This window comes from Streptomyces sp. NBC_01241, from assembly GCF_041435435.1.
GTDB lineage: Bacteria > Actinomycetota > Actinomycetes > Streptomycetales > Streptomycetaceae > Streptomyces.
Map to the genome: position 1 here is coordinate 1,260,045 of NZ_CP108494.1, position 56,524 is coordinate 1,316,568.

Below are 56,524 nucleotides of genomic sequence, written 5' to 3' on the forward strand. Positions count from 1 at the left end.
TGGTCGAAAGCCGCAGGCGTGAGCCGGGAAGCGACCTCACCAGCGCGTTGATCGCGGCCCGTGCCGCGGACCCCGACGCGCTCAGCGAGGAGGAGCTGGTCGGCACTCTGCTGCTCATGCTGTCAGCAGGGCAGGAGACCACCCTGAGCCTGATCACCAATGCGGTGCGCGCGCTGCTGACCCATCCCGACCAGCGGGAGATTGCCGTACGGGGCGACGCGGACACCTGGGCGAACGTGGTGGAGGAGACGCTGCGCTGGGACGCCCCGATTGGGAACTTCCCCTTCCGCTATCCCCTTGAGGACGTCGAGATCGCCGGGGTGCGCATCCCGAAGGGGGAGGCGATCATGGCTCCGTTCAGCGCTGTGGGGCGTGACACGGCCCAGCACGGTGAGGATGCCGACCGGTTCGACATCACCCGGAAACAGCGCAAGCACCTGGCCTTCAGTAACGGCCCGCACTTCTGCCTCGGCGCGCCGCTGGCGCGGCTGGAGGCCGCGTTGGCCTTGCCCGCAGTGTTCGAGCGGTACCCGGATCTCGCGATGGCAGTCGATCCGGACGCCCTCATCGCGGTGCCGTCCCTCTTCTCGAACAGTTCCTCGACTCTGCCCGTTCAGCTCGGTATCTGACCCTGTGTGCGAGGCCCGGCGGAGCATGCCTTGACGCCGTTGGTCAATTCGGGCCTGGTTGCTTCGCCCCTCGCTATGCGACGGGGCGAAGTGCTGTAAGGGGGTGATTCGGTGCGGGCGTGGGTCCCGGCGACGGCGCCCTGCCCGGGTCGAACCAGTGCGTGGTGTGGTCGGCCAGGGACGGCGGGGGCGAAGGGACGATGGAAAACCCCGGCCCACTCTCTCGCCACCTTCCAGGCGTGCAACCTGGATGCAGTGCAGTGGAGCAGGCCGACCGGGCTCCATCCCGCACGTTGCAGCAGCCGCCGCATCGGCGGCTTGGACGTCGGCGAGGGCGAACACCAGCAAACCAGCGTCAGTAGGGCACCGTGTCGCACAAGGTCTCCGCCCAGGCAGAGGCGCCGTACTCGTTGGCCGCGCGCACCGTGACGCAGATCTTGTCACCGGAGTACGGACCATTGATCGTGTAGCTGGTGCTGCCGGTCGAGTAGGTGGTGTCGACGTTCTTCTCGGTGAAATTGCTGCCCGTGTTGGTGTAGTGGATGTCGTACCTGGTCGCTCGGGAGATCGCCGGCCAGCTCACCTTGATCGGCATGTCGCACGCGCCGACACAGGAGTTGGTGTACGCAGCCTTGTAGCTCTTCATGGCTGGCGGCCGCGAGCCGGAGGACGAGCCGCCGGAGCTGGACGAATCTCCGCCGGCCGAGCCCGTTGAGCCGGACGGCCCCGTAGAGCCGGACCTACCGCTGGTACCGGTGCCGCCGCTGCGAGAGCCGCTCTCGCCACCCGATGAACTGCCGCCGCTCTTCCGGACGTTCGGCCTGTCCGGCCCGCCCTCGTCGTCCTTCCCCTTCTCGCCGTCCACGCCCTTGCCGTCGCCCCCGCCCTTCCCGTTTTCTCCCTTGGAAGGTGAACTGCTCGGCGCGCTCGTCACGTTGCGCTCACGAGGAGCGGCGCTCGCGCTGCTGCTCGGTGACTGGGCGTGCGTTCCATCCCCGCTGCCACCCTCAAGGGGCTGGAGCAGGACGACCGTGCCGCCGCCGACGGTGATGACGGCAACGATGGGCAGAACGATGAGCCTGCGGCGTCGGCGGGGCCGCCGTTCGTGCTCCCGCCGTCGCGTCGTGGTGGCGTTGTCCGCCGGGACGACTTCGGGAGGCCCGCCCCGCGGCCGCAGCCCGACGGTCGCCAGGTCCACGGGCTCCTCCCGCAGCGGCGCCGCCTCCGCGTCGAGCATCCGTGCGGACTGCTGCGCGAGGTGCGCGACGACATCGGCAGGCAGCCAGGCGCCGCCCGCGGTGCGCGGACGCGGCCGCTCAGGGTCCTCCAACAGCTCGTCGACGTCCGGTCGTTCGTCGATGCCCTTCGTCAGACACCGGGTGATGAACGCCCGCAGCGCGGCGTCCTCGACACGCGTCAGGTCGGGCTCGCCCTCCACGATCTGGAACATCACCGCGTGCTGATTGCTTGCCCCCTGCCCGAACGGCAGCTGCCCGGTCGCCGCATACGTCAGCACGCACCCGAGGGTGAACACGTCACTCTTGGCCCCCGCGCGCTGCCCGTACACCTGCTCCGGCGACATGAACCCGGGAGAGCCGATGGCCATCCCCGTACTGGTCAACAAGGACTCGACGGACGTCTCGAGCGCACGCGCGATCCCGAAGTCGATGACCTTCGTGCCGTCCACGGTGAGCATCACGTTGGACGGCTTCAGGTCGCGGTGCACGATTCCGGCGCCGTGAATGTCCTTGAGTGCCTTCAGCAACCCGTCGGCGAGGGCGTGCAGGGACGCGGTCGGCAACGGCCCGTGCAGTCGCACGACTTGCTCGAGCGAGAGCCCGGGAACGTACCCCGTGGCGACCCACGGCGATTCGTCGCCCGGACCCGCGTCCAGCACCGGCGCCGTGTACCGCTCACCGACCCTCCGCGCCGCCTCGATCTCCCGCCGGAACCGCGCCCTGAACTGCTCGTCGGACACGTGCTCTTCGTGCACCACCTTCACGGCTACGGTCCGCCCGCTGTCCGACCGTGCGAGGAACACCCGTCCCATGCCACCGGCACCAAGCCGCCCGAGCAGCAGATACGGCCCGATGCGCGCGGGGTCGCTCACCGCGAGCGGCTTGATACCCCCGTCGACGCTGTCGTCCCGCTCGTCACGTCCGTCCCTGCTCGTAGCACTCATGATGGTGCGGCTCCCCCGCTCTTCCGCCTGGTCAACGGCGTAACTCGAATGAGAATAGACGTTGTTGATGTACCCGGTGAAATGGTGGGACGCGTTGTACGAACGGGACGGTTCTCAGCGGCATCAGCGAAGTGCAGTACTGATTCTTTCGCCACCCAGGTCGGCGCCTTGGCGCCCCAAATGATCAGAAATTGACTTCGCCCAACTCGCTCAGCAGTCCGGATTGGGCAAGCCCAGGGATGAGCGACGCCGACATCGGGGCTGCCGACGGGGAAAGCACAAGGCGTTCCACAATGCCGACCGTGCAGTTCGAAGTGATATCCGCGCCGGCCGCGTCAGGTGCCCCAGTCTTGGGTGTGTCCGCTGCTCTCGTCGTCGGCTTACGTCGAGCCCAGGCCGCTAGGCATGCGACGGAGGCGGCCTCCGTGTCGGCCCGCGAACAATGGCGCAACAGTAATCGCCGCGAAGCGGCCGGGACGTTCCTCGTCGAGGTCGAGCGGCAACTTGAGGAGGCCGCCGCATCCGAAGACCGGAGACCCCCAGAAGACTTGAACGAGGTCACTCGGATGCGGCGGGCCTTGTGGCGCTCGTTGGCCATCGTCCGGATCGAAGGCCCGCAGGCACTCTCCGACGCCGCGGTGGTTGTGGTGGTGGTCCAGCAGACCGTGGACCGCATTCCTTCTCACACCATGGCCAACCACCGCAGGCGCCGCCCGAAGCCGCCGCTCCGGGCCCCGGGCCGACGAGGGGAATGAGGTGGCGAAGAATGCCTTTCGGGAAATTAACAGCCCCATGCGGCGCAACCGCATGGTGGATGATGCGGCTCGGAAGGAGCTGGGGGAGAGCGGCCTTCTACCTCGGGCGCGGTTGAGCATCCTCGTCCACCAGATCGACCTGGCCGCTGGGCCCATGTCGAATGAAACCTCTCCGTTCAGCGACTCCCACCAGCGCACCGCACTGACGGCTGCCTGGCGAGCTCATGCCGTCCCGGCCTCTCCCCACCTGTTCGACGCACTCCTACGACTGCCCTTGCCCGGACTGCGCACGCGCACACGATCTCCTGGGCCGGCAACCCACCAGAACAGCCGGGGAGGCGGCCGAGTCGTTCCTCAGTGGCGTACGACGCGGCGAGGAAACTGCTCCGCTTACCGCGAAGCAGTGGGGCTGTTCGGGGCCCTCGTGCGTGGACCGGGCGTACGGTGACCGGAGTGGGACAGACCCTAGAAGACTCATCAAGATCTTCGTGAGTCTTCTAGCCAGACGGCCCTGTCCGCCCAGGCATGGGCCCATGCCTGGGGTTACGGATCAGCCACAGTGCGCAGTCACAGGTCGGCCTGGTCAGCCCCCTCTACGGCCGGTCGAGGTCCCCACGCCAAGCACGCGCATGCCTGCCCTCCGGGCCGACTCGACGCCGGTGGCCGAGTCTTCCACAGCCATCGCCTCCTCCGGCCGCACGCCGCACAAAACACCGGCCCGGGGCCGTTTCGCCTCAGACGCGTCTCACACACTGTGTGCGAGACGGTGGTCCTGGAGCCCCTGACCTGGACTTTATGGACTTTGTGGACACTCACGAACCACTGAGGACGACAGGTAAACTCTGGACACGTGACTGCTGTGTCTGCGAAGCCTCGCATCCCCAATGTCCTGGCCGGCCGCTACGCCTCCACGGAGCTGGCCGTCCTCTGGTCCCCCGAGCAGAAGGTGAAGCTGGAACGCCGGCTGTGGCTGGCGGTGCTGCGCGCTCAGAAGGACCTCGGGATCGAGGTGCCGGACGCCGCCCTCACCGATTACGAACGTGTCATCGACCAGGTCGACCTGGCCTCGATCGCCGAGCGCGAAAAAGTCACCCGCCACGACGTCAAGGCGCGGATCGAGGAGTTCAACGCCCTCGCCGGCCACGAGCAGGTCCACAAGGGAATGACCTCCCGGGACCTCACCGAGAACGTCGAACAGCTTCAGATCCGGCTCTCCCTGGAGCTGATGCGCGACCGCACGGTGGCGGTCCTGGCCCGGCTCGGCAAGCTTTCGGGCGAGTACCGCGAGCTGGTCATGGCCGGCCGCTCCCACAACGTCGCCGCCCAGGCGACCACGCTCGGCAAGCGCTTCGCTACCGCGGCGGACGAGCTCCTGGTGGCCTACGGGCGGCTTGAGGACCTGTTGGACCGCTACCCGCTGCGGGGCATCAAGGGGCCCGTGGGCACGGCCCAGGACATGCTCGACCTGCTGGGCGGCGACGCCGGAAAGCTCGCCGACCTCGAGCAGCGCATCGCCGCACACCTCGGATTCACCCAGGCCTTCACGTCGGTCGGCCAGGTCTACCCCCGCTCACTCGACTACGACGTGGTGACCGCGCTCGTACAGTTGGCCGCGGCGCCCTCGTCGGTCGCGAAGACGATCCGTCTGATGGCCGGGCACGAGCTGGTGACCGAGGGCTTCAAGCCCGGCCAGGTCGGCTCGTCCGCGATGCCGCACAAGATGAACACCCGCTCGTGCGAGCGTGTCAACGGCCTGATGGTGATCCTGCGCGGCTACGCGTCGATGACCGGTGAACTGGCGGGCGACCAGTGGAACGAGGGCGATGTGTCCTGCTCCGTGGTCCGCCGCGTGGCGCTCCCCGACGCGTTCTTCGCATTCGATGGTCTGCTGGAGACCTTCTTGACGGTGCTCGACGAGTTCGGTGCGTTCCCGGCCGTTGTCGCCCGTGAACTCGACCGCTATCTGCCCTTCCTCGCCACGACCAAGGTCTTGATGGGTGCGGTGCGCGCTGGTGTCGGCCGTGAGGTCGCCCACGAGGCGATCAAGGAGAACGCGGTTGCCTCGGCCCTGGCCATGCGCGAGCAGGGCGCCGAGCGCAACGAACTGCTCGACAAGCTGGCCGCCGACGACCGCATCCCGCTGGACCGCGCCCAGCTGGACGCACTGATGGCCGACAAGCTCTCCTTCACGGGGGCGGCGGGCGACCAGGTCAACGCGCTGATCTCGCGCATCGAAGAGATCGCCAAGCAACATCCCGAGGCCGCCGGTTACACGCCGGGCTCCATCCTCTGACGGCCACCACCACACCCGGATGACACCCGAAGATCTCCAGGCCGCCCACGACCGCACCGTTCCCGATGTGGTCGCGGGCGGTCTGCGTGTGCTGTTCTGCGGGATCAATCCGAGCCTGATGACAGGGGCGACGGGCCACCACTTCGCCCATCCCGGCAACCGCTTCTGGCCGGTACTCCATCAATCGGGCTTCACCCCTCGGCAGCTGAAGCCGGCGGAACAGACCGAGCTGCTGCGTTACGGCCTGGGCATCACCAATGTGGTGGCCCGGGCCACCGCACGGGCGGACGAGCTCTCCACCGAGGAGTTCCGGGAAGGCGGACAGATCCTCGCAGCCAAGGTCGAGCAACTGCGACCCCGGTGGCTGGCCGTCGTGGGGGTCACCGCGTACCGCACGGCCTTCGGCAGACGGACCGCCCGGATCGGTCCGCAGGACCACACGATCGGCGGCGCGCGCGTCTGGGCCCTGCCCAACCCCAGTGGCCTGAACGCCCACTGGACCGCTCAGACGATGGCGGAGGAGTACGGGCGTCTCCGCGCCTTCGTCGAGCAGAACACCCTCACCGCCGAAGAAGCCTGACAGCCTCGGCAACTCCACAAAGACTCGACACCGATGGCCACACAGCTGTGGCTGCGACTGTGCTCGTCGCTGTGGGTGACGGCGGCTGTGGCTGTCCTTGTGGCTGCGACCCGCGGCGCTGGCCGCGACTACGACCGTCATCGTGCTGTGAGGGTGTCCGTGCCCGACCACAGCAAGGGAGGCCGGAGGGGTGACCAGCCCGGCCTTCGACCAGCCCGTACGTAGACGGTCGAGCCCCCCAACTGGCCGACTCAGCTACCGAGGCCCGTCGCTGGGCGGGGCGGGTGCGGCACGTGCGGCTCGCGACCCGGAGTTCACCGAGCGGGCACTTGTCGCGTCGAGGAGACCGGCCGGGAGGCGCTCGACGATCTGGAGCGTGTTCTGCGGGTGCTGCGCGAATCGGGGGCTCCGGTGGGACAGCAGCCGACCCTCGCGGAAGCGCACCGGCTCCTGGACTCCGCTCGTGGTTCGGGGGCGGAGATCGATGCGGATGTGTCCGGTCCACTGGAGCAGGTTCCGGGGGCGGTCTCCCGTGAGGGATACCGCATCCTTCAGGAGTCCCTCACCAATGTGCTGCGTCACTCCGGGACGGTTCCCGTCCGGGTACGGATCAGCGTCACCAACGGCCGGCTGGAGTTGGAGGTGGCCAATCCGCTGACCGGTTCGGCGGGTACACCTGGAGGTGGGAGCGGCTTGCGGGGCATCCGTGAGCGGGCCGCGTTGCTGGGCGGAGTAGCCAAGACAGGTGCGCACGACGGCGAATGGCGCGTGCACGCAAGCCTTCCGTTGAACGGCCTAGGCTGACCTGATGCCGGTTACCGTTCTTCTGGTCGACGACGAACCCCTCGTCCGCACGGGGCTGCGCGCGGTGCTTGAGGCTCAGCCCGATATCGAGGTGGTGGGCGAGGCGGGTGACCGCGCCGCTGTGATCCCGTTGCTGCGTCAGCTGCGCCCCGATGTGGTGGCCATGGACGTCAGGATGCCGCTGATGGACGGCATCGAGGCGACGCGGGTGGTGCTGCGCACCGTGCCGGATCCGCCGAAGATCCTGGTGGTCACCACATTCGAGAACGACGAGTATGTGTACGAGGCGCTGCGTGCCGGAGCGGACGGTTTTCTCCTCAAACACGCCCGGCCGGCAGAGATCGTGCATGCGGTGCGCCTGGTCGCAGAGGGCGAGTCTCTGTTGTTCCCGGCGGCGGTCCGGCAGCTCGCCGCCGAGTACGGCACGAGCAAAGCGCGGGCGGCCATGGACCGGGCATCGCTGACCGAGCGGGAGGCGGCGATCCTCCGGCTGATGGCCCGTGGTCTGTCGAACGCGGAGATCGCAACCAAGCTCGTGGTCGGTGTCGAGACGGTGAAGACCCATGTCAGCGCCGTACTGGCCACGTTGGGTGCGAGGGACCGCACCCAGGCGGTGATCGCTGCGTACGAGTCGGGGTTCGTCGCTCCGAGCTGATGACCGCCGCCTCCGGATATCCGTTCCGGCCCGCGGTCGCCCTGTACCCGGGCAGCGAGTACGATCCGCCTGACATGCGCAGCACGAGCTGGGAGGACACACCGTGGGCCGGCTGACCGGTGGGGATCCGTCGCTGCTGCGACGGATCAATTCCGCGGTGGTACTGCATGCCCTCCGCGGCGCCGACTCCCCCACTCTCACGGACCTCACCCGGATCACGGGTCTGTCCCGGCCGACGGTCGAAGGCGTCATGGAGGGGCTCTTCGAGGCCGGGCTGGTCGTCGAGTCGGTGCCCGACGGCGGCGAGGCGCGGCGGCAGGGGCGGCCGGCTCGTCGGTTCCGGTTCCGCGCCGAGGCCGGGCATCTGCTCGGTATCGAGATCGGCCCGCATCGGATCTCCGCTCTGCTGTCGGGGCTGGACGGCCGGATCATCGGGGCGGGCTCACGCGAGGTGTCGGAGACGGCCTGCGCCGACGACCGGCTCGACAAGGTCAGGGCCGTGGTCGCCGATGTTCTCCGGCGGACGGGTGTGGCCCGGAGCAGTCTGCGTGCGGTCGGCGTCGGCAGCCCGGGCATTGTGGAGGCCGACGGGACCGTTCGGCTGGGCACGGCACTGCCGGACTGGACGGGTCTGGCGCTGGGCGAGCGGCTGAGGCGCTCCTTCCGCTGTCCCGTCCTCGTGGAGAACGACGCCAATGCCGCAGCGGTCGCGGAGCATTGGAAGGGCGCGGCCACTGAAACGGACGACATCGTGTTCGTCCTGGCCGGGCTGAGCCCGGGCGCCGGTTCGCTGATCGGCGGAAGGCTGCACCGGGGTTTCGGCGGCGCGGCAGGGGAGATCGGCGCGCTGCATCTCCTCGGCCGCGAGGCGACGCCGGAGAGCCTTCTGTCGACGACGGACACACCGTTGGACCCGTTGGACGAGCCTGCGGTCGCCGCTGTGTTCGCGAAGGCACGGCATGGCGATGTCCGGGCGCAGGCGGCGGTGGAGCGGTTCATTCAGCGTCTGGTGCACGATGTCGCGGCGCTGGTGCTGGCGCTGGACCCCGAGCTGGTGGTGATCGGCGGCTGGGCCGCCGGACTGGACGGAGTACTGGACCCGCTCCGCCGTGAGCTGGCCCGCTACTGCCTCAGGCCACCACGGGTCACGCTGTCGCTGCTCGGCGAGGCGGCGGTGGCGACGGGCGCGCTTCGGCTCGCTCTCGACCATGTAGAGGAACAGCTCTTCGCCGTGGAGGGAACGGTGACGGCCCGCCGCTGAGTGCGACGGGCCGTAGGCGAACTGAACGTCTCGGGCAGGCGGTGGCCTGCCTTGTCAGGATGCCTGGCGCTCCTGGTCGTGATGGCTGATCTCCAGGTCGCCCGAGTCGCCGAAGGTGAGCCTGCAGGTGTCGGCCCGGTAAGTGGCGACGGAGAGCGCAGCGGTGCCACCGGCCGCGAGGTAGCGGGTGGTGACGACGAGAACGGGGGCGCCGGGAAGCCGGTCGAGCTCCTTGGCATCGTCCGCACGCGCCGAGCCGAGCTCCACGGAACGGTCCTGGCCGTCGAGGCCGAGCCGGTGCAGTTCGCGCAGGACGCTGCGGGCCCGGGCAGGGCCGGAGGGGGCGTCGATCGCGGAGAGTTCGGGGACGGACGACGACGGGACATACAGGAGTTCCGCCGCGACTGCCTGTCCGTGGGTGACCCGGATCCGGCGGACGGTGTGTACCGGCTCGTCGCTCTCCACGTCGAGCACGGCCACCACTGATGCCGGTGCGATCGCCGTCGTGCAGTCCACGGGCTGCCATGCCTCGCCGGCACCGCCGCCGGCCCAGTCGCGCTGCGCCGTGGAGACGGCGACCCCGACGCGCGGCGGGGCGACAGTGGTCCCGACGCCACGACGGCGTTGCAGTCGGCCTTCGAGTTCGAGCTGTTCCAGAGCTTGCCGGAGTGTCGCCCGGGCGACTCCGAACCGGGCGGCGAGTTCACGCTCGTTGGGAAGGATCTCGCCCACCGCAAAGTCCGAGTCGAGTGCCTCACTGAGCACGGTCTTGAGGTGCCAGTACTTCGGCTCCTGCACCGTTTCCAGCTGCGTGGTCCCCACCCTGTCCTCCGCAATCGCCCAGCGGCTATTCCGCGACGTTATTTATTAAAGGTTCCTGTCTTAACGTGGAGACCATAGGACGGGACACCCCCTTGGTCAAGACCAATCCTCCTTCGGTCACGCAGCGAAACGGACCTCTGCCGCAGAGCGTTCACAGAACGTTCTTGGTGCCGTGAGCCGCCCGCAGCACAAGGCCCCACGGCCGGCCCGCGTGGGGCTTCGGCAACCGTGGGGCTTCGAGGCAGGGCGGCAGGTGGATTCCCGTGCGAACCGGAGGCGCTTGCGCCGGCTGGAAGCGCGCGTTCCAGCGGCCGGAAGGTGCGGCTACTCCCCAGCCAGACAAGCGAGCTTGTCAGGATTACGCACGATATACACGCACTGAATGAGCCCATCCCTTACATCCACCTGGAAGACGGAGTCGGGTCTTCCGCCCGAGAGCACCAGCAGGCCCGGCCCGCCGTTGAGCTCCAGGAATCGGATGTCGAAGTCCGGGACCTGATCGCGAACGACCGCGAAGAGGAAACGGCCGACCTTGTCGGCGCTCTCGATGACCCGTAGCGGCGCCTTGGACTTTCCACCACTGTCACCGACGAGCCGTACATCGGGCGCGAGAAGGATCAGCAGCTCCTCGATGTCGCCGCCCGCCGCCGCGGCGAGGAACCTCTCCGTAAGGTCACGACGGTGGGCCGGGTCGACGTCGTAGCGCGGCTTGCGCTCCTCGACATGGCGCCGCGCGCGTCCCGCGAGCTGGCGTACCGCCGCCTCGGACCGGTCGAGCGTGGTGGCGATCTCCGCGTACGGGAATCCGAAGGCCTCGCGCAGAACGAAGACGGCCCGTTCCAGAGGTGACAGCGATTCGAGGACGACCAGCACTGCGACCGACACGGAATCGGCGAGAACGGCCCGTTCCGCGGTGTCGGGCACGGCCGGACCGAAGTCGGTGACCAGGGGCTCCGGCAGCCACGGCCCGACATACGCCTCGCGCCGCGACTTCGCCTGCCGTAGTCGGTCGATGGCCAGTCGCGTGGTGACCCTTACGAGGAAGGCGCGCGGCTCCCGCACATCCTCGCGCGATGCCGACGACCAGCGCAGCCACGCTTCCTGCACGACATCCTCGGCGTCGGCGACCCTGCCCAGCATGCGGTAGGCAACCCCGGTGAGCACGGAGCGGTGCTCCTCGAAGACGTCGGTCGTGGTGTCAGCTGTCACTCCTTCATCCCAGCCGACCCACCGCACCCTGTCCAGCACGAATCACCCAGCCGCTTGAACTGCAAGCTACCGATCGGTAATTGTTATGTACGAGAGCTCCACGTCACGTTCAGGCATGGCCTGTTCATGCCGGATCATCCCGCGAGCACCCGCACGGCCACCACGGTCTCGTTCGACATCGACTCACCGAGAGGCCCTCGGAGCGTGTCCGTGGCGTATGAACGGACCGGTTCCGGTGAGCCGTTACTGCTGCTCCACGGCATTGGCCACCACCGTCAGGCCTGGGATCCGGTACTGCCCGTACTGCCCGTACTGACCGCGGAACGCGACGTGATCGTCGTGGACCTTCCCTGTTTCGGTACCTCTCCGGCGCTGCCCGAGGGGGTTTCGTTCGACCTGGCGAGTGCGGTCCCGGTGCTCGGTGCGTTCTGCGCGCAGCTCGGGCCGGACCGTCCGCACGTGGCGGGCAATTCGCTCGGCGGTCTGCCGGCGGAGGAACTGGCAACGACGATCCGGCCCTCGTGGCGCGCGTCATCCTCGACACCAGTCGCTGAATCGGCGCCCGGCGCCACGTCGCGTCCCGCCAGGAATCCGGAACCCAGCGCCACGCCCAGACCGACCAGAAGACTGCCGCCGGCCTGCGGGATGCCGTACGAACCGGTGCCGACGAGCGGTGCGGTGAGCGCGGCGGTGACCGGGATCAGGCCGGAGAAGAGCGTGGCGCGTTCGGCGCCGATGCGCTGCATGCCCATGTACCAGCAGACGAAACCGACGACGGTGACCACGGCCGCCTGCCAGAGCAGCGCCATCGCCTCGCCGGGTGTCGGCGCCCGCAGAACGCCCCCGCCATCGAGCAGTACACCGAGCAGCACGGACTCCGCGGCGGCGATGCCGCAGACCGTGGCGGACAGCAGCTTCGGCCCCAGCGGGCGCAGTACCGGTACGGCAAGGACGGCGAAGCCGACCTCGCCCGCCAACGCGCCGACCGAACAGAGGATGCCCGCCAGGTCCGTACGGCCCCACCCCTGGACGGTGAACGCTCCGACAGCGACGAGTACGGCCGCGTACAGGACCATTCGCGTCGGCCGACGCCCGTCCAGCAGCGGCACGAGAACGGCGACGAGGATCGGAGCGCAGCCGACGAACACCCCTGGAACAGCGGGTTCCGCGGAGCGTTCCGCGCCGAGGACGGCCAGATTGAAGCCGACCATGCCGACGGCTGCCAGCAGCGCGAGCCGTCCCCACTCGCGCAGGGTGAGGGCACGCAGCGCGGCAGCCGGGCGGGACGGGCCGTCACGGGCCAGGAGTGGCAGGAGCAAGAGCGCCGCACACCCGTACCGCAGTGCCTGGCCGCCCGCGTACGGGTAGTCGCCGAGGACGCTGTTGGCGGTGAAGGATGCACCCACGAGCATGCAGGCGAAGGCTGCGAGGAGCGACCCGCGCAGAGAAGTGACGTTCATGGAGTCGACGCTAGGCAGCCGTGCGGTCCGGTTTAAGGTCCACTTTCATGATGTCTTCGGGGACCAATCCGTCATCGGACCGTGTGGAGACCGGGGATTTCGGCTCCGCGGCCTGGGAGTTGCTCCTGCCGGCTGCCGCTGCCCCGGCACGTCGGCGCGGTCGCGCGCTCCAGTCGGCACTGCGCGAAGCCGTACGCTCCGGCCGTCTTGTTCCGGGTACGAGGCTGCCCTCCAGCCGGGCGCTCGCCGTCGATCTGCGGGTATCGCGGGGACTGGTCACCGAGGCGTACGAACAACTCACCGCGGAGGGTTACCTGCGCAGCGGACGGGGTGCGGGCACATGGGTGAGCGGGACTGTTCGGGCCGCCACGCCGGGCGCGCGCGATCGCGCTCCGCGCGCGCCCGCCGCACGTGTGGACTTCCGTCCTGGTACGCCGGATCTCTCGCTGTTTCCGCGCAGCGCGTGGGCCGCCACCTACCATTCGGTGCTCGGCCGGCTGCCGCACAGCGCACTCGGTTACCCCGATCCGCGCGGGCTGCCCGAACTGCGCGAAGCTCTGGCCGCCCTGCTGACCAGGCGCCGGGGAGTGGTCGCCGATCCGGAGCGCTTGGTGGTGTGCTCCGGCGTGGCGCAGGCGATGACGCTCCTCGGGTTCGTTCTGCACGGGCGGGGCATACGGGCCGTCGGCGTCGAGGACCCCGGCAGCCCCGAGCACGCCGCACTGTTCGCATCGGCCGGCATCGCCACCACAGGGCTGCCGCTCGACGGCGAGGGACTGGCCGCCGAGGCTCTCGGACGCTCAGGGGTCGGCGCGGTCGTGACCACTCCGGCACACCAGTTCCCCACCGGAATCGCCTACTCCGCCACCCGACGGGGCAGGCTTCTGGACTGGGCACGCACCACGGACGGGCTGATCGTGGAGGACGACTACGACGGCGACTTCCGCTACGATCGCGCGCCCGTCGGCTCGCTGCAGGGTCTCGACCCGGAACATGTCGCGTACACCGGTTCGGTGAGCAAATCGCTGGCCCCGGGGCTACGGCTGGGCTGGCTGCTCGCACCGGCGTCGATGACCGACGAGATCGTGGCGCGCAAACGCACGATGGATCTGGGCAATCCGGCCGTCGACCAGGCGGTCCTCGCCGACTTCATCGGGCGCGGCGGCTACGACCGGCAGTTGCGCCGCTGCCAGCGCGCCTACCGTGAGCGCCGCGACACGATGACCTCGGCGTTGGCACAGCACTTCCCCGGTACCGAGGTGAGCGGGATCGCCGCCGGTCTGCACATCATCGCCCGGCTGCCCGAACGGTACGGCCCCGAGCCGGTGTTCCTGGCGCGCGCGGACGAGGCGTCAGTGGCCCTGCGGCCACTGAGCGACTTCGGCACTCTGCCCTTCGCGGAACGAACGGTGAACCTGGTGCTCGGCTACGCGCATCTGCCGCCCCCGGACATCGCCGAGGGGGTGCGGTTGCTGGCGGCGGCTCACGGCCCGGGCTCGGAGGCCCCGCCGTACTCCTCCGAACCGCAATCGATCAAGACACCAATCAGCCAAAATAGGCAATAGGGGACTAGATCCACACTTAACCCATCAGTCACAGAGCGTTCGTGATCAGGCAACACCGCTCAGTCACAGTGAAGGCATGACTGATGCGACCTCCGCCAGGACTGCCCGCCGCTCCCACCACTGGCGGCGGGACGTGACCGAACTGGCCGCGCTGTTCACCGCCGTCGCGGTGGCCGACGCGATCGCCAACCTGATCGGGCACCAGCCGGACGGACCGTATCTCCTGATCGCCTCGGCCGTGGCCCTGGCTGTGACGGTCACGTTCCACACCTGGTGGGCGCGGCGCCACAGCCACGCCCCGCCACCGGCCGGCACCGACCTCATCACTGAGACCGGCGACACCGACTGCACGGCCCCCTACGACCACACCAACAGCAACACCGCCAACAACACCCACAGCGGCCACGACAGCCACACCACCGCGCTCGCGACCGCCACCGCCGCCACGGGCCCCTCCCGCGAGGACACGGTGCTGTGGCGGATGCGTACGACCGTTCGGGACGTCCCGGGCAGTCTGGCCGCGCTGTGCAGCACGCTCGCCCAGCACCGGGTCGACATCCTCACCCTGCAGACGCACCCGCTGACACAGGGCACGGCCGACGAGTTCCTGCTGCGCGCCCCCGCCCCGCTCCAGACCCAGCAGCTCAGCCGGGCGATCTCCGCAGCGGGGGGCGGCTCGACCTGGATCGAGCGGGCGGACGCGCACGATCTGGTGGACGCCCCGACACGCATCCTGGGTCTCGCCACGCGTACGGCCCTGGATGCGGCCGAACTCCCCCTTGCCTTGCGTCAGTTGCTCGGCCGCTGCACGATCCACTCGCTGCCCGCCGTATCGATCACCGGCCATGCAACGGGTGAGACCGCCCCGGTGGAGGGTGTGCTGGAGGAGACGGTGATACGGCTGCGCGACCCGTCCGGAGGCGCCATCACCATCGAGCGGCCCTATCTTCCGTTCACTCCGACCGAGTTCGCCCGGGCCCGCGCCCTGGTGGAGCTGGATGCCCGGCTCGGCCCCCGCGTCCCGCGCAGCGAGCACGTTCTCACGCTCCCCGAGGGCAACGAGATCACCGTGCGCCGCGCGGACCAGGGCGACCTCGGAGCCGCCCGCGCCATGCATGACCGCTGCTCCGAGCGGACCCTGCGACTGCGGTACCACGGCCCGGTCCGTGACGCCGACCGATACCTGGACCACCTGCTGAGCCCCCGCTTCGGCCGCACCCTGGCGGTGCAGACGGCCTCGGGCCGGCTGGTCGCCCTCGGCCACCTCCTGTGGGACGGTGACGAGACCGAGGTCGCCCTCCTCGTCGAGGACGAGTGGCAGCGCCGCGGGATCGGCTCCGGACTCCTCGGCCGCCTGGTGGCGCTCGCCATCGAGGCAGGCTGCGAGAGCGTCTACGCCGTCACCCAGTCGTCCAACACCGGCATGGTCGCGGCCATGCGCGCGCTGTCCCTGCCGCTGGACTACCAGATCGAGGAGGGCACGCTGGTCATCACCGCCCGGCTGGATGCGACTCCCGTCCGTTCGCTGCCGCCGTACGAGCAGGCCGGCCGCTGACACCCCCCTTTTGACCGACGTCCTGCCGGCCGACGCCGTGCTGACCGCCCTCCTCGCGGCCGCCCGGCCCCTGTGAGCTCAGCGCCTGGCACAGGTCGGCCCACAGATCCTCGACATCCTCCAGACCGACCGACATCCGCAGCAGCCGGTCCCCGACGCCGGACGCCTGACGGTCTCCCTCATCCACGATGCGGTGGCTGATGGAGGCCGGATGCTGGATCAGGGTGTCCACACTGCCGAGACTGACCGCGGGCGTGACGAGCCGTACGGCCGAAATCACCCGGTGTGGATCCCCGTACACCTCGAACGAGACCATCGCCCCGCCCAGTTTCGGGTAGTGGACCCGGGCGATACGCGGATCGGCCTTGAGCCGGCGGGACAGTTCGGCGGCGCTCGCGGAAGCCGCTCTCACCCGCACCGGGAGTGTGGCGAGCCCGCGCAGCAGCAGGTATCCGGCCATCGGATGCAGCACTCCGCCGGTGGCGAAGCGGACCTGCCGCAGACGGGCCGCGAACTCCTCGTCACAGGCGACGACGCCACCCATCACATCGCCGTGCCCGCCGAGGTATTTGGTGGCGCTGTGCAGCACGATCCGCGCGCCGTGCTCGACGGGACGCTGGAGCACGGGTGTGGCGAACGTGTTGTCGACGAGCAGCGGCACGGAACCGCAGGAGTGCGCGATGGCCCGGATGTCGACCTCGGCGAGCGTCGGGTTGGCGGGCGTCTCCACCATCACCAGACCCGTGTCCGGACGGAGCGCCTCCGCGATGCCCGCCGGGTCGGTCCAGGTCACTTCGGTGCCCAGCAGACCGGCGCCGAGCAGGTGATCGCTGCAGCCGTAGAGCGGCCGGACGGCGACCACATGACGCAGTCCCATGCTTGCCCTGACCAGCAGGACTGCGGTGAGCGCCGCCATTCCGCTGGCGAAGGACACCGCGCTCTGCGCACCTTCGAGCCGGGCGAGGGCGGTCTCGAAACGGGCCGTCGTCGGGTTGTCCAGCCGCGCGTAGACGGGCGGCCCTTCAAGTCTCGCGCCGGTGGCGGCGAAGGTGTCGATCCGCTCGGCCTCGCCCCTGGAGTCGTACGAGGGGTAGGTGGTGGACAGATCGATCGGCGGGGCGTGCAGGCCGAGCGCCGCGAGATCGTCGCGGCCCGCGTGCACGGCTTCGGTGGCCAGCGCCCTGGACGGGGTTGTCGTCGAGGGCGCCATCGAGGCTTCAGTGTCCATGACAGCACTCTGAACAAGCGCCGGGTATTCATGAAAATATCCCGTGCTACGTTCGGCAGATGGCCGATTCAGTCGTTCTCGACCCGGTGGATCTGCACATTCTGCGGCTGCTGCAGAACGATGCCCGGACCACCTACCGCGAACTGGCCGCCGAGGTCGGCGTCGCGCCGTCGACCTGTCTGGACCGGGTGGCCAGGCTGCGCCGCTCCGGCGTCATACTCGGCCACCAACTGCGTCTGGACCCGGCGAAGCTCGGCCGCGGTCTGGAGGCGTTGCTCTCCGTACAAGTCCGTCCGCACCGCAGAGAGCTCATCGGCCCGTTCGTCGAACGCATCAGGACACTGCCCGAGTCCCGCGCGCTCTTCCATCTGACCGGGCCCGACGACTATCTGGTCCATGTCGCGGTCACCGGCACCGCGGATCTGCAACGCCTGGTGCTGGACGAATTCACCTCGCGGCGTGAAGTGGCCCGGGTCGAGACCCGGCTGATATTCCAGCAGTGGGAGTGCGGCCCTCTGCTGCCACCCGCCGCCGGACAGCCCGGGACGGGCGCCTGAGACCGCACGCCCGGCGGGCCACCGAGACCGAATAATGGTGACGCGCAGGCCACCGGCGTACGAGGATGTACGCATGTCAGATAATCCCAGCAGCGCGCTGCCCCGCCAGGTCGCCGACGCCTACGTCGACGCATTCATCGAACTCGACCCGATCGCGGGCACCTACCTGGGTGTCGCGGAGAGCTCGCGCCACCTTCCCGACTTCTCCCCCGCGGGGCAGGAAGCCCTCGCCGAACTCGCCCGTACCACCCTGGCGAAGCTCGACGCCGCCGAGCAGCTGCCCGGCGCGGACAGCGATGCCGAGCGCCGTTGCGGCCGCCTTCTGCGCGAGCGTCTCACGGCGCAACTCGCCGTCCATGAGGCCGACGAGGGACTGCGCGCCGTCTCCAACCTCTCCTCGCCGCCGCACAGCATCCGTGAGGTGTTCACGGTGACACCGACCGAGACCGACGAGGACTGGGCGGCGGTCGTGGACCGGCTGCGCGCGGTTCCCGCCGCGTTGGAGGGCTACCGCGAGTCGCTCGCGCTCGGCCTGGAGCGCAAGCTGTACGGCGGCCCGCGCGCCACCGCCACCTTCATCGGCCAGCTCGACGAGTGGGCCGGCGACGGCGGGACGGGTTTCTTCCATGACTTCGCGGCCGCCGGGCCGGCGTCCCTGCGTACCGATCTGGACGACGGCGCCCGCCGGGCCACGGAGTCGGTCGTGGTGCTGCGCGACTGGATGCGCGATGTGTACGCCCCCGCGGTCGAGGGCGCGCCCGACACGGTGGGCCGTGAGCGGTACGCGCGCTGGTCGCGCTACTTCAACGGCACCGATCTCGACCTCGACGAGGCGTACGCGTACGGCTGGTCCGAGTACCACCGGCTGCTCGCCGAGATGAGGACCGAGGCCGAGAAGATCCTGCCCGGCGCCGGTCCCTGGGAAGCGCTGGCCCATCTCGATGTACACGGCAAGCACATCGAGGGGGTCGACGAGGTCCAGGCCTGGCTGCAGAGTCTGATGGACGAGGCGATCGAGGCGCTCGACGGTACGCACTTCGAACTCGCCGAGCGGGTACGGAAGGTGGAGTCCCGCATCGCCCCGCCCGGCGGCGCCGCTGCCCCGTACTACACGGGCCCGTCCGAGGACTTCTCGCGCCCCGGCCGCACCTGGCTGCCCACCATGGGCGAGACCCGCTTCCCGGTGTACGACCTGGTCTCCACCTGGTACCACGAGGGCGTGCCGGGCCACCATCTGCAGATCGCCCAGTGGACGCATGTCGCCGACAGCCTCTCCCGCTACCAGGCGTCGATCGGCGAGGTCAGCGCCAATGCCGAGGGCTGGGCGCTGTACGCGGAGCGGCTCATGGACGAGCTGGGCTTCCTGCCGGACGCCGAGCGCCGCCTCGGCTATCTGGACGCGCAGATGATGCGGGCCTGCCGGGTGATCGTGGACATCGGCATGCACGCGGAGATGGAGATTCCGGCGGACTCCCCGTTCCATCCCGGCGAGCGGTGGACCCCGGACCTGGCCCAGGAGTTCTTCGGCAACCACAGCGGCCGTCCAGCCGACTTCGTGGAGAGTGAACTCACTCGCTATCTCTCGATGCCGGGGCAGGCAATCGGCTACAAGCTGGGCGAACGCGCCTGGCTGCTCGGGCGGGAGAACGCCCGCAAGGCGCACGGCGACGCGTTCGACGCCAAGGCCTGGCACATGGCCGCGCTGTCGCAGGGACCGCTCGGTCTCGATGACCTCGTGGACGAACTGTCCAAGCTCTGACCGTGGACGAACTGTCCAAGACTCCGACCGTGGACGAGCCGGCCAGGCTCTGACCTGCCTCTCGCCCCCTCCCGCCCCTCCCGTCGCCTCCGGTCCTCCGCGCCACTCGCGGGACGTCCCGGCAAGGGCGGCAGGGAGGGGCGAGCGGGAAGGGTACGTGTCCGGCGCGGTGCAGCCGCAGTCGTCGGAGTCGACCGGTGTGGTGAGCGGGTCGGCGTCGCGCCGTTCGCGCCCCTGCCAGGTCTCGAACGAGAAGCCCTCACACACCCAGTACTCGAAGCCGCCGAGCATCTCCTTGACCTGGTAGCCGAGTTCCGCGAGGGCGAGCGCGGCGCGTGTTGCGCCGTTGCAGCCGGGGCCCCAGCAGTACGTGACCACGGGGACGGCCGGGTCGAGGAGGCTGCGGGCCTGTGTTCTGCAACGCGAAGGCCGCGCAACGTTCGCCGAGCTGGCGCGGGCGGTGGCGATGTCCCCGAGTGCCGTGACCGAGCAGGTGCGCAGGCTGGAGGAGGCCGGGGTGATCAGCGGGTACGCGCCGTCAGCCGTTGACCTCGCCCGCGGTGCGGTGCCGTACCGCCGATCCGTGGCGCTCCTTCACCACTTCGAGCTGTGCGGGGATGCGGCGGCGCAGGTCGCCGACATGGCTGACGATGCCGACGCTGCGGTCCCGTTCGCGCAGCGAGTCCAGCACGTCGAGCACCTCGTCGAGGGCCTGGTCGTCCAGGCTGCCGAAGCCCTCGTCGATGAAGAGGGTGTCCAGCCGTACGCCGCCGGCCTCGTCGGTGACGACATCGGCGAGGCCGAGCGCGAGGGCGAGCGAGGCGAAGAAGGTCTCGCCGCCCGAGAGTGTCGCCGTGTCGCGTTCGCGTCCGGTCCAGGCGTCGACGACGTGCAGGCCGAGGCCCGATCGGCGGCCTCCGGTGCGAGCATCGGAGTGGACCAGCGTGTAACGGCCGGACGACATGCGCTGCAGCCGTGCGGTAGCAGCGGCCGCGACCTGTTCGAGCCGGGCGGCGAGCACGTAGGACTCCAGCCGCATCTTGCGTTCGTTGTCCGCGGAGGTACCCGCGGTGAGCCCGGCCAGCCGTGCCACCCGGTCGTACTCCTCGCGCAGCGGCCCGAGCCTGCGTACCTCGTCCGTGGCGCCGCGCGACAGCCCGACCAGCTCGGCGCAGCGCTCGCGTGCGGCGGCCAAAGCCGTGGAGGCGTCCCGCAGCAACCGTTCGGCCGTGCCGTACGCGGCCTGCGCGGCGTCCACCGCGGCGGGCGGGCCGTCGGCGGCGGCTCGGGTCGCGGTCTCGGCGAGACGGTCGGCGACGGCGGCCGCCTCGGACTGCCATGCCTCGATCAGGCGCTGGAGTCCGTGCTGTTCGGCGTCGGTGAGGAGGACCGCGGACGCGGCCTGCGGGGTGTCGAACCCGGCACGGAACGCGGCGTCCGCGAGTCGGCCGTCGGCCTCCTTGCGGCGCTGCGCGGCCGACTCCTGCTCGCGCACCGCCTCGGCGGCGGCGGCGAGCAGACCGACCCGGCGCTCCAGCAGCTCGGCGTGCTCGGCGACGCTGCCGGACTCTCCTCGGATGACCGCCAGCTCTGCTTTTAGCGTGGCCTGTTCACGGTCCAGGCCTTCCCGTAGGGAGGTACGGGCCGCGGCCCGGCGCTCGGCCAGTTGCCGGCTCTCAAGGCGTTCGGCGTGTTCCCGCTCGGCCATGGCGAGTGCCTCGCGCGCCGCGTGCATGCCGGCGGCGGTCCGGTGCGCCTCGGCATGTCCGCGCGTCAGCCTCTCGACGAGCGCGGCGAGTTCGGTGATGGCCGGATCGGCGACGGGCTCGTCCGCGGAACCCGGAAGGGGCCGCTCGCCGCGGGCCGCACCGGTCGCAGCCACCCCGGCCCCGGCGCCCGGCACGCACGGCGCCGACCCGGCAGCAACGCCTCCGGACGCCGACGCGGACACAGCCGACTCGGCCGCGACGCCCCCGGCCCCCCGCCCGCACGCACCCGGGTCGGCGGCAGCGGCGCCGTCCCTCGGCTGCGGCACCGTCGGCTGTGCGGCGGCGGCGCGGGCGGCCAGGTGTTTCTCGCGTACGACCCCGAGCTCCCGGTCCGCCTCCGTGCGCGCCTCCTCGGCACGCCGGTACGCGTCGAGAGCCCGTTCCTCGGTGGCCCGGTCGACATGGCCGTCGCCGGCGCGTGCGGGCCTGGGGTGATCGGCGGAGCCGCACACCATGCAGTCGTCGCCGTCCACCAGTTCGGCGGCCAGTTCCGCGGCGATGTCGCGAAGCCGTCGTTCGCGAAGCTCCAGCCACGTCTCATGGGCGCCCGAGGCCCGCTCACGGGCCTCCGCCAGCCGCTCGGCGGCGGCCGACGCCTGGATGGCGAGCGCGTCACGGCGGCGGGCCGCTTCCAGCCGTGCGCGGGCCGGCTCCAGTCGGCCGGCGAGCTGTTCGGCGCGGGTCGCGGCCTCCTGCGCCTCCTCGATGCGGGCCCGCAATTCGTCACGGGTGGCAGCCCAGCCGGCCAGCCAGCCCTCCGCCTCACGGATCAGCTCGTCGTCGGCCCGGGCCTGGCGCTCCAGTCCGGCTCGCTCGGCGTCGATCTGCGCACTGCGCCGCTCGGCGCGCTGCGCGGCGTCGAGCCCGCCGAGCTCCTGGCGGAGTCTCCGTTCCAGTTCCGCCAGTTGTTCGGCGCCGGCGTCGGCCAGGGTGTCGGGCAGCAGTGCCCGGGCGCCGTCGCGGGCCGCGCGGGCCGTACGGTACGCGCGCTCGGCCTCGTCACGCAGCTCCAGTGCCGGTGCGACGAGGTCGGCCTTGCGGGCCCGTGCGAGCCGTTCACGGTGCCGGTCGTGGTCGGGACGGCCGGCTTCGAGCGCGTCGGCGCGGCGCCGGGTCTCCTCGTACCGCTGCTGGAGCGCAGCACGTTCGCGTTCGTTGTCGAGGGCCAGGCGGGCGGCCGACTGCCGGCCTTCGGCCATGGCCAGTACGGACGCGGCGATGTCGAGCCGTTCCCGGGCGCTGCTGCGGGCCGTCGCGGCCCAGGCCAGCATGCCGTCGGCGAGCCCGGGTTCGCCGGGCTGGATGTCGGGCAGCGGCGATTCGCGGGCGGCCGGTCCGGCGGCCTGGGCAATCCGCTGGGCGACCGCGAGGATCCGTTCGTCCCCGGCCCTGACCTGTGCTTCGGCGGTACGGCGCAGTTCGGCGAGGCGCTCCTCGACGGCGGCGAAACGGCGGGTGTCGAAGAGCCTGCCGAGCAGTTTGCCGCGCGCCTCGGCATCCGCGCGCAGGAAACGTGCGAAGTCGCCCTGGGGCAGGAGGACCACCTGGCAGAACTGGTCCCGGCTCATTCCGATGAGCTGGGTGATCTCCTCGCCGATCTCCTGGTGCGAGCGGCTCAGCGGCCGCCAGCCGTCGTCGGGGTCGTACTCCCGCAGCCGGCTCTGGGCCTTCTCCGTGGTGAAGCCGTTGCCCTTCTTCTTGGGGCGGGGTTGTGCGGGGCGCCGGGTTACTTCGAGGCGCCGGCCGCCGACGGTCAGTTCGAGCGTGACCTCGGTGGGGAGGCCGGCCAGGGCGTGGTCGCTGCGCAGCGACGTGCCGGGGCTCTGGCGGGCGCCCGGCACCGCGCCGTACAGGCTGTAGCAGACCGCGTCGAGGACCGAGGTCTTCCCGGCACCGGTCGGCCCGTGAAGCAGGAAGAGCCCGGCTGAGGAGAGTGCGTCGAAGTCGATGTCCTCGGTGGCGCCGAACGGCCCGAAGGCGGTGATGGCGAGCCTGTGGAGTCTCAACGGTTCACCTCGCGCAGAGCGTCGTCGACCCGTACGTGGTCGAAGGCGCCGCGCAGCACCGTGCGCTCCTGCTCGTCCGCCGCGGCCCCGGCCCGCACGTGTGCCACGAAGTCCTCCGCGATCTGCTGGTCGTCGCGCCCCTGGAGGCGCTGCGCGTACGAGGCGAGCGGGTCGTCGGGGGCCCGTTCGGGTTCGAATACGAGACTGAGGGTGTGCGGGAACCGCTCGACGAGGCGGGTCATCGGCTCGACCGGACGCACCGGGTCGGTGAGTGTGGCCTCCACCCAGGCGTCCTGGTGCCGCTCCAGCGCGGGGTCGTCGACGAGGGTGTCGAGGCGGCCGCGGAGTCTGGCGAGCGGACGGGGCACCGGGCAGTCGATGCGTTCGGCGGTGATCGCGCCCGAGGCGTCGAGGTCGATCAGCCACATCGTCTTGCGGTGGGCTGCCTCGGAGAAGGAGTACGCGAGCGGCGAGCCCGAGTAGCGGACCCGCTCGGTGACGGTCTGGCAGCCGTGCAGATGCCCGAGCGCCGCGTAGTCGACGCCGTCGAAGACTCCGGCGGGTACGGCGGCCACCCCGCCGACGGTGATGTCGCGTTCGCTGTCGCTGGGCTCGCCGCCCGCGACGAAGGCATGGGCGAGCACCACGGACCGGGTGGTGTCGGGGCGGCTCGCGAGGTCCGCGCGCACCCGGTCCATGGCCGCGGTCAGCACCGCCTCGTGCCCGGCACGATCCGCCTTGAAGACGTCCTTCACCAGGGCGGGTTCCAGATAGGGCAGTCCGTAGAACGCCACGTCGCCGTGTGCGTCGCGCAGGACGACGGGGGTGGCGCAGTGGGCGGGGTCGGTACGCAGATGGATTCCGGCCCGCTCGATCAGGCCCGCGCCGACGCCCAGTCTGCGTGCCGAGTCGTGGTTTCCGGAGATCATCACGGTGGGCACACCGGCGGCGGCGAGCCGGTGCAGCGCGTCGTCGAAGAGCTCGACGGCGGAGAGCGGCGGAACGGCCCTGTCGTACACGTCGCCCGCGACGAGGACCACGTCCACCTCGTGTGCGTGCACCGTGGCCACCAGGTGGTCCAGGTAGGCGGCCTGGGCTTCGACCAGGGAAACCCGGTGGAACGACCGCCCCAGGTGCCAGTCCGATGTGTGCAGAATCCTCAAGAACCGGCTCCGACCTGCGTCATTCTCTTCCTCCGCCCCCAGGGCCCGGGGCCGCCGCGCACCGTGATCACACGGGCCGTCGCGGAGTCCTGTCCCTCCGTACCGGCCACGTCCGCACCAGTGGGCCCCTGATTCCTCACCGGCCCCAGTGTCCCATCATCGCCGACCGCCCCGGGCACTTCAGCCGGGCTCGTCGCGCCGGGCGTGGGCCCCGCACAGCGTGGACCCGACCCCGAACCCGACCTCGACCCGCGGTTCCGGCCCCCGCCCCCTGGTCAGGCGTCCCCGTACGCCTCGCCGCCCAGCTCCACTTGGGCCTCGCCCGCCGTCGCGTCGGCCAGCCAGCCGCGGAACCCCTCGACATCGGCGTCCGGCAGCCCGATCTCGATGACGACGGCCTCCGCGTACCGGACCTCGCGCACCGTCCGTCCGGTGGCCCGGAGGTCGTTCTCCAGCTTGCCCGCCCGCTGATGACCGACGGTGATCGTGGCGAGGCGGAACCGCTGCCGGGTAAGGGTGCCGATCGCGTCGAGGGCCTCACCGACCACTCCCCCGTACGCCCGGATCAGGCCGCCCGCGCCGAGCTTCACACCGCCGTAGTAGCGGGTGACGACGGCCACGACGTACCGCATCTCACGGCGCGTCAGCATCTGCAGCATGGGGACACCCGCGGTGCCACCGGGCTCTCCGTCGTCGCTGGCCTTCTGTACGGAGGCGTCGGCGCCGATCACGTAGGCGAAACAGTTGTGGGTGGCGGTCGGGTGTTCCTTGCGGATGCGTGCGACGAAGTCCTGCGCCTCCTGCTCGGTGGCGGCGGGGGCGAGCGCGCAGATGAAGCGTGACCGGTTGATCTCGGTCTCGTGCACGCCCGCTCGGGCGACTGTCCGGTACTGCTCCTGCATCCCGCCAGCCTATGCCCCGGCCGGGAACAGTCCGGGGCCGCCGTCCGTTGTCCGGATCATGTACGCAGACGCAGAGACGATCCGCAGGATTCTCCGGGACACGGGCGAGACCTGGGCCGTGGTGGGCCTGTCCAACAACCGGTCGCGCGCGGCCTACGGCGTCGCCGAGGTGCTTCAGCGCCTCGGCAAGCGAGTGGTCCCGGTGCATCCGAAGGCGGAGCGGGTCCATGGCGAGGACGGCTACGCCTCGCTGGCCGACATACCGTTCCCGGTCGATGTGGTGGACGTCTTCGTCAACAGCGAACTGGCGGGCGGCGTGGCCGACGAGGCAGTGGCCACGGGTGCGAAGGCGGTCTGGTTCCAGCTCGGGGTGGTCGACACCGAGGCGTACGACCGTACGCGCGCGGCGGGGCTCGACATGGTCATGGACCGCTGCCCGGCCATCGAAATACCGGCGCTGAGCCTGTAGCCGCAGCACTCCCGCCGCTCGTCCGCATGTGCGTGGTGTCACACTCGTGGTCCGGCTGGGAGAATGACCCGCTGTGAGTACTACGACTGCGCCGATCGTCCGTCACGGCCGAACCGGGCTGGCCGGGCAGCTGTCCGAGCTCGGAGTGGAGCGGAACGGCGTCCTGCTGGTACACGCGTCGATGCGGGCGGTGGGCGCGGTCGGCTGCGGGGTCGGGGCAGTGGTCGGTGCGTTGCGCGACGCCCTCGGCGAACACGGCACACTCGTCGTCCCGGCCTTCACCCCGGAGAATTCCGACACCTCTGCGCACTATCTCGACCGGGTGCGCGGTCTCACCGACCAGGCCCGGGAGGCGGTACGGGCGAGCATGCCGCCGTTCGACGCGGCGACCTCGGCCGCGCCGTCGATGGGCCGCCTGGCGGAGGCGGTCCGGCTGACCGAGGAGGCGGTACGCAGCGGACACCCCCAGACGTCCTTCGCCGCGCTCGGACCGCTGGCCCGGAATCTGGTGGCGGACCACCGGTCCGACTGCCATCTCGGCGAGGACTCCCCGTTGGCCCGCCTCTACGACCTGCGTGCCCACGTGCTTCTGCTGGGCACCGGGTTCGACACCTGCACCGCGTTCCATCTCGGTGAGTACCGGGTGCCCGCCCCGCCCCGCCGCAGCTACCGCTGTGTGGTGACGACCGAAGGCCGGCGCCATTGGTGGGAGTACGAGGACGTCGCGCTGGACGACGGCGACTTCGCGGCCCTGGGAGCGGACTTCGCCCGCTCGGACAACGGTGCGGCCGTCCGCACCGGTCCGGTGGGCGCGTCGACGAGCCGGCTCTTCCGCCTCACCGATGCAGTCGACTTCGCGTCCCGCTGGCTGTCGTCACACCGGGGCGGGTGCCGGTGAGGGCCCTGCGCCGCACGCACGGCTGAGCGGCGGCCTGACGCCCAGGCCCTCGACGATCACCGCGCCCGGCAGCGCGGCCAGTGCCTTGCCCGGCACGATCAGCTTGCCCCGGCGGCTGCCGCTGCCGATCAGCACCCACTCCTCGTCGACGACGGCGGGATCGATCAACAGCAACCAGCCGGCCGGGAGTCCGATCGGTGTGATGCCGCCGTACTCCATGCCGGTCTCACCGACCGCCGTGTCCATCGGGGCGAAGGATGCCTTGCGGGCACCGAGGTGCTTGCGGACCGCGCCGTTCACGTCGACGCGGGAGTGGGAGAGGACGAGGCAGGCCGCCAGCGACACTTCGCCGCCGCGCTTGCCCGCCACCACGACGCAGTTGGCCGACCGGTCGAGCAGTTCCGCACCGTGGTGCTCGACGAAGACCGCGGTGTCGGCGATGGCCGGATCGGTGTCGACGTGGATGACATGCTCGGCGGGGACGCCGCCCCAGCCCTCGGCCACGGCTGCGGCGACGGGCTCGGTGAGCAGGTCGAGACGGTCGGCCGCCGGACAGGCGTTCTCGAAGGAACCGATGGGTGCGCGCATAAGCAGCACGCTAACAGCGTCCCGGAGGCGTCAGACGGCCGTCTCATCGTACGGGCGGGATCGAGACCGCCATGGTCACCTCGGTGGGCTCGGAGCCGTCGTTGCGGTAGGCATGCGGGTGGTGCGCCTCGAAGGAGGCGGATCCACCGGCGGGTACGCGGTACGAGGAGCCGTCGACGATCAGGGTGAGCTCGCCCGCCGTGACGTGGAGCAGTTCGACGGTGCCCTCGGGGTGCGGATCGGAGGTGCTGCTGTCGCCGGGCATCAGTCGCCACGACCAGAGTTCGAGCGGGCCCCTGGCCTCCGTGCCGACGAGCAGGGTGGTGGCGCTGCCCGCCTCCGTGGACCACATGCGCACCGCCTGGCTCTCGGGCACCAGCCGGACGGGGGAGTCCTGTTCGTAGTCGAGCAGCGTCGTGATGCTGACACCCAGCGCGTCGGCGAGCTTGACCGTGGTGCCGACGCTCGGATTGGTGCGGGCCTGCTCGATCTGAATGATCATGCCGCGGCTGACCCCGGCACGCGCGGCGAGTGCGTCCAGAGTGAAGCCGCGTTCCCCCCGCCAGCGTTTGAGATTGCGCGCCAGCGACTGAGTGAGCTGATCCAGGTCAGACACATTCCGTCCAATATTTTGAATGACAGGGTCGAATATATTGCACTACGGTGTGGTGGACCGCACCGTTCATCGCACTGTACTGCGAGGCATGCCATGACAGCACTGTTCGCCCTGGCCACCAGCCTGCTCTGGGGGTTGGCCGACTTCGGCGGCGGGCTGCTCACCCGGCGTACGCCCGCACTCACCGTGGTCGTCGTCTCGCAGGCCGCCGCGGCCGTGGTGCTGGGCGGCGTCGTGATCGCGACCGGCGGCTGGAGCGAGGCGGGTCCGCACCTCTGGTTCGCCGTCGCGGCGGGTGCCGTCGGACCGGTCGCGCTGCTGAGCTTCTACAAGGCCCTGGCACTCGGCCCGATGGGCGTGGTCTCGCCGCTCGGATCACTGGGTGTCGCCGTTCCGGTGAGCGTCGGGATCATCGTCGGGGAGCGGCCGGGGCTGCTGCAGTTCGCGGGGGTCGGCGTGGCCGTGGTGGGCATCGTGCTGGCCGGCGGTCCGCAATTGCGCGGGGCGCCGGTGCAGCGCCGGGCGGTGCTGCTGACCCTGGTGGCCGCCTTCGGCTTCGGCTCGGTGATGTCCCTGATCGCGGAGGCGTCCACCACGGTCACCGGGCTGTTCCTGGCGCTGTTCGTCCAGCGCCTGACCAACATCGCGGTGGGCGGTACGGCCCTGTATGTATCGGTGCGGCGCGGGGCACGCGCACTGCCGGAGGACGGCGGTGTCGCCGTGGTGCTCGCGGCGCTGCCCGCCCTGGCGTTCGTCGGACTCGCGGATGTGGCGGCCAACGGCACGTACTCGATCGCCGCACAGCACGGCCCGGTCACCGTGGCCGCCGTGCTCGCCTCGCTCTATCCGGTGGTCACGGCCGTGGCCGCGCGCGGCGTGCTCAAGGAACGGCTGCGCGGGGTACAGGCGGCCGGGGCCGGTCTCGCACTGGTGGGCACGGTGCTGCTGGCGACCGGCTGAGGGCTCCGGCCGCCCCCTCAGTCGCCGGACGGGCCCGAAGCCTCACCCGGTTCCGCCAGGGACAGCAGCTGCTCGGGCGTGACGCCCGACGGAATCGGCACCGGGGCAGGGGTGCGCAGCGGAGGCTGCCAGCCCATCTCGGAGTCCCAGCTGCGCACGACACGGGCGGGAGCACCGGCCACCACCGCATGATCGGGTACCTCTCCGCGTACGACCGCGCCCGCCGCGACCACCACGTTGCGCCCCAGCACGGCCCCCGGCAGAATCACCGCTCCGGTGCCGATCCAGCAGCCCGGCCCGATGGCGACGGGCTCCATGCGGGGCCACTGCTTGCCGACCGGCTCGTACGGATCGTCGTAACTGTGGTTCGTGGACGTGATGTACACATACGGTCCGCAGTACGTGTCCGAGCCGATGGTCACCCTGGTGTCGGCGACGACATGACTGCCGCGGCCGAGCACCACTCCGTCCCCCAGAGTCAGGATCGGCTCGGCGCCGAGGTCCAGGTCGGGCATGAGTCCGGCCGTCAGCGTGACCTGCTCACCGATCACACAGTGGGCGCCGAGCTCGATCCACGGCTCCCCGAAGACCGTGCCCTGCGGGAAGGCCAGCCGGGTGCCTTCGCCGATCCGGCCGAACCGCAGCCCACCGGGGTGTTCCGCGGTGACCGCGCCCGACTCCTGCACCCAGCGCCAGCCGCGATGGACGGCCCGGGACAGGGCGCGCCGCCGCCAGGCGGCGAGGGAAGAGAACGCGTTCCAGTTCTTGGGCACTCGCACACGGTAGTCGGCGGCGCCCGGCGTGATCACCGCGGCACCCTGTGATGTTCACCCCACTCGACGTCAGCTCTTCGCCCGTCGCCTACCGTTTCCCCGACGCGATCGGACAGCGGCGGCCGAGCCGTGGCGGTCGGACGACCACGACCGCACCACACCTGAGCACGGAGGAACGGGCGATGGCAGAGCAGGCGTTGATCACCGGAATCGGCGGCAAGGAGCCGGACATCGATGCGGAGGCCTTCACCGCACCGACGTCGGTCGTGATCGGCGAGGTCACGATGGCGGCGGGCTCCAGCCTCTGGTACCAGGCCGTGCTGCGCGCCGATTGCGGTCCCATCGTCATCGGCGCCGACAGCAACATCCAGGACAACTGCAGCGTGCATGTCGATCCCGGGTTCCCGGTGACGGTCGGCGAGCGTGTCTCGGTCGGACACAACGCCGTACTCCACGGCTGCACCATCGAGGACGACGTCCTGGTCGGCATGGGGGCCGCGGTCCTCAACGGCGCTCGCATCGGCGCCGGTTCACTGGTCGCGGCACAGGCGCTGGTTCCCCAGGGGATGCAGGTACCACCGGGGTCGCTCGTCGCCGGCGTCCCCGCCAAGGTCAAGCGGCAGCTGACCGAGGAGGAGCTCGAAAGCATCAGGTTCAACGCGGTGGGCTACACGGAACTGGCCAAGGCACACCACCAGGCACACGCGAGCTGAGCGGAACGCGGCGGCACGGAGCGCAACCGAGGGCCACGGGCGGGCCGACGGAGGGCAGCGAAGGAAGCCTCGGACGGCGATTCCCCCGGGTCCGTTCCGCCTCCGGCCCGGTCAGTCCACTGCCGGCACGGTCTCCGCCTCGGGCGCCGATGCGGCCGACGCCTGTGCCGCCGCCTTCTTGGCCCGGTTCTTCAGCACCAGCATCGACGTCACACCGATCAGCACCGCGGCGGCCAGGCCGAGGTAGGAGAACCGCTTGAGCCAGGCCTCGGCGACGACACCCACCGAGTAGACGACGGCCGTGGTGCCACCGGCCCAGACGATGCCGCCCAGCACGTTCGCGATCAGGAACTTCCAGTACGGCATGTGCAGCACGCCGGCCAGCGGACCCGCGAAGATCCGCAGCAGTGCGACGAAGCGGCCGAAGAACACCGCCCACATGCCCCACTTCTGGAACGACCGTTCCGCCATGCCGATCTGGCTTTCCCCGAAGTGCTTGGGGAACTTCCCGCCGAGCCGGGCGAGCAGTGGCCGGCCGCCCTTGCGGCCGATGGCGTAGCCGACCGAGTCACCGATGACCGCGCCCGCCGATGCGCAGGCGCCGAGGATCCAGGGGTTGATTCCGTCGTGTCCGGCGGCCAGAAGCGCCGCGCTGACCAGGACGATCTCGCCCGGCAGCGGAATGCCGAGGCTCTCCAGCCCGATGACGACGCCCACCAGGACGTACACGCTGACCGCCGGGACGGTCTCCAGCCACTCCTGGATGTGCAACGCCGATTCCTCTCGTAACTGATGTCCGGTTGCCCGCCGGCCAACTCCTCGGCGCACCGCGGGAATGCTACCTGTCCGACCATCCGCCCGAACAGCACGAAGGACCGCCACGGCCCCTGGAGTCCAAGGGTGTGTGGCGGCCCTTCACGGAGCCGTTCCTGGTCAGGCGTTCGGACGCAGCGTCCAGAGGACCGTCATCTCACCGGTCACCGCGCCGTCCGCGCGCCGGATCTCGATGGCCACGGGGAATTCGGGGCGCTTGCCCGCGTCCAGTTCGGCGACGACCTCGGCCACCGGGCGGCCGAGGGTCGCCGTGGCCGTGACGACGCCCTTGGCCAGCTTCTTGTAACCGATCTCCGCCTTCACCGCCAGCGGAACAGCGCGGGACAGCTGGTCGCCGAAGGCGGCGAGGACGATCGCACCGCTCGCGGACTCCGCGAGCGTGAACATCGCACCGGCATGGGGTCCGCCGACATGGTTGTGGTAGTCGGCCTGGTCCGGCAGACGGACCACCGCACGCTCGGCGGTCGTCTCCAGGAACTCGAGGTTGAGGGTCCGGGCCATCGGGACCGTCGCGGCGAGCATCTCGCCCACGGTCGTCTGTTCAGCACTCATGACCAGATGTTACTTGCGAGTAGAACTGTTTGGCCATCCCGGGATCCGCTCCGTCCCGTAACGCTGGCGCTTCCTTCACGGTCCGCTCGCGGGGGCGGGCGTAGCCGACCGGACACCGCACCTCTATCGTTACTCGCCATGTGGCCAGGACAGCAGCCGCCCGGGGGCGAGCAGAACCCGCAGGACCAGAGTCAGAACCCGTATCAGCAGCCGGGGTACCAGCAGCCGAATCCCTATCAGCAGCCGGGATATCAGCAGCAAGGACAGCCCGGGCAGCAGCCGGGGTACCAGCAGCAGGGTCAGCAGCCCGGCTACCCGCAGCCGAACCCGTACCAGCAGCCGACCGTGCCGCAGTACGCGGTGCCCGGCCCGCCCGGTGGTCCGCGGCCCGACGGCGGCAAGAAGAAGACCACCGCCGTCGCGATCGTCGCGGCCACCGCCGTCGTCGTGGCTGCCGCGGTCACCGGTGTCGTCGTGATGAACAAGGACGACAACAAGGGCAAGGACGTCGCCGACGACAAGAACTCCTCGGCGCCCGCCGAGCCGTCCGGATCCGCTTCCTCGCCCGAGGCGAACCCGCGCGGCGCCGACGGGGACGCCAAGCCCCTGATCGCAGGCTGGAAGGTCGTCACCAACCCCAGGTGGGGCACGCAGTTCGACGTGCCCGGCGACTGGGAGGTCGGCGCTCCCGGCACGTTGTCGTACTTCGAGGACGACAAGAAGGGTGACGGTTCGCCCTACATCGGATTCTCCGCACCGTCCTACTACCAGAGCAAGTGGTGCGTGGACGATTCCGACAAGGACGGCACCAAGGAGGACATGAGCCTGGCCAGCGCCGGCTCCAGGGGCGCCCAGGGCGCCACCGACGCGGCCAAGAACGCCCGCAACGAGGCCGGCGACTGGGCGTGGGCCGCCTACGCGCAGCACATGCCGAAGAGCACCATCAAGTTCACCGAGGCCAAGCAGTACACCACCAAGTCGGGTCTCACCGGCCAGGTCGTCACAGCCACCGCCCCGAATGTCACGAAGCGGAAGAAGTGCGACAGCGACGGCAAGACGATCGCCTTCACCTTCAAGAACAAGAAGGGCGATTTCGCGTCCTGGATCCTGTACGCAGCGCACAACGTCAAGGACGAACTCCCTGACACGACGATCCAGAAGATTCTGAGCACCGTGCGGCTGGTGGACGTCACCCCGTCCCCCTGACCCACTCCCCCGTGTCCCGGAAAGCAGTTGGCAGGGCGGGGCCGCGGCAGCGATAGTCCCTTGGTGACTGCCGCTCCCGCCTCCCCCGTCCGCCGCCCCGGCCGCAACTATCGTCTGCTGACCGCCGCCGCGATCATCACCGGCCTGGGTACCCATGGCGCGCTGATCGCGGCGGCGTTCGCGGTTCTGGAGGCGGGCGGTGACGGCGGCGACGTCGGGCTGGTGGCCGCCGCCAGGGCCGCACCGCTGGTGCTCTTCCTGCTGATCGGCGGGGCGGTCGCCGACCGACTGCCGCGCCACCGTGTGATGGTCGCGGCGAACACCCTCAACTGCGTCTCGCAGGCCGCCTTCGCCTGGCTGGTCCTGGCCGGTGATCCGAAGCTGTGGCAGATGATGCTGCTCACCGCGTTGTGCGGCACCGGGCAGGCGTTCTTCAACCCGGCGGCCGAGGGCATGCTGATGTCGAGCGTCAGCCCTGAGCAGGCGAGCCGCGCCTTCGCCCTCTTCCGGATGGCCATGCAGGGCGCGACGATCGGCGGCGCGGCGCTCGGCGGCGCCATGATCGCCGCGATGGACCCGGGCTGGGTGCTGGCCATCGATGCCGCGTCCTTCGCGGTGGCAGGTGCGCTGCGCGCCTTCCTCGACGTCAGCCACATTCCGTCGCGCGCGCCGGGCGGCGGTCTGCTCGCCGATCTGCGGGACGGCTGGCAGGAGTTCGTCGGCCGCCCCTGGCTGTGGAGCATCGTGGCGCAGTTCTCGGTGGTGGTCGCCGCGGTGGGGGCCGCCGAGTCGGTGTACGGGCCGCTGGTCGCCCGGGACGAGCTCGGTGGCGCCCGCCCCTGGGGCTTCGCGCTCGCCGCGTTCGGGGCCGGCACGTTCGGCGGGGCGTTCCTGATGACGCGCTGGAGGCCGCGGCGGATGCTGCTGGCCGGAACCCTCTGTGTCTTCCCGCTGGCGCTGCCGTCGGCGGGGCTGGCGGTGCCGTTGCCGGTGGCGGGGCTCTGCGGGGTGATGTTCGTCAGCGGGGTCGCCATCGAGGTGTTCGGGGTCTCGTGGATGACGGCCATGCATCAGGAGATCCCGGAGGAGAAGCTGTCGCGGGTCTCGGCGTACGACTGGTTCGGCTCGGTGGCGATGATGCCGGTCGCCACCGCGCTCGCCGGGCCGGTGGAGTCCCTGGTCGGGCGCGGTCCTGCCCTGTGGGGCTGCGCGGCGCTGATCGTGCTGGTCACCGGTGCCGTGCTGTTCGTGCCCGAGGTACGCAATCTGACCCGGGCCGCCGTCACCACCGAGGTGGTGACGGCCAAGGCGCGGGCATCGGACTCAGCCGATGCCGAAGGCTCCGTCGGGCGGCTCGGGTGAGGCGACCGCCCCGCTGTCCTCGACCGGCCGGGCGGCTCCGGCGAACCGGTCCAGCGCGCGGCCGTACTCGACCCTGGCGGGGAAGGCGTCCGCGGCGCAGCGACGGGTCAGCGTCGCGGTGTCGACGGGGAGCGGGGACGCGACGAGGATGACGTTGCCGAAGCGCCGGCCGCGCAGCACCGCGGGTTCGGCGATCAGCGCGAGTTCCTCGAAGACGGCCGCGAAGGTGGCCAGTTGGGAGCGGAGGAACCCGAAGGGCGCGCCGTCGGCGAGGTTGGCGGCGTAGATTCCGCCGTCGCGCAGCGCCCGGCGGGCGGCCCGCGCGTACTCGACGGTGGTGAGGTGGGCGGGCACCCGCGAGCCGCCGAAGACGTCCGCGATCAGGAGGTCGACGGAGCCGGGCGGGGTCTGTTCCAGCCGGCTGCGGGCGTCCGTGCCGTGCACGGTGATCCCGCTGCTTTCGGGAACCGGCAGGTGCTCGGCGACCAGGGCGAGGAGCCCGAGGTCGGCCTCGGCGACGTCCTGACGGGAGCCGGGCCTGGCCGCGGCGACGTAGCGGGGCAGGGTGAGCGCACCGCCGCCGAGGTGGAGTACGTCCAGTGGTGCGCCCGGTGCCGCCGCGCAGTCCACGACGTGGGCGAGCCGTCGCGCGTACTCGAATTCGAGGTGGTCCGGCGCGTCGAGGTCGACGTACGACTGGGGCGCGCCGTCGACGGTGAGCAGCCAGGCCCGGTCCCGGTCCACGTCGGGCAGGAGTCTGGCGGTGCCGTGGTCCACGTCCCGGATGACAGGTATCGACTCGTTCACTCCCCCATTGTGCGGGCCGGATCAGCTGTTCATGACCGCGGCGACGGCTTCGGTGTGCGCCGCCGCCTGGGTGAGCCCGGCGCGGGCCGCCGCGGCCCGGCGGCCCGGCGGCCCGGGTCGAGGGGGTTGTGGCCGAATGCCTTCTTCGCCGCCGCATCCGGGGTGATGACCTCGACGCGGGCGCCCTTCGCGGCGAGTTCGGCCGCCTGTGAGCGCGGCGAGGCGATGGCTTTGTTGCCACTGGCCGTCGGTGCGACGACGATGACGCGTCCGTGGCCCGCGGCGAGATGGGCGTTGGCCGGGGAGTGCACCCCGCCGACCGCCGCGCCCGCCGAGCTGCCGATGATCAGGTCGGCGCCGGTGAGGTCCACGCCCGCCTTCGCGAGCCCGTACAGAATTCCCGTTTCCCAGGCGCTGCCGGTGACACCGCCGGCGCCGAGCACCAGTGCTGTTTCTGTCATGCCGTCAGTCTTGCGCGGGGCGCCGGGCCCGCCTCCCGCGGGGTACGGGAGGCGGGCCCTTGGCGGCACGCGTCAGAGCAGTGCGGTGACGGTGCCCGCACCGACGGTGCGGCCGCCCTCGCGGATCGCGAAGCCGAGTCCGGTCTCCAGCGGGACGTCACGGCCCAGTTCGACGGTCAGGTCGACCGTGTCGCCGGGGCGCGCCACCGCCACCGCGCCGAGGTCGACATCGCCGACGACGTCCGCGGTGCGGATGTAGAACTGCGGCCGGTAGCCGGTGGTGACCGGCGTGGTCCGGCCGCCCTCCCGCGCCGACAGGACGTACACCTGTGCGGTAAAGCGACGGCTCGGCGTCACGCTGCCGGGCGCCGCGACCACATGGCCGCGGCGGACCCGGTCGCGCTCCACACCGCGCAGCAGCAGCGCCACGTTGTCGCCGGCCTCCGCGGACTCCATGGGCTTCCCGAAGGTCTCCAGACCGGTGACGACCGTCTCGATGTCCGGGCCCAGCACCGACACCCGGTCCCCGACCCGTACGGTGCCGCGCTCGACGGCCCCGGTGACGACGGTGCCCCGGCCGGTGATGGTCAGGACGTTCTCCACCGACAGCAGGAACGGCGCGTCGGTGTAGCGGACCGGCATCGGCACGTACGTGTCGACGGCGTCCAGCAACGCCTCGACGGCCGCGGTCCAACGCGGGTCGCCCTCCAGGGCCTTGAGGCCCGACACACGTACGACGGGGACGGAGTCACCGCCGTAGCCGTGCGCGGAGAGCAGCTCACGGACCTCCAGCTCGACCAGGTCGGTCAGCTCGGGGTCCCCCGCGTCCGCCTTGTTGAGGGCCACGACGATGTGGTCGACGCCCACCTGCCGGGCGAGCAGGACGTGCTCGGCGGTCTGCGGCATGATCCCGTCGAGCGCGGAGACGACGAGGATCGCCCCGTCGAGCTGGGCGGCGCCGGTGACCATGTTCTTGATGTAGTCGGCGTGGCCCGGCATGTCGACATGGGCGTAGTGGCGGGTGTCGGTCTCGTACTCGACGTGCGCGATGTTGATGGTGATGCCGCGCTGCGTCTCCTCCGGTGCCCGGTCGATCCGGTCGAACGGGACGAACGTGCCGGTTCCGCGGTCGCTGAGGACCTTGGTGATGGCGGCGGTCAGGGTGGTCTTGCCGTGGTCGACGTGGCCCATGGTGCCGATGTTGAGGTGCGGCTTGGTGCGCACGTATGCCGTCTTGGGCATGGCTCATTCCTTGGATTCGAAGCTGAGAGAGAAGACCCCAGGGCCCCGCCGACCCTCCCCTTACGGGGTCCGCCGGACTGTCGGGGGAGGGTCAGCTTCGGGCGCCGCCGATGGGTGCCTCGGCAGCGGTGAACGCTGCCGCGGCGACAAGTGCCGCTGCGATGACGGGGCTCACGGCAGCCTTCGGCGCGTCCGCGACTGCGGACCGCGCTGCGAGAAAGGCGTACCGGAACATGGGTCCGATCATGGCCGAGCGACGCGGCGGCGTCGAATGGTTTTCCGGCGGACATCGCGGGCGGGATGAGGGAGTTCGGCGTCCGTCGGAGGCTGGCCTCCGTCGGAGGCCTGGCGTCCGGCAGGGCGCCGGGAGTGTACGGGCCACCCGTCCCGTACCGTTCGCCTTGCGGCGATCACCCACGGGCGTCGGTTAGTCTCCCCGCATGCTCGACCCCGTCCCCGCCGCCCGGCCCGCCACCGGTCTCGCCGCGCGCTGCACGAGGGCGCTGCTGTCGCCCTGGTCCCGGTTCTCACTGCTCGTGGTGGTGCTGCTGGCCGCCGCGGCGGCGATGCTGCTCCTCCAGCCCCAGCGACTGCTCGCCGCCGACTGGCCCGGCAGGCTGAGCGGGGGCGCGGCCGCGCTCGTGCTGTTCGCTGTCGCGTACGGCGCGTGCACCGTGGCCTTCGTACCGAGGCCCCTGCTCAATGTCGCCGCGGGCGCGCTCTTCGGTTCGCAGGCGGGTCTGGCGGCGGCGCTGGCGGGCACGGTCCTCGGCGCGGGCATCTCGTTCGGGCTGGGCAGGGTGCTCGGGCAGGACGCACTCCGTACGCTGCTGCGCGGGCGCTGGCTCAGGGCGGCGGACGGTCAGCTGAGCCGGCACGGTTTCCGCTCGATGCTGGCGCTGCGGCTGTTCCCCGGTGTCCCGTTCGCGGCGGCCAACTACTGCGCGGCGGTCTCGCGCATGGGGTATCCGCCGTTCCTGGCCGCCACCGGGCTCGGCTCGATCCCGAACACCGCCGCCTATGTCGTCGCGGGCAGCGAGGCCTCGTCACCGACGTCGCCCGCGTTCCTGGCGGCAATGGGCTTCATCGTGCTGACGGGGCTCGGCGCGGCCGTCGTCGCCTGGCGCAAGCGCCACCGATTCTCCGCCGAGTGAGCCGTGTGGTCCGGTACGCGCCGGAACGGGCGGCAGGGGCGGCAGGGGCGACGCAGGGTATGCGTAAAACTGTTCATCTGAGGGCGATACCCTGCCCGCGACCGACCGAAGATCTCCGGGCGCGGCGCGGTGCCCTGCCCTCATTCGACCGCACATCCGTACATGGCCGACGGCACCCATGGCCGTCGGCCGATGCACGATCACCTCCGGGATGGCCAAAGCCCCATGAGCTGGTTCGAATCGTTCGTCCTGGGCCTCGTTCAGGGACTGACCGAGTTCCTGCCGATCTCCTCCAGCGCGCATCTGCGGCTGACCGCCGCGTTCGCCGGCTGGCACGACCCGGGTGCGGCGTTCACCGCCATCACCCAGATCGGCACGGAGGCTGCCGTCCTCATCTACTTCCGCAAGGACATCGTCCGGATCGTCTCGGCCTGGTTCCGCTCGCTGGTGGACCGGTCGATGCGCGGCGACCACGACGCCCGGATGGGCTGGCTGGTCATCGTCGGCTCCATCCCCATCGGCGTGCTCGGTGTGACGTTCAAGGACCAGATCGAGGGCCCTTTCCGCGATCTGCGGCTGATCGCCACCACTCTGATCGTCATGGGCATCGTCCTCGGCATCGCCGACCGCCTCGCCGCCCGCGACGATTCGGGGGGCAGACACCGGGCCGGCAAGGAGCGCAAGACGCTCAGGGAGCTCGGCATCAAGGACGGCCTGATCTTCGGTTTCTGCCAGGCCATGGCCCTGATCCCGGGTGTCTCCCGTTCCGGCGCCACCATCAGCGGTGGTCTGCTGATGGGGTACACCCGCGAGGCGGCGGCCCGCTACTCCTTCCTGCTCGCGATCCCGGCGGTGCTGGCCTCGGGTGTCTTCGAGCTGAAGGACGCGGGTGAGGGGCATGTGTCGTGGGGGCCGACGATCTTCGCGACGTTCATCGCGTTCGGCGTCGGGTACGCCGTCATCGCGTGGTTCATGAAGTTCATCACGACCAAGAGCTTCATGCCCTTCGTCATCTACCGCGTACTGCTGGGCGTACTGCTGTTCGCCCTGGTGGCGGCCGGTGTGCTGAGCCCGCACGCGGGCGAGTCGGCGGGGTAAGGATTCGACGGGGGACGGGAGCGGGTGGCGGCCGCACGCACGCAGTCGGCGGCGAACAGCCCGAGCAGTGCGGCGCGGAGCCGACGAGCGCCGCTCCTGTCCCACAGACGAGCACCGCTCCCGTCACACAACCCGTCACACAACAGAGTGCTTCGACCGGGCGCGGTCGACGCCACGCGGCGATGAGGAGCGGTTGCCCGGCGCTCGCGGGCCGAGCACGGTCGTCTCCGCTGCGGACCGGTCCCATGGTCCGAAGCCTCCCCCGGTCCGCCACGGCGGGCGTCGTCACGGCGGAGGCGGTCGTCCGACGCCGCGCGGAGTACCGGCGGTGCCGTCCGGCGGACCACGACCGGCCGTAGCGTACGAGGCATGCCCCGGCCGGACGCGAGCCGACCGGTCCGGCCAGCCGGCCTCGGGCAGAAGGGGCCGAAAGGCCCTGCCGTACAGGTCGTGCGCACACCAGCCTGGGACTCGTACCGCCGGAATCTGGAGGAATTCATGACCACCGCCGACTGTCCCGTGATCGCAGCCGTCGACGGCTCGTCGCACAGCCGCGAGGCACTCGACTGGGCCGCCCGCGAAGCCGTCCGCCAGGGGCTCGCGCTGGTGATCGTGCACGCCCGGACGCCGACCCGGCCCGCCCTCCAAGAGACGCAGCTGCGCGAGGCGGAGGAGCTGCTCACCCGGTCCGTACGGAGGGTGGACGAGATCGCTCCGGATCTGCACCCGACGACGCTCGCACCGCTGGACTTCCCCGCGGCGGCGCTCACCGCGCTCAGCCGCGACGCGTCGCTGGTGGTCGTCGGCTCCCGCGGCCTGGGTGGTTTCCGGTCCCTGATGCTCGGCTCCAACAGCCTGGCGACCGCGTCGATGGCCAAGTGCCCCGTGGTCGTCATCCACAGCGGACCGTCGGAGGACGAGGGGAAGGCGACGGAGGCCTACCCGGACATCGTCGCCGGCGTGGCCGCCGACGAGAGCAGTGAAGCGGTGCTGGACTTCGCCTTCGCGACAGCCGCGTCCCGGCCGGGTGCGCGGCTGCGGATCGTGCACGGCTGGACGATGTTCTCCTCGATGCTGTCCGGCGGTCCCGTCTTCGACCGGGACGCGGCGGCGGGAGCTGCCGCGCGCAACCTCGCCGAACTCACCGCGGGCCGGCAGGAGAGGTACCCGCAGGTCGAGGTCGTCAGGGAACCGGTCGGCGGCTCCGCCGCACGCACTCTGGTCACGGCCTCGGCGACCGCCGCGCTGACCGTGATCGGGCGGCGCAGGGGCGGTGAGTCCCTCGGGCTCGGGCTCTCCCCCGTCGCGCAGACCACGCTCACGCACGCGCTCGGCCCGGTGGCCGTGGTGCCCTGCTGACAGCGGCGCCGACCCGCCCGTGCGTGCACGCCCCCTTGGCGTCGCACTCCCGCGGGCAGACACTGACCCGATGACGCAGCGCGTGGATCTCTCGACCGTGATGGACCAGTTGTCCATCGATGCAGTGATCACCGGATACGCGAGGGCGGTGGACGACGGAGCGTGGGCGGACTACCGGGCCCTGTTCACCCCGGACGGCCGCGCCGACTACCGCAGCGCGGGCGGCATCGAAGGGCCCGCCACCGAGGTCGCCCAGTGGCTTGCGGAGACCATGCGGCTCTTCCCCGTACGCCAGCATCTGATCGTCAACCGCCGGCTCGACATCCAGGACCTGGGCGGCTACCCGGGCGACCGCGCCGAGGTACGGGCCGACTACCTGAACCCGATGCGGCTGGAGGTCACGACGGGCGCCGAGGGCGGTTGTGGGACAGGGGCGGGTGCTCCGAACTTCGTCTCCGGCGGGCGGTACGCCTTCACCCTGTCGCGTACGGGGAGCGGCTGGGGGATCCGTTCCGTGACCGTCGACGAGAAGTGGCGCGACACAGCGGGCTCACACGTCGCGGGCTGACCCCGCCCACGGGTGCTTCCGTTTGTCGGCGCCGGGGAAGAACTGCGGAACGGGGGCCCAGGGGCGACACTGCTGATCAAGGAGGCGCGGCATGCGGATTCCGGCGGGTCGGCGCGAGCGGTGGCAGCGGATTCTGCGGTCCGGACGGTGGCGCGGCTGCATCGCACTGCTCGCCGGTGCGTTGCCCGCGCTCGCGTTCCCCGCCCCTTCCCTGTGGTGGCTGGCCTATGTCGCTCTGGTGCCGTGGCTGCTGCTGATCCGGTGCGCCGGTACGGGGCGCCGGGCGGCGCTCGACGGCTGGCTCGGCGGGATGGGCTATCTGCTCGCCGTGCATCACTGGCTGATGCCGAGTCTCCATGTGTTCATCGTGATCCTGGCGGCGCTGCTCGGTCTGCTGTGGGCGCCGTGGGGGTTGCTGGTCTTCCGGACGATGCGCGGGCGGGTGCGCGTCGCATCCGCGGCGGCCGCGGTCGTGGTGGTGCCGTGCGGCTGGCTGATGATCGAGCTGGTCCGCTCCTGGGAGGGGCTCGGCGGTCCCTGGGGGCTGCTCGGCGCCAGCCAGTGGGAGGTGGCTCCGGCGCTCCGCGTGGCATCGGTCGGCGGGGTGTGGCTGGTGAGTCTGCTGGTGGTCGCCGTGAACACCGCCGTCGTGCTGCTGTTCGTGAGCGCGGCCGCCCGGACGGTCGCCGTCGTCTCCGTCGTGACATGTGCCCTGGCGGTGGGGGCGATGGCCGGGTGGGCACCGCGGCCCGAGCCGTCGGGCGTGGCCAGGGTCGCCGTCGTGCAGCCGGGTGTGCTCACGGGTCCCCACAGCGTCGAGCGGCGGCTCGCCGTCAGTGAACGGCTGACCGGATCGCTGGCGGGACGCGGTCTCGATCTGGTGGTGTGGGGCGAGAGCAGTGTCGGGGTGGATCTCTTCCAGCACCCGGACATCACCGCCCGGATCGCGGCCCTGTCGCGTCGGGTGGGCGCGGATGTGCTGGTCAACATGGACGCCCGGCAGACCGACGCGTCGGGCCGGACAGGGATCTTCAAGTCCGCGGTGCTGGTGGGTCCGCACGGGCTGACGGGACAGCGGTACGACAAGATGCGCCTGGTGCCGTTCGGGGAGTACGTCCCGGCCCGTTCGGTGCTCGGGTGGGCCACGTCCGTGGGCAAGGCCGCGGGCCAGGACCGGCTGCGCGGCACCCACCCGGTCACGATGTGGCTCCCCGGAGCCGAGGGCGGGAAGGGGCTGCGCATCGGGCCGCTGATCTGTTTCGAGTCCGCGTTCCCCGATATGAGCCGGCGGCTGACCCGGGACGGCGCGCACATCCTGGTCGACCAGTCCTCGACCGCGACGTTCCAGCACAGTTGGGCTCCCGAACAGCACGCCTCGCTCGGGGCACTGCGGGCCGCCGAGAACGGCCGCCCGATGGTGCATGCCACGCTCACCGGCGTCAGCGCGGTGTACGGCCCGCAGGGCGCGCGGATCGGTGCCCCGCTCGGTACGGATACGAGTGGGGCCGCGGTGTTCGACGTACCGCTGGCGTCCGGTACCACCCTCTATGTGCGGCTGGGTGACTGGCCGGTGCACGGGGCGTGGGCGGTGCTGGCCGTGTTCTTCGCGTACGAGGGGGTGCGGATGCTCAGGAGGCGCGACGGGAGCGGGCCGGGCGGTGCGCGGGATGCGGAGGCTCCCGTGGTCGGCTCACGCGGCGGGCCCGCGGTGTGAGCCCGGGTGGGGAGGGGCCGGCCGCCGGACTGTCCCGGGCCGTTCACGGAGACGATGTGCCCCTGGGCGTCGACGGTGAGCGAGACCCGCTCGGCCTTGTTGATCACGGCCGGCACCAGCCACACCGCGCCCGAGGGCGCGGTAAGTCCTGGCCGGGCCCGGACTTCAGCGCCTTCCCGACCCTTCTAGGCGCAGTCCAGGTCGCGCAGGACGCGCTCGCACAACTCGTGCGTCTGCAGGGCATCCCTGGCGTGCAGCACCTTTCCGGCCCGTACGGCGTCCAGGAACGACAGCACGCTCTGCTCGATGCCGCGCTGACGGGCCACCGGGACCCAGTCGCCGCGTCGGCGTACGCTCGGCTGGCCCTTGTGATCGATCACCTCGGCGAGGTTCACGATCTCGCGCTTGGAGTCCTGGCCGGAGACCTCCAGCCGTTCCTCGGTCGAGCCGCTGAGCCGGTTCATCAGGCCGATCGCGGTGAATCCGTCGCCGGACAGCTGCAGCACCACGTGGTGCATCAGACCGTCACGGATCCTTGCCTGAACGACGGTGTGCTCAATCGGCCCCGGGGCGAGGAAGCGCAGGGTGTCGACGACATGGATGAAATCGTCGAGCACCAGGGTGCGTGGTTCCTCGGGCAGGCCGACCCGGTTCTTCTGCATGAGGATCAGCTCGCGCGGGAGCTCGGCGCACTGCGCGTATCCGGGCGCGAGCCTGCGGTTGAATCCGACGACGAGGCTCGCCCCGCGCTCCTCGGCCAGGCTCACCAGCCGCGCGGAATCGGCCAGTTCATAGGCCAGCGGCTTGTCGACGTAGGTGGCGACGCCCGCGTCCAGCAGCCGTCCCACGATCTCCGGATGTACGGCGGTGGGCGCGTGGACGAACGCGGCGTCCAGGCCCTCGGCGAGCAGCGATCCGAGGTCGGTGTGGCGCTGCCCGGACGGGATGCGGTGGGCCTCGGCGACCGCCGTCAGGGTGGCCGGCGTGCGGGTCTGCAGGTGCAGTTCGACCCCGGGCAGTGTGGTCAGGACCGGCAGATACGCCTTCTGCGCGATGTCGCCGAGCCCGATGCAGCCGACCTTCACGGGGGTCTCCCTCTCACTGTTCGGCGCCGGTCGGAGCGGCGTTCACCGGGCGAGGGTGCCCGTCGGGCTGTTCGAGCCGGTGTCTACCGCGGTGGCCGGTGCGCGTCCTTCGTCCGGGCAGCATACGTGTCCCCCGGCGGCTGCCAGTCCGCGATGCCGTCGAAGGTGCGCAGGACGAGAGTGGGCCCGATCCGCGAGACGCCGGTGATCAGGGCGTCGCGCAGCAATACGGCCGGGGCACCCGTCCATCGCATCAGCCGGGCGGCCTTCGCCGCCTTGCGGACGATGGCCGTCGTGCGGGGCAGCCGGTCGGCGGTGTACGCGGCCAGGCCCGCGCCGAGGTCCCGGTCCGGCGTCACGTGGTGGGCGAGCACGATGGCGTCCTCGATCGCCTGGTTGCCGCCCTGTCCGAGGCTGGGGGCCATGGCATGCGCGGAGTCGCCGACGAGGGCGGTGCGGCCCCGGTGGAAGGAGGGCAGGGGGGTGATCAGGTGGTGCACGTCGTTCCGGAGCACCTGGCCGGGCTCGGCGGCGGCGATGACGGAGGGGATCGGGTCGTGCCAGTTGCCGAACCGGCGCATCAGCTCCGCCTTCTCGTCGTCGGCGGCCTGGGTTCCGGCAGGGGCGACGGCGGCCGCGTAGACGTAGATCCGGCCGTCCTTGAGCGGCTGGGTGCCCCAGAGAGCGCCACGTCCCCAGGTCTCGTGCGGTGCGAAGGGCCGCCCGGACGCGGGAACGACGAGACGCCAGGTGGTGAATCCGGCGTACGAGGGGCCGGGGTGGGCCGGGAAGAGGGCGCCGCGTACACCGGACCTGATGCCGTCGGCCCCGATCACGAGGTCGGCTTCGAAGGTCCCGGACACTGTCCGCACCACGGCACGCGCACCGCCCACGACGCCCGAGTCCAGCAGTTCCGCGACGGCACCGGTGTGGACGGTGGAGTCGGGGAGCCGGGCGACGAGGCGGTCGACGAGGGTGGCCCGGTGCAGCAGGACGATCGTGCCGCCGAACCGTTCGGTCGCGGCGGCGCTGTTCGTACGGGAGAGCCAGCGGCCGCCCGGGGTGCGCATGCCGCCCGCGCCCTGCCAGGCGGCGAGGGACCGGATCTCGTCGCCGAGGCCGATGACGTCCAGGGCGCGCTGGGAGTTGGGAGCGAGGGCGATAGCGGCGCCGACGGGTTCCAGGGAGGCGGCGCGCTCCAGAACGGTGACCCGCCAACCGCTCCTGCACAGGGCCACCGCCGTGGTGAGGCCTCCGATTCCGCTGCCGATGACGACGGCGTGGGGATGGTCCATCGTTCCTCCTCGAACCCTCGAAACTACACCTGTAGTGACACGCTCACCGTACTACAGATGTAGTGCCGCGGGTAGATTGGCCCCATGGCCACACGCACCACCGGCACCTCCCGGGCCGATCTCATGACCGATGCCGCCCTCGCGCTCCTCGCCGAACGCGGGATGCGCGGGCTGACCCACCGCGCGGTGGACGAGCGCGCCGGACTCCCCCAGGGGTCGACGTCCAACTACGCGCGCACCCGGCAGTCCCTGCTGGAGGCGACGGTGCGACGGCTGGCGGAGCGCGAGGCACGGGTGCTCGCCCCGGGTGAACTTCCGGTTCCGGACGCCGCACAGCCACCTGGCCCGGAGGCGCTGGTCGCGGGTCTCGCGCTGGCGCTGCACCGGTACCTCACCGGCCATCCCGACCTGCTCGTCTGCCGCTACGAGCTCGCCCTGGAGGCCACCCGGCGCCCCGAGCTGCGGGAGTTCTTCGACGCGACGGGCCGGCAGTTCCGCGAGCCGCTGATGGCGCTGATGACGGCGGCCGGATCGGCCGAACCCGAGCGGCACACCCTGTCCCTGGTGGCCTGGTGCGAGGGGCTGATGTTCTCGTGCGCCGCGGGGTCGTACCACCGCTCCGTACCGACGGAGGAGGAACTGCGTACCGGCTTCGCCGAACTGCTGCGCGGGATGCTGGGATCCGCGTGGCCGTTGCGCTGACCGGCGTCACTCGTGCGGGCCAATCACGGCTTCCCGGCTCACCTGATACCGGTTCCGTACCGCAGAGTTGATCAGGTGCAACGAACCAGAATCACCGTGAAGCTCCTGGTCGGCCTGGCGGTCACGACGCTGTCCGGCTGTGTGTCCGTGACCCCGCAGCCGGATGTGCCGCCCCGGCCCCGGAACGGCAGCCCCGCCCAGGACCTGGCGCCACAGATCGCGCGTCCACCGGTCCACGACAGCCTGGAAGCCGTTCCGGTCCCCGCGCCGTCCGCCGCCGCGCCCACGCCGGCGGGCGCACCCCCGGCCACCGGCCGCGCCGCGGCCCGCGCGCCACGGCAACGGAACCACCCCGGGACGGCCCGGCCCCGGCCGCGTCACGCCCCGCCCGCCGTGACCGCCCCCGTCCCGGCCCTGCCGGCCACCGTCACCGGAGCGGACGTCTGCACGCTGGGACGGGGGTACGGGCACTGGCCGGCGGGCAGCCCGCAGTCCCGGATCTGCGAGAACGCCTACGGCCGCTGAGCCCGGTACGACGGAGACGAGCGGTCGTCCGGCACCGGCAGAGCAATCGCTGAGCCCGGCACGACGGACACAAACCGACGTCCGATACCGGAACCCCACTCTCCCGGTTCCGGGCGAGTGAGCGGTGGCCCGGCCGCCCCGGCCGGGCCACCGCTCACATCTCCCGCAGCCTCAGCTCCAGCCGCACGATCGCCTCCCGGACCCCTCCCCCGTATCCGTCGTCCGATCCGTCCGCCGCGAGCACGTCGGAGGCGGCGTGCGCCCGGTCCAGGTGGATCCGGGCCGCCTCGGGGCGCTGGAGCTTCACATAGTCCGCCGCGAGATTGAGATGGAGCGAGGGATAGAACGCCCGCACCGCGAGCGAGTCGGAGTGCTGCGCCGCCCGCTCGTCGGTCAGGCGGTAGGCCGCGGTCAACGCCCGTAGGTCCCACGCAAGTTCATCACCGGGGTCGTCCTGGGTGTCGGCCATGTAGTGGGCGAGGGTGCACCGGTGCAGGGCGTCACCGTCCTCGCCGATCTCCGACCAGAGGTCGCCGAAACGATTGCGGGCCTCCTCCCGGTCACCGCCGTGCAGGAGCATGACGGCCTGGCCGATCCTGGTCATGACGGCGTCCTTGGACGCCTCCCGCTGCTCCGTCACTGCGGCCTCCCTGTCCCTGTCCACCCGTTCCCGACCGACCGTTCCCGATCGACGCTAGCCGCAGCCGCGGCCAATCCCGCTGAGGCTCGGGCGGGCGTCCGGGCCTGTCCACCGGGCGCCCGCCACCGGCCCCGGCCCGGACCGCGGCGTCAGCCCAGGTCGGGAATGCGCCAGTCGATGGCCTCGTGCCCCTGCGCCGCCACCGCCTCGTTGATCTGCGTGAACGGACGGGAGCCGAAGAACTTCTTGGCGGAGAGCGGTGAAGGGTGCGCGCCCTTCACCACCGCGTGGCGCTCCTCGTCGATCAGCGGGAGCTTCTTCTGGGCGTAGTTGCCCCAGAGCACGAAGACGGCCGGATCGGGCCGCGAGGCGACCGCGCGGATCACCGCGTCGGTGAACTTCTCCCAGCCCTTGCCCTTGTGCGAGTTGGCCTCGCCCGCGCGCACCGTCAGCACGGCGTTGAGCAGCAGGACGCCCTGCTGGGCCCAGGGCATCAGATACCCGTTGTTCGGGACGGGCAGACCGAGCTCGTCGTTCATCTCCTTGTAGATGTTCCGCAGGGAGGGCGGCGTCTTCACACCCGGCCGCACGGAGAAGCACAGGCCGTGCCCCTGCCCCTCTCCGTGGTACGGGTCCTGGCCGAGGACGAGGACCTTCACCTTGTCGTAGGGCGTGGCCTCCAGCGCGGCGAACACCTGGTCGCGCGGCGGATAGACCGGCCCCTTGGCCCGCTCCTCCTCGACGAACTCGGTGAGCTCCTTGAAGTAGGGCTTCTGCAGCTCTTCGCCGAGGACGCCGCGCCAGGACTCGGGCAGCAGGTCGGTGTCGGTCACGTCAACAACCTCCGGTAGGTAAGACCGACCGGCAATTGGGGGGCGGCACCGCGGGGCTGGGCGCGCACACCTGCGGCGTGTCGTCAATCACCATGGCTCCGCCATGCCTCATTCCTCCGCCTTGCAGTTGCACGCACCCAGCCCAGCTCCTTCCCCCACCCCCCGATTGCCGGTCGGTCCAATACGTTCTTCACCCGAGAACCTACCGGGGGCCACTGACAACGGACCTCGCGAGTTCTGCCGGGGCCTACCAGCTGGCCTTGCGGTACAGCTCCCACATCTGCATGACCGTCTGCGGGTCCAGGGCGCGCTCGCCGCCGCCGATGTCGTCGCCCGAAGCGACGTACAGCTTGCCCTGCCACAGCGGCAGCAGCCGCACGTCGTCGACCAGGATCTGCTGGGCCCGTTCGACCTGCTTGCTGACCGCTCCCCGGTCACTCTCCTTGCGGGTCTGCGGCAGCAGCTGCTCGGTGATCTCACGCTTCAGGTAGGGCGTCCCGGTGATGCTGTCCTCGCCCACGAAGGGGGCGATGAAGTTGTCCGGGTCCGGGAAGTCCGGGAACCAGCCGCGGCCGAAGACGGGGTACCGGCCCTTGGTGAAGCCCTCCTGAAACTCCTTCCAGGGCTTGCTCTTCAGCGTGACCCGGAACAGTCCGGACTCTTCCAGCTGACGCTTCAGCTCGTCGAACTCGGGGGCCGTGGACGAGCCGTACCGGTCGGTCGTGAACCAGAACGTCATCGCGACGGGTTTGGTGATGCCCGCCTTGACGAGGATCTGCTTCGCCTTGGCCTTGTCGGGGTCGCCGTAGACGTCGAAGAAGCTGGTGGTGTGTCCGGCGATGCCCTTGGGGACCATGGAATACAGCGGCTCGGCCGTGCCCTGGTAGACCTTGGCGACCAGGGCGTCACGGTCGACGAGCTGGGCGATGGCCCGCCGCACGGCCACGTTCCCGGCTGCCGGGTCCTCGGGGTTGAAGACCAGGAACCGGATGTCCGCGCCAACGGTCTCCACAATCTGCAGATCGCTGTTCTTGTCCTTGTTGTCTTCCAGATTGACGACCTCCTCGGCGGTGAGGCCGCGATAGATCGCGTCAATCTCGTTCTTCTTCAACGCACTGACCACCGGGGCGGATTCCTTGAAGTACCGGATGGTCACAGCGTCGTTCTTGCGGTTGGCGAACCCCTTGTAGTCCGGATTCTTCACCAGTTCGGCCCGGTTCCCCGGCTTGTAGGCACGCAGGAGGTAGGGGCCGGATCCGGTGACCTTCCCGTCGTTGCGGATCTTGTGCTCCGCATAGTCGCTGGGCGCCACCAGCGACATCGCGGGCGTGGCGAGAATGAAGGGGAACGTGGCGTCCGGCTTGTTGAGATGGAAGACGACCAAGTCGTCGCCCTTGGTCTCGATCCGGTCCAGCGAGCCGAGCATGCCGGCGGGGCCGCCCTTGACCTTGATGGCCGAGATCCGGTCGATGGAGTACTTCACGGCCTCGGCGTCGAGATTGTCGCCGTTGGAGAACTTCAGGCCCTTGCGGAGTTTGCACCGATAGGCCGTGCTGGTCGTGTCGGTGAACTTGCACCATTCCGCGGCATCGGGCTCGGGGCTGGTGCTGCCGGTGGGAAAACTCACCAGGGTCTGGAAGACATTCCGCATCAATTCCCAGGAGTTGTCCCACGCCGCCGCCGGATCGAGGGTGGAGGGCTCACTGGTCGTCCCGACGACTATCTTCTGCTCCACATTCGAGCCGCTGTCGGAAAGGAGTCCGCAGCCGGCCAGCATGGAAAGGGAAGCAAGGACTGCAGCGGCCTGCAAACTGGCCCGGTAGAACACGTGAACGCTCCTCGATCAGCCATGGGTCGGCAGACCATACCGCAGTGCCCCGTCGGGTCAATCCGCGGGCCCGACAGGGCACTTGAGTCAATAAGGACCAAACCCGCTCAGGCTGTGCTCAGCCCACGCCCGCATTGAGGAATATTCCGCCGTCGACCACCAGGGTCTGTCCCGTGATCCAGTCGCTCTGGCTCGACGTGAGGAACGCGGCGGCACCGCCGATGTCCTCGGGGACCCCCAGCCGGCCCAGCGGATAGGCCGCGGCGGCCTCGGCCTCCCGACCCTCGTACAGTGCCCGGGCGAACTTCGTCCTCACCACCGCGGGGGCGATCGCGTTGACCCGGACGACCGGTGCGAACTCGTGCGCCAGCTGGAGGGTCAGGTTCACCATGGCGGCCTTGCTCATGCCGTACGCGCCGACGAACGGCGAGGCGGACATTCCGGCGACCGAGGCGATGTTGACGATCGCCCCGCCGTTCTCCTTCTGCCAGGTCTTCCAGGTCTGCTGGGCGAAGCCGAGCGCCGAGATCACATTCGTCTCGAAGACCTTGCGGGCGACGTTGAGGTCGAGGTCCGCCATCGGGCCGAAGACCGGATTCGTACCGGCGTTGTTGACCAGGAAGTCGACCCGCCCGAACGCCTCCATGGTGCGCTCGACCGCCGCCGCCCGGTGTGCCTCGTCGTGCGCCTTGCCCACCACACCGATCGCCCGGTCGGAGCCGAGCCGCTCGACGGCCGCCTTGAGGGCGTCCTCGCCACGCCCGGTGATGCACACCCGGTCGCCGCGGGCCACGAGCGCCTCGGCGATGCCGTAGCCGATGCCCCGGCTCGCGCCCGTGATCAGCGCGACCTTCCCGCTGTCCTGCACATTCATGATGTCCATAACCCTTCGGGTCAGTTGAGCGGTCCGCCGGCGACGTACATGACCTGGCCGGAGACGAAGCCGGCCTCGTCGCCCGTGAAGAAGGCGATGGCGTTGGCGATGTCCTCGGGCCGGCCGACGCGCTGCACCGGGATCTGGGTGGCGGCGGCCGCCTGGAACTCCTCGAAGCCCATGCCGATCCGGGCCGCGGTCTGCGCGGTCATCTCGGTGACGATGAAGCCGGGGGCGACGGCGTTGGCGGTGATGCCGAACTTGCCGAGCTCCTTGGCGAGGGTTTTCGTGAAGCCCTGCAGCCCGGCCTTGACAGCGGAGTAGTTGGCCTGGCCGCGGTTACCGAGCGCCGAGGAGGAGGAGAGCGAGACGATACGGCCGAACTTGGCGTCCACCATGTGCTTCTGGACGGCCTTGGCCATCAGGAACGCGCCCTTGAGGTGCACGTTCATCACGGTGTCCCAGTCGGACTCGGTCATCTTGAAGAGCAGGTTGTCGCGGAGCACGCCCGCGTTGTTGACGAGGATCGTCGGCGCGCCGAGCTCGGCGGCGACCCGCGCGACCGCGGCTTCCACCTGGGCGCTGTCCGACACATCGCAGCCGACGGCGAGGGCGGTCCCCCCGGCGGCGGTGATCTTCTCGACAGTGTCCTTGCAGGCCGCCTCGTCGAGGTCGAGTACGGCGACGGCGCGGCCCTCGGCCGCCAGGCGTACCGCGGTGGCGGCGCCAATGCCCCGCGCCGCTCCGGTCACGATGGCGACGCGCTGCTCGGTGGTGGACATGCTTGGTTCTCCTCGCCCTTGGATCGCGGCTCAGCGGACGTCGGGGCGCTCCCGGCACAGATGCCTTCGCGTGCGCGGAACCACCCCGATAACTGAGCAACCGCTTAGTACCTTCAGCAGACGAGACGCTAGAAGCCCTTGCACCCGGTGTCAACGGCCCACGGCCACAGGGGCGCATGTCACACCCGGCGGCGCCGCTGCCGCGAGGGTCACGGGCGGCGCGCGGGGACGGAGAATCAGCGCACCAGCAGATCGAGCAGCCGCTCGACCTCGGCTTCCGGGTCGTTCGTGAGGCCGCTGTGCACGGGGCTCGGCTGGACGACGGTGGAACGCGGGGCGATCAGCCAGCGGAAGCGGCGGCCCGCGTCGTCCCGGGCCGCCTGGCCCGCGTCCGCACCACCGCGGCAGACACCCTCGACGGCGCGCAGAGCGGCCCGTACACCGACCACGTCGGCGGTCGGGTCCAGGGCCTTCAGCTTGGTCTCGTCGAGATGGGTACGGGCGGCGACGAAACCCCGCGCGCGGCAGTAGACGACTACGCCCGCGTTGAAGAACTCGCCGCGCTGCACGCGCGGCACCACGCGCAGCAGCGCGTACTCGAAGACATCGCGCTCGCTCACCGCTGGCCGTCCTTGTCGTTCTTCTTCTTGGTGGGGTGGGGCCACGGGGTGAGGTGTTCGGTGAGCCAGCCGGGTGCCTGGGACGGCTTGGGCTCGGTGGGGCCCTCCAGCGTGATCCGCTCATGAATCGTCGCGGCGCGCGGAAGCAGCGCCTCCACATAGGCGCGGCGCAACTCGTCCGTGGAGCCGAAGCCGGGCTCGTCCACCAGCCATTCGTCGGGGACGTCGGCCGTGACCTCGGTGAGCAGTTCCTCGGTGACCAGCGGGGCGAGTTCGGCGGCGGCCGCCGCGATATCGGGGGCGAACGGGGCGAGTGCGTGGTCCGAGGCGTTGTAGGGCTTGGCCGCGGACGTCTGGGCGCCGGGCCAGTTGTGGTGCCAGATCATGGTGGCACCGTGGTCGATGAGCCACAGGTCGCCGTGCCAGATCAACATGTTCGGATTGCGCCAGGACCGGTCGACGTTGTTGATCAGCGCGTCGAACCAGACGACCCGGCCGGCTTCCCTGGAGTCCACCTGATAGGCGAGCGAGTCGAAGCCGATCGACCCGGGCAGGAAATCCATCCCGAGATTGAGTCCGCCGCTCGCCTTCAGGAGTTCCTGCACCTCCTGGTCGGGCTCGGCGAGCCCGATGACCGGGTCGAGCTGGATCTGTACGAGGTCGGGGACGCGGAGGCCGAGCCTGCGGCCGAGCTGTCCGCAGATGACCTCCGCAACCAGCGTCTTGCGACCCTGTCCGGCCCCGGTGAATTTCATGACGTACGTGCCCAGGTCGTCGGCCTCGACGATCCCGGGCAGTGATCCGCCCTCCCGCAGGGGCGTGACATAGCGAGTCGCGGTGACTTCTGTCAGCATTTCCCCAGGCTATACGGCGCCGCTACCTGGAGATCCACGGACCAGGGGCAGGGCCATAGAGCCGTTCTGGGACGACCGCCCCGGCGGCGCCGACGCGGCGGGCACGATGATCTCCGCCGAGCACCTGGTGGACGCCGTCGTGTGGGCGGTCTCCCAGCCACGCGGCGTGGGCGTGAACACGCCGGTGGTCCGGCCGATCGGCCAGCCGAACCGACCTCGCCGTTTCAGTTGCTGCTGCCGAGTAGCTGGGCGTGGGTGTTTGGGACGGTGCTGGTTGGTGGGCATGGTGAGGGCCCGGCGCGGTGGTCGGGTCCTCCAAAGTTCCAAGGCGGCCCGCTCCTCGGCCGGTACCTTCCCACACCGCGAATCCCACAGGCGCGGTCTCGTCTGGAGCTTCCGTACCGTCGGCCAGGGCTACGGCCACGGCCTCGACACCCTTGCGCGCAGCTACGGAGTCGATGTGGCCGACCGAGGCCGTCGGGTCGGACGACGGACGGAAGGGCCAGGCGGCAGAACGAAACGTCGGACGGCGGACGGGGGCGTCATCCGACGGGTCTCGCTACCAGCCGGCCTTTACCCCGTTGTAGGCCTTACGGCAGTCGGCGTTGGTGGCCTCCACGGCGAGCTTCTGCATGGCGTTCTGCCAGACCTTCTTGGCCACCTTCTCCAACTCCCTCGTTTCGGCGGGGACGTTCGGGGCGTACTTCTTGATCGTCCCGATGGCGGAGGTGGTGAACTTGTTGCACGCGGGTCCGGCGGCGTTCCGGTAGCGGGTGTCCAGGTCCGTGGCCACCGCCTGGCCGTTCTTGGTGGCCCAGTTGTTCCAGGCCGCGCACGCCTTCTCGGTGAAGGCCTGCTGGTCGGCCTCACTCAGGTTCCCGACCTCGTTCAGCATGGCGTTCTGGACCTTGTCGGGGACCGTGAAGTCCGCGACGGGGAACTTGTCGAGGGTGGTGAGCAGCGCTTCCTGACACGCGGGCGGCAGCGGAGCCGCCTGCGCGGAGGTGGGGAAGGCCAGGGCGGAGGCGGACAGGAGGGCCGCGGTGAGGAGCGTGCTCCGGACGGTGCGCGAAAGGGTCATGGGGGTGGTGCTCCTTATGTGAAGAATGTGGTGGTCGGGCGAAGAATCAACGCCCAGTTGCAGAACGATCTCCGGCTCCCACAGGTCACGGCAGCTGTCGGACCGAACGGCCGGTGGCCCGCCGGTCAGGTGGGTCGTACGCGCTGTGCGGCTGCGCCGGGCTCCGGCGTGTGCGCGGGCGCGCCCGCGTTCACGCCGGGCCCGGAGTGGTCCGGGGTGCGTCGCTTCCGTTCCGGTGGGAGTGCGTCGCGGGTACGTCGGCGGAAGACCATGAACCCGGCCAGCGCCGCCCCCAGGAGCCAGAGCAACTGGATCGCGAGGCCCTGGGCCACCGGCGCGGTGGAGAAGGCAGCGGACATGCTGGCCTGCACGGCTCCGTACGACGGCAGGAAGCGCACGACGGCGCTGTCCGACCCGGAACTCGACAGGGGGTTCTGCAGGGCGACGTCGATGATGCTGATCATCAGGATGGCGAACATGCCCTCCACCTCACGGCGGAGCACCGAGCCGAAGACCACTCCGAGCGTGCCGTAGGTCAGGGCGGCGCAGAACAGCGCGGCAGCGAGCATGAGGGGCTGTCGGGGGGACCAGGCGAAGCCGGCGGCGGCCGTGGCGTATGCCGCGACGGCGGCGCAGACCAGAGTGAGCGCGGAGAGCTTGGCGAGGACCAGGTGGTGACGCGGGTACCCCGCCATGGCCAGGCGCCGGTCGAAGGCACCGCCCGTGAAGGTGGCGGCGAACATCATGAACCCGGCGATCAGGGTGACCGCGTTCAGCGCGCCGGTGATCTGTGTGAGGTGATTGCCGGGCGGGGTCAGGACCTCGCCCGTGGCCCGCAGCCGGAATGGCGCCGGCCGGTCGGGAATGGTCAGGTAGGCCAGGGCGATCCACACGGGGATGTACAGCACCACCAGCAGCATCGCGAACCGGTTGCGGGCGTGACCGATCAGCGCGTACCGGGAGGCTGTGGTGAACAGGGACCAGTGCCGCCTCATGCCGCCGCCTCCGAGCACCGGTCCTGGAGGTGGAGGCGCCCGTCCTCCAGGACCCACAGCTGGTCCAGGCGCTCGATGTCGTACGCCAGGTGCGAGACGACCAGCACCGAGCGTCCGGCGTCGCGCAGCCTTGTCGCCAGCTCCCAGAAGCGCAGGTACGTCTCCCAGTCGAAGCCCTGGTAGGGCTCGTCAAGCAGCAGTACGTCCGGGTCGTGCATGAGCGCGAGGGTCAGGTTCAGCTTCTGCCGTGAGCCGCCGCTGAGCAGACCCGCGCGCTGGTCGAGGTACTCGGTGAAGGCCAGGGTCTCCATCACTTCCTCGGCTCGCCGCAGGTCCGCCAGCCCGAAGGCGTGCCGGAAGAAGTCCAGGTGCTGGCGGACGGTGAAGGAGTCGTCCAGGACCACGGACTGCGGGCAGTAGCCGAACCTGCCGCCGTGGTGCACCGAGCCCCGGTCCGGCCGGAGTTCACCGGCGAGGATCCTCAGCAACGTCGTCTTGCCGGCGCCGTTCTCCCCGACGATCCCGGCGAGGACCCCGGGCCGCAACCGGAGGTCGACGCCCCGTAGAACGGCGTGCTGCCGGTAGGAGTGGTGCACCTCTGTGACGTCCATCGCGCTGCTCCGTCGTGCCAGGTCTTCCGGATTGCCACGGAAGCGGTACGCGTCTTCCGATGGGCGGCGGAACCGGTCCGCCCGTGCCCAACGAGCAGGCAGCGCAACGGAAACGGCGCCAGGAGCGGTTCCGTTCCACGGCGTCAATCCGGCGCACACCGCGTCACACGTGCGGCGCCTTTGCCGACGGAAACAGGTTTCGAGGCGACCGGGGCGGCTAGTGCCGCGACCGGCAATGTTTGCCCGGAAGGAGCGTCGTTCAGTGCGTGCGATCGCAAGGCGGCCGGAAGTCCTTGGATGGGGTCTCCCCTGCTCGAACGAAGTTGAGAGCTTGGGGAAGGAGCTACCAGGGCTTTTGGCCAACGCGGAAGGGGGTCCCCCCTGGCCCTCAAGGCCTTGGGGGAGTGCGTGCTGGGCGGCGCGACGGGGCAAAGCTTGCCGGGAGGGGCACTAGCGGCTGCCTTGTGAGGAGCCCCTTCCTCTGCGCCGTCTCGCCTCATTCTCACGTCAGTTGGAGCCCGGACGCGTCGAGCGGAGGGTGTACACCTCCCGCCCTCTCATGCGGCCCGCGCCGCGTCCGGTGAGCCTCGGCACGCCACGCCTCCCTCACCGGCACCTACTTCCCCGCGGCCGTGCCACAGCCGGCCCTCGGTGAGGCACGGTTGGACGGCGCGCTCGGGCTGGGCGCTCCCCTGCCCGGTCAGCTCTGCCATCTGACGCTGCTCAGGTACCGGGCCGAGTGCACGCTCTCCGTCGTCCACGACACGGCCTTCGCCCACGGCGCGGACCTCCCGGGGCTGTGGCTGACGGCCCCGGCAGAACTCGCAGCGGTGGTCTGACACAGACTGCTCGGCCCGGGACCGCACCCGAACGATCGGTACGGCCCCCGGCGCCTCCGCGTTCACACCGGCGCAGAGGTTCCCTCCAGTTCACCCACGGCCTGCTCCCACAGTTCCGGAAGCAGTTCCCCGAGCGGAAGGGCGCGGTCAGCAACGAAGGACGACTCGGTCCAGTTGCCGAAGAACGACAGGCCCACTCCGAAGAGGTGCCCGGGCACGAGCAGGGGGAGCAGGGCGACGCCCGTCACCCGGCTCTCCCCCAGACTTCCCTTGTCGGCGACCGGCATGGACGTGGCCATGACGTCGGTGACGCGTGGGGAGAGCATCCTTCGCAGGTACCACTCGGTCGGGCGGTCCGGCATGTAGTGGACCATGTCCTGAATGGCCTGCCGCCAGGTCTCGCCCCGCAGTCTCCGGGTCGTGGCCATGATG

At 70.6% G+C, this 56,524-nt stretch carries 52 protein-coding genes and 6 pseudogenes (2 of these 58 only partly in view); 27 read left to right on the top strand and 31 right to left on the bottom strand.

What is annotated here, in order from left to right; translation table 11 throughout:
- Window positions 1-629: the 3' portion of a cytochrome P450 family protein gene (locus OG306_RS05235; RefSeq protein WP_266907253.1), read on the top strand. Its footprint begins 601 nt before the window's first position; 629 of the gene's 1,230 nt are visible here — the last part of the coding sequence; its start codon lies off the left edge, out of view; its stop codon occupies window positions 627-629.
- Window positions 630-984: 355 nt separating this feature from the next.
- Here the strand turns inward: OG306_RS05235 and OG306_RS05240 are convergent, their stop codons facing one another.
- On the bottom strand, window positions 985-2,811 hold the full coding sequence (locus OG306_RS05240) for a protein kinase domain-containing protein (RefSeq protein ID WP_266744860.1): 1,827 nt from the start codon (window positions 2,809-2,811) through the stop codon (window positions 985-987).
- Window positions 2,812-3,236: 425 nt separating this feature from the next.
- Here OG306_RS05240 and OG306_RS05245 point away from each other — a divergent pair, with 425 nt between their 5' ends.
- The gene (locus tag OG306_RS05245) at window positions 3,237-3,566 is read left to right on the top strand and encodes a hypothetical protein (protein ID WP_266744861.1); all 330 of its coding nucleotides are present in this window, start codon (window positions 3,237-3,239) and stop codon (window positions 3,564-3,566) included.
- 567 nt (window positions 3,567-4,133) lie between these two features.
- Here OG306_RS05245 and OG306_RS05250 read toward each other — a convergent pair.
- Window positions 4,134-4,287 (bottom strand): annotated as a pseudogene (locus OG306_RS05250) (HAD family phosphatase); the annotation flags it as partial.
- A gap of 129 nt (window positions 4,288-4,416) precedes the next feature.
- Between OG306_RS05250 and purB the strand changes: the two are divergent.
- From purB to OG306_RS05275, 5 genes and pseudogenes are all read left to right on the top strand, one after another.
- Window positions 4,417-5,859 carry an adenylosuccinate lyase gene (gene purB / locus OG306_RS05255; RefSeq protein WP_266744862.1) on the top strand — a complete coding sequence of 481 codons (1,443 nt, stop codon included), beginning with the start codon at window positions 4,417-4,419 and terminating at the stop codon, window positions 5,857-5,859.
- A 19-nt stretch (window positions 5,860-5,878) separates the two neighbouring features.
- Entirely contained in the window at window positions 5,879-6,439 is a 561-nt protein-coding gene (gene mug / locus OG306_RS05260) for a G/U mismatch-specific DNA glycosylase (protein WP_266744863.1), read from the top strand.
- A gap of 280 nt (window positions 6,440-6,719) precedes the next feature.
- Window positions 6,720-7,243 (top strand): annotated as a pseudogene (locus OG306_RS05265) (sensor histidine kinase); the annotation flags it as partial.
- Window positions 7,244-7,247: 4 nt separating this feature from the next.
- Window positions 7,248-7,898, top strand: coding sequence for a response regulator (locus OG306_RS05270; protein WP_266744864.1), 651 nt, complete (start codon window positions 7,248-7,250; stop codon window positions 7,896-7,898).
- A gap of 103 nt (window positions 7,899-8,001) precedes the next feature.
- A complete protein-coding gene (locus tag OG306_RS05275) occupies window positions 8,002-9,159 on the top strand; it encodes an ROK family protein (RefSeq protein WP_266744865.1) in 1,158 nt (385 codons plus the stop codon).
- 54 nt (window positions 9,160-9,213) lie between these two features.
- Here the strand turns inward: OG306_RS05275 and OG306_RS05280 are convergent, their stop codons facing one another.
- Window positions 9,214-9,981, bottom strand: coding sequence for a GntR family transcriptional regulator (locus OG306_RS05280; RefSeq protein ID WP_266744866.1), 768 nt, complete (start codon window positions 9,979-9,981; stop codon window positions 9,214-9,216).
- Between the two features lie 324 nt (window positions 9,982-10,305).
- Entirely contained in the window at window positions 10,306-11,190 is an 885-nt protein-coding gene (locus tag OG306_RS05285) for an RNA polymerase sigma-70 factor (RefSeq protein ID WP_266744867.1), read from the bottom strand.
- A gap of 126 nt (window positions 11,191-11,316) precedes the next feature.
- On the opposite strand from OG306_RS05285, the pseudogene OG306_RS40890 reads away from it, so the two are divergent.
- Window positions 11,317-11,874: pseudogene (locus OG306_RS40890) on the top strand (alpha/beta fold hydrolase); the annotation flags it as partial.
- Here the strand turns inward: OG306_RS40890 and OG306_RS05295 are convergent.
- Window positions 11,850-12,650 (bottom strand): annotated as a pseudogene (locus OG306_RS05295) (DMT family transporter); the annotation flags it as partial. The pseudogenes OG306_RS40890 and OG306_RS05295 overlap by 25 nt on opposite strands.
- A 47-nt stretch (window positions 12,651-12,697) precedes the next feature.
- Between OG306_RS05295 and OG306_RS05300 the strand changes: the two are divergent.
- Complete coding sequence (locus tag OG306_RS05300; protein ID WP_266744868.1) at window positions 12,698-14,215, top strand: PLP-dependent aminotransferase family protein; 1,518 nt, start codon at window positions 12,698-12,700, stop codon at window positions 14,213-14,215.
- Window positions 14,216-14,291: 76 nt separating this feature from the next.
- Window positions 14,292-15,770 (top strand): GNAT family N-acetyltransferase, encoded by a 1,479-nt coding sequence (locus tag OG306_RS05305; RefSeq protein WP_266744869.1) that lies wholly within the window; start codon window positions 14,292-14,294, stop codon window positions 15,768-15,770.
- Here the strand turns inward: OG306_RS05305 and OG306_RS05310 are convergent.
- Window positions 15,706-16,998, bottom strand: coding sequence for a trans-sulfuration enzyme family protein (locus OG306_RS05310; RefSeq protein ID WP_266907249.1), 1,293 nt, complete (start codon window positions 16,996-16,998; stop codon window positions 15,706-15,708). The genes OG306_RS05305 and OG306_RS05310 overlap by 65 nt on opposite strands.
- A gap of 59 nt (window positions 16,999-17,057) precedes the next feature.
- On the opposite strand from OG306_RS05310, the gene OG306_RS05315 reads away from it, so the two are divergent.
- Both OG306_RS05315 and OG306_RS05320 read left to right on the top strand, forming a co-directional pair.
- Entirely contained in the window at window positions 17,058-17,555 is a 498-nt protein-coding gene (locus OG306_RS05315) for an Lrp/AsnC family transcriptional regulator (RefSeq protein ID WP_266744871.1), read from the top strand.
- A gap of 73 nt (window positions 17,556-17,628) precedes the next feature.
- Window positions 17,629-19,314 (top strand): DUF885 domain-containing protein, encoded by a 1,686-nt coding sequence (locus tag OG306_RS05320; protein WP_266744872.1) that lies wholly within the window; start codon window positions 17,629-17,631, stop codon window positions 19,312-19,314.
- Between the two features lie 171 nt (window positions 19,315-19,485).
- Here OG306_RS05320 and OG306_RS05325 read toward each other — a convergent pair.
- Window positions 19,486-19,725 (bottom strand): annotated as a pseudogene (locus tag OG306_RS05325) (rhodanese-like domain-containing protein); the annotation flags it as partial.
- Between OG306_RS05325 and OG306_RS05330 the strand changes: the two are divergent.
- Window positions 19,685-19,906, top strand: a pseudogene (locus OG306_RS05330) (winged helix-turn-helix transcriptional regulator); the annotation flags it as partial. The pseudogenes OG306_RS05325 and OG306_RS05330 overlap by 41 nt on opposite strands.
- Here the strand turns inward: OG306_RS05330 and OG306_RS05335 are convergent.
- From OG306_RS05335 to OG306_RS05345, 3 genes are all read right to left on the bottom strand, one after another.
- On the bottom strand, window positions 19,853-23,089 hold the full coding sequence (locus tag OG306_RS05335) for an AAA family ATPase (RefSeq protein WP_371665169.1): 3,237 nt from the start codon (window positions 23,087-23,089) through the stop codon (window positions 19,853-19,855). The pseudogene OG306_RS05330 and the gene OG306_RS05335 sit on opposite strands and share 54 nt — an antisense overlap.
- Entirely contained in the window at window positions 23,086-24,252 is a 1,167-nt protein-coding gene (locus OG306_RS05340; RefSeq protein WP_266744874.1) for an exonuclease SbcCD subunit D, read from the bottom strand. The genes OG306_RS05335 and OG306_RS05340 overlap by 4 nt, the downstream gene beginning before the upstream one ends.
- Window positions 24,253-24,527: 275 nt before the next feature.
- A complete protein-coding gene (locus tag OG306_RS05345; protein WP_266907245.1) occupies window positions 24,528-25,154 on the bottom strand; it encodes a YigZ family protein in 627 nt (208 codons plus the stop codon).
- Window positions 25,155-25,212: 58 nt separating this feature from the next.
- Here OG306_RS05345 and OG306_RS05350 point away from each other — a divergent pair, with 58 nt between their 5' ends.
- Both OG306_RS05350 and OG306_RS05355 read left to right on the top strand, forming a co-directional pair.
- Window positions 25,213-25,623 (top strand): CoA-binding protein, encoded by a 411-nt coding sequence (locus OG306_RS05350; RefSeq protein WP_266744876.1) that lies wholly within the window; start codon window positions 25,213-25,215, stop codon window positions 25,621-25,623.
- A 73-nt stretch (window positions 25,624-25,696) separates the two neighbouring features.
- A complete protein-coding gene (locus tag OG306_RS05355; protein ID WP_266744877.1) occupies window positions 25,697-26,521 on the top strand; it encodes an aminoglycoside N(3)-acetyltransferase in 825 nt (274 codons plus the stop codon).
- On the opposite strand, the gene OG306_RS05360 is transcribed toward OG306_RS05355, so the two are convergent.
- Together OG306_RS05360 and OG306_RS05365 are read right to left on the bottom strand one after the other, a co-directional pair.
- The gene (locus tag OG306_RS05360; protein WP_266744878.1) at window positions 26,498-27,109 is read right to left on the bottom strand and encodes a YbaK/EbsC family protein; all 612 of its coding nucleotides are present in this window, start codon (window positions 27,107-27,109) and stop codon (window positions 26,498-26,500) included. The genes OG306_RS05355 and OG306_RS05360 overlap by 24 nt on opposite strands.
- A 43-nt stretch (window positions 27,110-27,152) precedes the next feature.
- Window positions 27,153-27,725, bottom strand: a complete 573-nt coding sequence (locus tag OG306_RS05365) for a helix-turn-helix domain-containing protein (RefSeq protein ID WP_266744879.1) — start codon at window positions 27,723-27,725, stop codon at window positions 27,153-27,155.
- A gap of 93 nt (window positions 27,726-27,818) precedes the next feature.
- On the opposite strand from OG306_RS05365, the gene OG306_RS05370 reads away from it, so the two are divergent.
- The gene (locus OG306_RS05370; RefSeq protein ID WP_266744880.1) at window positions 27,819-28,685 is read left to right on the top strand and encodes a DMT family transporter; all 867 of its coding nucleotides are present in this window, start codon (window positions 27,819-27,821) and stop codon (window positions 28,683-28,685) included.
- Between the two features lie 17 nt (window positions 28,686-28,702).
- On the opposite strand, the gene OG306_RS05375 is transcribed toward OG306_RS05370, so the two are convergent.
- Window positions 28,703-29,458: an acyltransferase gene (locus tag OG306_RS05375; RefSeq protein ID WP_266744881.1), complete on the bottom strand. Its 756-nt coding sequence runs from the start codon at window positions 29,456-29,458 to the stop codon at window positions 28,703-28,705.
- A 182-nt stretch (window positions 29,459-29,640) separates the two neighbouring features.
- Between OG306_RS05375 and OG306_RS05380 the strand changes: the two genes are divergently transcribed.
- Complete coding sequence (locus tag OG306_RS05380; protein ID WP_266744882.1) at window positions 29,641-30,171, top strand: gamma carbonic anhydrase family protein; 531 nt, start codon at window positions 29,641-29,643, stop codon at window positions 30,169-30,171.
- A gap of 111 nt (window positions 30,172-30,282) precedes the next feature.
- On the opposite strand, the gene OG306_RS05385 is transcribed toward OG306_RS05380, so the two are convergent.
- Together OG306_RS05385 and OG306_RS05390 are read right to left on the bottom strand one after the other, a co-directional pair.
- Window positions 30,283-30,942: a DedA family protein gene (locus tag OG306_RS05385; RefSeq protein ID WP_266744883.1), complete on the bottom strand. Its 660-nt coding sequence runs from the start codon at window positions 30,940-30,942 to the stop codon at window positions 30,283-30,285.
- 162 nt (window positions 30,943-31,104) lie between these two features.
- A complete protein-coding gene (locus OG306_RS05390) occupies window positions 31,105-31,557 on the bottom strand; it encodes a DUF4442 domain-containing protein (protein ID WP_266744884.1) in 453 nt (150 codons plus the stop codon).
- A gap of 138 nt (window positions 31,558-31,695) precedes the next feature.
- Here OG306_RS05390 and OG306_RS05395 point away from each other — a divergent pair, with 138 nt between their 5' ends.
- Window positions 31,696-32,763 (top strand): hypothetical protein, encoded by a 1,068-nt coding sequence (locus OG306_RS05395; RefSeq protein ID WP_266744885.1) that lies wholly within the window; start codon window positions 31,696-31,698, stop codon window positions 32,761-32,763.
- Between the two features lie 63 nt (window positions 32,764-32,826).
- Complete coding sequence (locus OG306_RS05400; protein ID WP_371665170.1) at window positions 32,827-34,125, top strand: MFS transporter; 1,299 nt, start codon at window positions 32,827-32,829, stop codon at window positions 34,123-34,125.
- Here OG306_RS05400 and OG306_RS05405 read toward each other — a convergent pair.
- From OG306_RS05405 to tuf, 3 genes are all read right to left on the bottom strand, one after another.
- Window positions 34,087-34,932, bottom strand: a complete 846-nt coding sequence (locus OG306_RS05405) for a spermidine synthase (RefSeq protein ID WP_266907236.1) — start codon at window positions 34,930-34,932, stop codon at window positions 34,087-34,089. The two genes, OG306_RS05400 and OG306_RS05405, sit on opposite strands and share 39 nt — an antisense overlap.
- A 29-nt stretch (window positions 34,933-34,961) precedes the next feature.
- On the bottom strand, window positions 34,962-35,393 hold the full coding sequence (locus OG306_RS05410; protein ID WP_432762230.1) for a hypothetical protein: 432 nt from the start codon (window positions 35,391-35,393) through the stop codon (window positions 34,962-34,964).
- 72 nt (window positions 35,394-35,465) lie between these two features.
- A complete protein-coding gene (gene tuf / locus OG306_RS05415; protein WP_266744888.1) occupies window positions 35,466-36,635 on the bottom strand; it encodes an elongation factor Tu in 1,170 nt (389 codons plus the stop codon).
- Between the two features lie 440 nt (window positions 36,636-37,075).
- Here tuf and OG306_RS05420 point away from each other — a divergent pair, with 440 nt between their 5' ends.
- From OG306_RS05420 to lnt, 5 genes are all read left to right on the top strand, one after another.
- Window positions 37,076-37,789, top strand: coding sequence for a TVP38/TMEM64 family protein (locus tag OG306_RS05420; protein WP_371665171.1), 714 nt, complete (start codon window positions 37,076-37,078; stop codon window positions 37,787-37,789).
- 225 nt (window positions 37,790-38,014) lie between these two features.
- Entirely contained in the window at window positions 38,015-38,887 is an 873-nt protein-coding gene (locus OG306_RS05425) for an undecaprenyl-diphosphate phosphatase (RefSeq protein WP_266744891.1), read from the top strand.
- A gap of 498 nt (window positions 38,888-39,385) precedes the next feature.
- Entirely contained in the window at window positions 39,386-40,246 is an 861-nt protein-coding gene (locus OG306_RS05430) for a universal stress protein (RefSeq protein ID WP_266752087.1), read from the top strand.
- 70 nt (window positions 40,247-40,316) lie between these two features.
- Window positions 40,317-40,814 carry a nuclear transport factor 2 family protein gene (locus tag OG306_RS05435; protein WP_266744892.1) on the top strand — a complete coding sequence of 166 codons (498 nt, stop codon included), beginning with the start codon at window positions 40,317-40,319 and terminating at the stop codon, window positions 40,812-40,814.
- Between the two features lie 91 nt (window positions 40,815-40,905).
- On the top strand, window positions 40,906-42,528 hold the full coding sequence (gene lnt, locus OG306_RS05440; protein WP_266744893.1) for an apolipoprotein N-acyltransferase: 1,623 nt from the start codon (window positions 40,906-40,908) through the stop codon (window positions 42,526-42,528).
- Between the two features lie 185 nt (window positions 42,529-42,713).
- Here lnt and OG306_RS05445 read toward each other — a convergent pair whose 3' ends face one another.
- Window positions 42,714-43,613, bottom strand: a complete 900-nt coding sequence (locus OG306_RS05445; RefSeq protein WP_266744894.1) for a Gfo/Idh/MocA family protein — start codon at window positions 43,611-43,613, stop codon at window positions 42,714-42,716.
- An 83-nt stretch (window positions 43,614-43,696) separates the two neighbouring features.
- Window positions 43,697-44,908 carry an FAD-dependent monooxygenase gene (locus tag OG306_RS05450; protein WP_371665172.1) on the bottom strand — a complete coding sequence of 404 codons (1,212 nt, stop codon included), beginning with the start codon at window positions 44,906-44,908 and terminating at the stop codon, window positions 43,697-43,699.
- Window positions 44,909-44,992: 84 nt separating this feature from the next.
- Here OG306_RS05450 and OG306_RS05455 point away from each other — a divergent pair, with 84 nt between their 5' ends.
- Both OG306_RS05455 and OG306_RS05460 read left to right on the top strand, forming a co-directional pair.
- Window positions 44,993-45,610: a TetR/AcrR family transcriptional regulator gene (locus tag OG306_RS05455; RefSeq protein ID WP_266744896.1), complete on the top strand. Its 618-nt coding sequence runs from the start codon at window positions 44,993-44,995 to the stop codon at window positions 45,608-45,610.
- Window positions 45,611-45,685: 75 nt separating this feature from the next.
- Window positions 45,686-46,135, top strand: coding sequence for a hypothetical protein (locus OG306_RS05460; RefSeq protein WP_266744897.1), 450 nt, complete (start codon window positions 45,686-45,688; stop codon window positions 46,133-46,135).
- Window positions 46,136-46,289: 154 nt separating this feature from the next.
- Here OG306_RS05460 and OG306_RS05465 read toward each other — a convergent pair whose 3' ends face one another.
- The 10 genes from OG306_RS05465 to OG306_RS05510 all read right to left on the bottom strand — a co-directional run bounded on the left by OG306_RS05465 (window position 46,290) and on the right by OG306_RS05510 (window position 55,253).
- Window positions 46,290-46,775, bottom strand: a complete 486-nt coding sequence (locus OG306_RS05465; protein WP_266744898.1) for a hypothetical protein — start codon at window positions 46,773-46,775, stop codon at window positions 46,290-46,292.
- Between the two features lie 149 nt (window positions 46,776-46,924).
- Window positions 46,925-47,608: a uracil-DNA glycosylase gene (locus OG306_RS05470; RefSeq protein WP_266744899.1), complete on the bottom strand. Its 684-nt coding sequence runs from the start codon at window positions 47,606-47,608 to the stop codon at window positions 46,925-46,927.
- A gap of 247 nt (window positions 47,609-47,855) precedes the next feature.
- Window positions 47,856-49,436 carry an ABC transporter substrate-binding protein gene (locus tag OG306_RS05475; RefSeq protein WP_266907224.1) on the bottom strand — a complete coding sequence of 527 codons (1,581 nt, stop codon included), beginning with the start codon at window positions 49,434-49,436 and terminating at the stop codon, window positions 47,856-47,858.
- A 118-nt stretch (window positions 49,437-49,554) separates the two neighbouring features.
- A complete protein-coding gene (locus OG306_RS05480; RefSeq protein ID WP_371665173.1) occupies window positions 49,555-50,310 on the bottom strand; it encodes an SDR family oxidoreductase in 756 nt (251 codons plus the stop codon).
- A 20-nt stretch (window positions 50,311-50,330) separates the two neighbouring features.
- Window positions 50,331-51,092 (bottom strand): 3-oxoacyl-ACP reductase FabG, encoded by a 762-nt coding sequence (gene fabG, locus OG306_RS05485; protein ID WP_266744902.1) that lies wholly within the window; start codon window positions 51,090-51,092, stop codon window positions 50,331-50,333.
- Between the two features lie 236 nt (window positions 51,093-51,328).
- Window positions 51,329-51,712, bottom strand: a complete 384-nt coding sequence (locus tag OG306_RS05490; RefSeq protein ID WP_266907222.1) for a DUF3037 domain-containing protein — start codon at window positions 51,710-51,712, stop codon at window positions 51,329-51,331.
- Entirely contained in the window at window positions 51,709-52,566 is an 858-nt protein-coding gene (locus OG306_RS05495) for a HipA family kinase (protein WP_266744904.1), read from the bottom strand. Before OG306_RS05495 ends, OG306_RS05490 begins: the two co-directional genes overlap by 4 nt.
- 559 nt (window positions 52,567-53,125) lie before the next feature.
- A complete protein-coding gene (locus tag OG306_RS05500) occupies window positions 53,126-53,647 on the bottom strand; it encodes a hypothetical protein (RefSeq protein WP_266744905.1) in 522 nt (173 codons plus the stop codon).
- Window positions 53,648-53,772: 125 nt separating this feature from the next.
- Window positions 53,773-54,642 carry an ABC transporter permease gene (locus OG306_RS05505; RefSeq protein ID WP_266907220.1) on the bottom strand — a complete coding sequence of 290 codons (870 nt, stop codon included), beginning with the start codon at window positions 54,640-54,642 and terminating at the stop codon, window positions 53,773-53,775.
- Window positions 54,639-55,253, bottom strand: a complete 615-nt coding sequence (locus tag OG306_RS05510; RefSeq protein ID WP_266744907.1) for an ABC transporter ATP-binding protein — start codon at window positions 55,251-55,253, stop codon at window positions 54,639-54,641. The genes OG306_RS05505 and OG306_RS05510 overlap by 4 nt, the downstream gene beginning before the upstream one ends.
- 632 nt (window positions 55,254-55,885) lie before the next feature.
- Here OG306_RS05510 and OG306_RS05515 point away from each other — a divergent pair.
- Window positions 55,886-56,092: a hypothetical protein gene (locus OG306_RS05515; protein WP_266744908.1), complete on the top strand. Its 207-nt coding sequence runs from the start codon at window positions 55,886-55,888 to the stop codon at window positions 56,090-56,092.
- Window positions 56,093-56,154: 62 nt separating this feature from the next.
- Here the strand turns inward: OG306_RS05515 and OG306_RS05520 are convergent, their stop codons facing one another.
- Window positions 56,155-56,524 carry the final stretch of a wax ester/triacylglycerol synthase domain-containing protein gene (locus OG306_RS05520; RefSeq protein WP_266744909.1) on the bottom strand. The gene runs 947 nt beyond the window's last position, so 370 of the gene's 1,317 nt are visible here — the last part of the coding sequence; the start codon falls outside the window, past its right edge; the stop codon is at window positions 56,155-56,157.

Excerpts from the sequence above, each read along its gene's own strand:
- OG306_RS05240 (WP_266744860.1), bottom strand. The coding sequence starts at position 2,811 with ATGAGTGCTACGAGCAGGGACGGACGTGACGAGCGGGACGACAGCGTC.
- mug (WP_266744863.1), top strand. The coding sequence starts at position 5,879 with ATGACACCCGAAGATCTCCAGGCCGCCCACGACCGCACCGTTCCCGAT.
- OG306_RS05270 (WP_266744864.1), top strand. The coding sequence starts at position 7,248 with ATGCCGGTTACCGTTCTTCTGGTCGACGACGAACCCCTCGTCCGCACG.
- OG306_RS05300 (WP_266744868.1), top strand. The coding sequence starts at position 12,698 with ATGATGTCTTCGGGGACCAATCCGTCATCGGACCGTGTGGAGACCGGG.
- OG306_RS05305 (WP_266744869.1), top strand. The coding sequence starts at position 14,292 with ATGACTGATGCGACCTCCGCCAGGACTGCCCGCCGCTCCCACCACTGG.
- OG306_RS05310 (WP_266907249.1), bottom strand. The coding sequence starts at position 16,998 with ATGGACACTGAAGCCTCGATGGCGCCCTCGACGACAACCCCGTCCAGG.
- OG306_RS05315 (WP_266744871.1), top strand. The coding sequence starts at position 17,058 with ATGGCCGATTCAGTCGTTCTCGACCCGGTGGATCTGCACATTCTGCGG.
- OG306_RS05320 (WP_266744872.1), top strand. The coding sequence starts at position 17,629 with ATGTCAGATAATCCCAGCAGCGCGCTGCCCCGCCAGGTCGCCGACGCC.
- OG306_RS05345 (WP_266907245.1), bottom strand. The coding sequence starts at position 25,154 with ATGCAGGAGCAGTACCGGACAGTCGCCCGAGCGGGCGTGCACGAGACC.
- OG306_RS05350 (WP_266744876.1), top strand. The coding sequence starts at position 25,213 with ATGTACGCAGACGCAGAGACGATCCGCAGGATTCTCCGGGACACGGGC.
- OG306_RS05360 (WP_266744878.1), bottom strand. The coding sequence starts at position 27,109 with ATGCGCGCACCCATCGGTTCCTTCGAGAACGCCTGTCCGGCGGCCGAC.
- OG306_RS05370 (WP_266744880.1), top strand. The coding sequence starts at position 27,819 with ATGACAGCACTGTTCGCCCTGGCCACCAGCCTGCTCTGGGGGTTGGCC.
- OG306_RS05380 (WP_266744882.1), top strand. The coding sequence starts at position 29,641 with ATGGCAGAGCAGGCGTTGATCACCGGAATCGGCGGCAAGGAGCCGGAC.
- OG306_RS05390 (WP_266744884.1), bottom strand. The coding sequence starts at position 31,557 with ATGAGTGCTGAACAGACGACCGTGGGCGAGATGCTCGCCGCGACGGTC.
- OG306_RS05395 (WP_266744885.1), top strand. The coding sequence starts at position 31,696 with ATGTGGCCAGGACAGCAGCCGCCCGGGGGCGAGCAGAACCCGCAGGAC.
- OG306_RS05410 (WP_432762230.1), bottom strand. The coding sequence starts at position 35,393 with ATGACAGAAACAGCACTGGTGCTCGGCGCCGGCGGTGTCACCGGCAGC.
- tuf (WP_266744888.1), bottom strand. The coding sequence starts at position 36,635 with ATGCCCAAGACGGCATACGTGCGCACCAAGCCGCACCTCAACATCGGC.
- OG306_RS05420 (WP_371665171.1), top strand. The coding sequence starts at position 37,076 with ATGCTCGACCCCGTCCCCGCCGCCCGGCCCGCCACCGGTCTCGCCGCG.
- OG306_RS05425 (WP_266744891.1), top strand. The coding sequence starts at position 38,015 with ATGAGCTGGTTCGAATCGTTCGTCCTGGGCCTCGTTCAGGGACTGACC.
- OG306_RS05430 (WP_266752087.1), top strand. The coding sequence starts at position 39,386 with ATGACCACCGCCGACTGTCCCGTGATCGCAGCCGTCGACGGCTCGTCG.
- OG306_RS05435 (WP_266744892.1), top strand. The coding sequence starts at position 40,317 with ATGACGCAGCGCGTGGATCTCTCGACCGTGATGGACCAGTTGTCCATC.
- lnt (WP_266744893.1), top strand. The coding sequence starts at position 40,906 with ATGCGGATTCCGGCGGGTCGGCGCGAGCGGTGGCAGCGGATTCTGCGG.
- OG306_RS05450 (WP_371665172.1), bottom strand. The coding sequence starts at position 44,908 with ATGGACCATCCCCACGCCGTCGTCATCGGCAGCGGAATCGGAGGCCTC.
- OG306_RS05455 (WP_266744896.1), top strand. The coding sequence starts at position 44,993 with ATGGCCACACGCACCACCGGCACCTCCCGGGCCGATCTCATGACCGAT.
- OG306_RS05480 (WP_371665173.1), bottom strand. The coding sequence starts at position 50,310 with ATGAATGTGCAGGACAGCGGGAAGGTCGCGCTGATCACGGGCGCGAGC.
- fabG (WP_266744902.1), bottom strand. The coding sequence starts at position 51,092 with ATGTCCACCACCGAGCAGCGCGTCGCCATCGTGACCGGAGCGGCGCGG.
- OG306_RS05495 (WP_266744904.1), bottom strand. The coding sequence starts at position 52,566 with ATGCTGACAGAAGTCACCGCGACTCGCTATGTCACGCCCCTGCGGGAG.
- OG306_RS05500 (WP_266744905.1), bottom strand. The coding sequence starts at position 53,647 with ATGACCCTTTCGCGCACCGTCCGGAGCACGCTCCTCACCGCGGCCCTC.
- OG306_RS05505 (WP_266907220.1), bottom strand. The coding sequence starts at position 54,642 with ATGAGGCGGCACTGGTCCCTGTTCACCACAGCCTCCCGGTACGCGCTG.
- OG306_RS05510 (WP_266744907.1), bottom strand. The coding sequence starts at position 55,253 with ATGGACGTCACAGAGGTGCACCACTCCTACCGGCAGCACGCCGTTCTA.